Raw genomic sequence first — 55558 nt, forward strand, 5'->3', positions numbered from 1 at the left:
GACCAGATGACGCAGCAGAACGCGGCGCTGGTGGAGGAGTCCAGTGCGGCGGCGCTGTCCATGCAGGAGCAGGCGCGCCGCCTGGCGGAAGTGGTCTCAGTCTTCAAGCTGGGACGCAATGCAGAGGCTTTCACGACCGTGTCCGCAGTGCTCCCCAAGCCGCTAGCGACGATCAAGGCGCTCAACCCGGCCGCTCAGCCTGCCGTTGTAGCTCCCAGGCCGGTAGCGTCCAGGTCCAAGGAGCAGTCCCTTGCAAGCACTGCGGAGGACGATAGCTGGGAGCAGTTCTAAGTGTCGGGCACAGCGTGAAGTGGGCAGCCGCCACGTTTGCTGTGGCGGCGGTCCTGGCTGGGGCGAGGATCAGAAGCCCATGTTGCCGGCACCGCCCTCGAAGTCCTGCGCGGCTTCCACGAGAAACTGCACCTTGCGTTCGCCGCGCCATTCGTTGATGTCCAGGCGATAGGCCAGGGTGGTGCGCGCGGGCAGTGGGTCGGTGTGGTTGAACCAGATGCCGTCGATCTTGGAGCCATGGTGCAGCAGCTCCAGCTTCAGGTGCTTTTCGCCGACCAGGCGCTGCGAGGTGATTTCCAGCTCTTCGCTGAAAGTCGGCGCGGCAAAGCCCTGGCCCCAGACGGCCAGCTGCATTTGTTCGATCAGGCCGGTGTCCAGCCATTGGGGCGACAGCGGGCCATCGGTCTCCAGCCTGCGCGTCAGCGTTGCGGCATCCAGCCATTCCCTGGCGACCTGGGCAAAAGCCTTTTCGAACTCGTCAAAGTGCGCTTCTGCGATGGTGCAGCCTGCCGCCATGGCGTGGCCACCAAAACGCAGTATCAGACCGGGGTGGCGCTTGCTGACCAGATCCAGCGCATCGCGCAGGTGAAAGCCTGGAATGGAGCGGCCCGAGCCCTTGAGCTCGTGTTCCTTGCCCGGGGCGCCGCTGGCTGCAAACACAAACGTGGGCCGGTGCAGCTTGTCCTTGATGCGCGAGGCCACCACACCGACCACGCCCTCGTGAAAGTCGGGGTCGAACACGCTGATGGCAGGCGGCGGCGTCATGCCGTCCTCGCAAAGGCCTTCGGCCATGAGCAGGGCATGCTCGCGCATGCTGACTTCGATCTCGCGGCGCTCGCGGTTGATGCTGTCCAGCATGCGTGCCAGATTGTCGGCGCGGCTGACATCTTCCGTGCTCAGGCACTCGATGCCTATGGTCATGTCTGCCAGACGACCGGCGGCATTGATGCGCGGGCCCAGGGCAAAGCCGAAGTCGATGGTGGTGGCCATGTCGAAGCGGCGGCCCGATGCCTCGAACAGCGCGCGTATGCCGGGCTGCATGACGCCTTTGCGAATCTGCTTGAGACCCAGTGCCACCAGGCGGCGGTTGTTGGCATCGAGCTTGACCACGTCGGCCACCGTGCCCAGTGCTACCAGGGGCAGCAATTGCTCGAGACGGGGCTGGTTGTGGCGGTCAAAGCGGCCGCGATTGCGCAGCTCGGTGCGCAGGGCCAGCAGCACATAGAACATGACTCCCACGCCGGCCATGGATTTGCTAGCGAACTCGCAGCCGGGCTGGTTGGGGTTGACGATGGCATCGGCCAGCGGCAGGTGGTCGCCGGGCAGATGGTGGTCGGTCACCACGACCGACATGCCCAGCTCCTTGGCCACGGCCACGCCTTCGACGCTGGCAATGCCGTTGTCCACGGTGATCAGCATGTCGGCACCGGTCTCCTTGACTCGGCGCGAGATGGGGGCCGTCAGGCCATAGCCGTCGACCACGCGGTCGGGCACCAGATAGTCGGCATGGGCCGCGCCCAGCATGCGCAGGCCGCGCAGGCCCACGGCGCAGGCCGTGGCGCCATCGCAGTCATAGTCGGCGACGATGCACAGGCGCTTTTGCGCGGTGATGGCATCGGCCAGCAGTTGCACGGCAGCATCGATGCCGCGCAGGCCCGAGGGCGGCAGCAGCCGGGCCGGGGCATCGTCCAGTTCGTCGGCCGAGCAGACGCCTCGCGCTGCATAGAGCTGGGCCAGCAAGGGGTGAATCTTGGCCTGCAGCAGTGCAGAGACACTGTCGTTGGGGATGGACCTGGGAATTATCTTCATAGCATTTCCCGTAGATCAGGCAGGCGTTTCGTGCCAAAAACACTTCTGATCTTGTCCATCAGGCCGCGTGGCTGGCTTTGCCATTGAACGGCATTGCGCTCGCCGCAGAGCGTGAGCTTGACCGGTTCTCCGCGGGCAGCCCGCTGCTGCAGCTCGGCGATCAGGCCGCTGTCCAGCGCCTGCCAGGCCTTTTGCCAGCCTTGCACATTGCCTTGCAGCGCGCTGTGGCGCAGATCATTCACGCACACGGTCCGGGAGTTCGCCGCGGGCAGGCTGGATAGGTCTCCAGTGCCATGCACCCAGAAAGAGTTGATGGGGGGCAGGCCACGTTCGGCACGCCGGTCGTTGAAGACATGGGTGTAGAGCAGCATCTGCAACTCGGTCTGCAGACGCTGAATGATGGCGCCCTGGATAGGCTCGGGCATCCACGGACGCACGTCGCGGCCCAGCGCGCGGTCCATCGATGCGGTGGCCAGGCCCTTGAAGGCCTCACCGCGCGCCAGCCAGAGGTCGGCGCGCAGATATTCCAGCGTGATACCGTCGTCGCTGAACCAGGGCGCGATCAGCGCCAGCAGCTGGCGGGATTCGTCTTCGTCCAGTGGCGCGCTGGCCGGGTCGGTCTGGTGGACCTGGTCCGGCGTGATATGCCAGTGGCAGGGCGTGATGAAGGCACAGGCCTGGCTGCTGTCTCCGGCCGCCAGCGCAGCCCAGGGAATCAGCCCGGGTGTATCGGGCAGCTGCATGCCACGAGCCAGGACGCGCTCATGCGGGGGAGAGAAATCCATCTCGTCGCCCTGTACCAGCGGGGTCGGCGTCAGCGTGGCCAGCAAGGCCTGCAGGTGAGGGAGTTGCAAACCGTCCCATGCCTGGGGAATGTCGGCAGGGCCGCTGGCATAGGCAACAATGATTTCAGAGGCGCCTGTGCCCAGGGCTTGGGCGGCAGGCAGCAAAGGCGCGGTCAAAGACATGGGCGCTATTGTCGGGCATGGCCGCCGCCCGGGCATGGCGCGGGGTGCTTTGTCACCTCGCCGGCATATTTTTCAGGGTGTAGACCAGGCTGTAGCTCGCGTCCTCGGCAATGGCGGGCATGCCGGCATTCCAGTCGTCCCAGCGCTGGCGCATGGCCTGCAGGCGCTCGGGGTGCTGGCCGGCCAGATTGGCACGCTCGCGTTCGTCCTGCGCCAGATTGAACAGGTATTCGTTGTCTTCCACGCGCAGGTATTTCCATTCGCCTTCGCGCAGCGCACGCTGGTTGCGGTAGAGCATGCGCCAGTACAGCGGCCGGGCAAACTCCGCACCGTCGGTGCGCAGCACGGGCAGGATGGAGACGCCGTCCAGCGGGTAGTCCGGATCGGCGCTCACACCAGCTGCATCCAGCACCGTGGCCGACCAGTCCATGCTCATGCATTGTTGGGCGCTGCTGCGACGGGCCGCAATCACGGCAGGCCAGTGGGCGATCCAGGGCACGCGGATGCCGCCTTCGGTCAGGTCCATTTTGCCGCCCACGAGAGGCCAGCTGTCCGAGAAGCGCTCGCCGCCGTTATCGCTGGTGAAGACGATCAGCGTGTTGTCCAGTTGGCCGTTCTTGCGCAGTGCTTCGACGATCCAGCCTATGCCTTCATCCATGTGATGAATCATGCGGCGGTACTGGTGAATATTGCCGCCCGCCAGATGCGTGATACCGGCGCCCAACTGCTCGGCAGTCTCACGGTCATCACGGGTTTCCCAGGGCCAGTGCGGCGCCGTGTAGTGCAGGCTCAGGAAGAAGGGGGCGTTGCCCTCGCTCATGCGGTTGACGAAGTCCACGCTGCGCTGGGACAGCAGGTCGGTCAGATAGCCTTCGTCGTGATGCTCCTCTTCGCCTACCCACAGATCGTGCTGGCCCGAGCTGCTCAGATGGGTGAAGTAATCCACGCCGCCCGACATGGGACCGAAGTACTCCTCGTAGCCAGAGCGCAGCGGACCGAAGTGGGGAGGGTAGCCCAGATGCCATTTGCCTATCAGTGCCGTGCGATAGCCCGCGCCCTTGAGCAGCGAGGCAACGGTGGGGATTTCGGGCGGCAGGCCCAGCTTGGCGCCCAGCGGCGTGCCGCGCGTCTTGCTGTTGATGGGCTCCTCGGCCGCGCCGCGCAAGCGGTATTGATAGCGGGCCGTGGCCAGGGCAAAACGCGTAGGCGAGCACACGGGTGAATTGGCATAGCCCTGGGTGAGCCTGAGGCCGTTGGCCGCCAGGCGGTCGAGCACCGGGGATACCGGGCCGAACTCGGCATCGCGGCCGCCGTAGCAGCCCAGATCGGCATAGCCGAGATCGTCGGCGACGATAAAGATGATGTTGGGGCGAGTCATGAAATGCGGGTCGTTGTCATGGGGGGGCTGATGGCTGGCGCAAGCGCTCATTCCATCTTCATGCCGGTGGCCTGGGCCAGAACCCGGTAACGCTCGGCCAGGGCCTGAATGCGCTTGACGGCCGCATCGCCTGTCAGCCCTTCGTAGACCATGTCGTTGACACGCATGCGTTCACGCAAAGTGCCGTCCTTCATGGCCTTCTCGAACTGGGCCTGGATTTTCTGCACCAGCGGCTCAGGTGTGCTGCTGGGTACCCAGGCAGCGAAAAGCACTTCCTGCTGCAGCTCTTTATGTCCGAGCTCGCCCACGGATGGAATTTCCGGCAGCAAGGGGTTGCGCTGGGCCGTGGTCACGGCCAGCGCCGTGATCTTTCCAGTGGTCACATGGGGCAGCATGGCGGTGGAGCTGATGACGCCGCCGTCGACCTCGCCAGAGAGCATGGCCAGCGTGGCAGGTGCATTGCCTTTGTAGGGCACATGGTTGACCTTGGCTCCGGTGGCGTAAGTCAGGATGCTGGAGGCCAGATGGCCGGGGGTTCCATAGCCGGCGGACCCCTGGGTCAGGCCCTTGTCCTTGCCGCGGGCGATGAACTGCTCCAGTGTCTTGATATTTGTCTTGGGACTGACGGCCATCAGCATGCCTTGCGAGGCGAACACCATGACAGGACGCAGGTCGCCATTTTTGAACGGCATGCTTTTGTAGATCAGCGGGTTGACCGTGAAGCTCGTGTCCAGGCCGATCAGCATGGTGTATCCGTCGGCGGCAGCCTTGGCGACGTAATCGGCTCCTATATTGCCGCCAGCGCCGGTGCGGTTTTCAACAACGAATGGCTGCTTGGTCTCACGTTGAAGCACTTCTCCGACGCCGCGCGCCAGTATGTCCACAGCCCCACCGGGAGCGAAGGCTGCTATCAGCCGAACTGGCTTGTGAGGCCAGGCGGCGGCGGCTGCGTCATCGGCAGGCTGGGCCTGGGAGGCGAAGGCGGAGCAGCCCAGCAGCAGAGCCAGGCTGGTTTGAAGAAGGCGGCGGGGTGCAGTCAGGCGAGCCATGGAATCACTCTCTTGTCTGAAGGAAGAGCCGGCATTTGCGAAAATCCCCGGCACTTCCCTTGTCTCTGTATTGGGAATGCACACTGTAGAAGTGACATCCACAATTGATCTAATCAACTCATCCCCGTGAATACCCGACAACCCACCTCCATTCAGCAGATGCTGCTGTTTCGCATCAGCCGCTTCTTTGGCGTGGCGGGCGGCATGGCCATGCGCATGTGCGAGGCCCGCTTCGGTCTGACGCGCCGCGAATGGGGTGTGATGGCGACGCTGGCGACGGAGGAGGGTTTGCTGTCCTCCAAGCTGGCGCAGAAGGTGCAGCTGGACAGGGCGCGCACTTCGCGGGCGCTCAGCGGCCTGGAGGAAAAAGGCTGGGTGCTGCGCAAGCCTCTGGATGGAGACCGTCGGCGCGTGGCCATTTACCTGACCGAGGAGGGGCGGCGCATGTACGGCCTGATCCTGCCCGAGATGGTCAAGATTCATGCCGACATCGTGTCCGTCCTCAGCGATGAAGAGCTGGCCTTGTTTGACGGCCTGCTGGCCAAGCTTCAGGCCCATGCGGTGACGCTGGAGCAGCAGGAGCAATACGCGGATCTGCCGCGCATAGGGCGCAGCAGGCCGCCCCGGTAGAGGGGCGGCGGGCAGTCAGATCGCATAAGGCTGGCGCCGCCGGCAGGGCATTGCCGGCAATGCCACAATGCTGGCAACATGCAATTTCCCTACGAACTGGCCGTGGGCTGGCGCTATACCCGTGCAGGGCGCGCCACACGCCGCAATGGCTTCATCTCCTTTATCTCGGGTGTCTCCATGCTTGGCATTGCGCTGGGCGTGGCGGCGCTGATCATTGTGCTGAGCGTGATGAACGGCTTCCAGAAGGAAGTGCGGGATCGCATGCTCAGCGTCGTCTCCCATGTGGAAATCTACGCCCCGCAGGGCGCGCCTCTGCCTGATGTGGAGCGCACCATGCGCGAGGCCAGAGCCAACCCCGATGTGGTGGGGGCTGCGCCTTTTGTGGCGGCTCAGGCCTTGCTGGCGCGCGGCGAGGATATGAAAGGCGCCTTGGTGCGCGGTATCGATCCGGCGCGTGAGGGCGAGGTGACCGATCTGGCGGCCACCAGCGGCGAGGTGCTCAAGCGTCTGGTGCCCGGCGAGTTCAAGGTGGTGCTTGGCATCGAGCTGGCGCGCAATCTCGGTGTGAGCGAAGGCGATGTGATCACGCTGATCGCTCCCAGCGGACAGGTCACTCCGGCCGGCGTGCTGCCGCGCATGAAGCAGATGACGGTGGCCGGCACCTTCGATTCCGGTCACTACGAATATGACTCGGCACTGGTGATGATGCATTACGAGGATGCGCAGCGCATCTTCCGTCTGGAAGGGCCGACCGGCATTCGCCTCAAGCTCAAGGATTTGCACGAGGCCCCGCGCGTGGCGCATGAACTCGCTGACACCTTGACGGACCGCTTGTTCATCCGTGACTGGACGCAGCAGAACAAGACCTGGTTTGCCGCCGTGCAGCTGGAAAAACGCATGATGTTCATCATCCTGACCCTGATCGTGGCCGTGGCGGCTTTCAATCTGGTGTCCACCCTGGTGATGAGCGTGCAGGACAAGCGTGCCGATATTGCCATCCTGCGTACCCTGGGGGCCTCGCCCTCGTCCATCATGGGCATCTTCATGGTGCAGGGAGCCATGGTCGGCGTCATCGGTACCTTGGCCGGTCTGGCGCTGGGGCTGGCGATTGCCTTCAATATCGACGTCATCGTGCCGGCCATAGAGCAGGCGCTGCATGCCAACTTCCTGCCCAAGGACATCTACCTGATCAGCAAGATGCCCAGCGAGCCGCAGTCCACGGACATCGTGCCGATCGCCGTGATTTCCCTGATTCTTTCTTTTGTGGCCACGATTTACCCCAGCTGGCGTGCCAGCCGCGTGAACCCTGCGGAGGCACTGCGTTATGAATGATGTTGTGATGGGCCAGAGCGTGCTGGAAGCACGCGGCCTGACCAAGCGCTTTGCCGAAGGCAAGCTGGATGTGACCGTGCTGCAGGGGGTGGATCTGCAGGTTCAGGCGGGCGAGACACTGGCGATTGTCGGCGCCTCGGGTTCGGGCAAATCCACCTTGCTGCACTTGCTGGGCGGGCTGGATGCACCCTCCACCGGCAGCGTCAGCCTCATGGGCCAGCCCTTGCACCAGCTCAGCCCGCAAAAGCAGGGTGCGCTGCGCAACCGGCATCTGGGCTTTATCTACCAGTTCCACCATCTGCTGGCCGAGTTCTCGGCCCAGGAGAATGTGGCCATGCCGCTGCGCATTCGCCGCGATGCCAAGGAGGACTGCATGGATCGCGCGGCCGAGATGCTGCGCGCCGTGGGCCTGGGCCAGCGCATGGCGCATCGCCCGGCCGAGCTGTCGGGCGGCGAGCGTCAGCGCGTGGCCATTGCACGTGCCCTGGTCACGCGTCCGGCGTGCGTGCTGGCCGACGAGCCCACGGGCAATCTGGATCGTGGCACGGCCGATACGGTGTTTGCGCTGATGCTGGAGCTGGCGCGCAGCCATGGCACGGCGTTTGTGATGGTCACTCATGACGAAGGACTGGCCGCGCGTTGCGATCGCATGGTCAGGCTGGGGCAGGGACAGCTGGCCTGACCTCCTGCCTGCCGACGGGCAAAGGCCCGGTCGCTGTCTTTGCAGCGCCGGGCCTTTTTCATGAAGTGCCTGGGGCGCTTTTCCTTTTTCAATAAGCGCCGACCGCCGCGTTCCGGATAGCGATCGTGGCCTGCTCGCGGGCCGAGGCCTGCAGCGGCACGGCAGGGCGCGGCTTGACCGAGCCTGGATGGGCTGAAACATCCTGCGCCGTCAGATCGTCGGTGACCTCGCGCAGCCTGGCGGACTGGGCCAGCGAGGTCTGCACCACCTCGCCCATGATCTGCGTGACCTGGCGCGAGGAGTTCACGATCTCGGCCATGGTGGTGCCGGCCTCGCGCACCTGGTTCACCCCCTGGGTGACCTGGGTGACGGAGGTCTGGATCAGCTGCTTGATCTCCTTGGCGGCTTCGGCGCTGTGCTGGGCCAGCTGGCGCACCTCATTGGCCACCACGGCAAAGCCGCGCCCCTGGTCGCCGGCGCGGGCCGCTTCCACGGCGGCGTTGAGCGCCAGCAGATTGGTCTGGAAGGCGATGGAGTCCATCATGCCGATGATGTCGCTGATCTTGCGCGAGCTGGCGCTGATGGATTCCATGGTGGTCACCACATCCTGCACGGTGCGGCCGCCGGCCTCGGCCACGCTGCAGGCGTCCTGGGCCAGTTCGTTGGCCTGGCGCGCATGGTTGGCGCTTTCGGTCAGACCTTCCACCGTGGCACGCAGGGTTTGGGCTGCGGTCACGCGGCGTGTGATGTTGGTGGCGAACTTGACGACCTTGAAGGGGCGCCCTTCGGCGTCGAGTATGGGGTTGTAGCTGGCTTCGATCCAGACCTGGCGGCCGGCCTTGCCTATGCGCAGGTACTGGCCGGCATCATGATGGCCCAGTGCCAGCTTGTGCCAGAAATGCTGATAGGCCGGGGACTGGCGCTCGTGCGGCTGGACGAACATGCTGTGGTGCCTGCCCACGACTTCGGCGAGAGAGTAGCCCATGGTCTGCAGGAACAGATCGTTGGCCGTGAGGATGTTGCCGTTCAGATCGAACTCGATGATGGCCTGCACCTTGGCAATGGCCTGGAGTTGGCCGCGGGCATCGTCTTCGTGCTGCTGCTGCTCGGTGATGTCGGTGGCGTACTTGATGACTTTGCGCGGCTGGCCCTGACTGTCGAAGATCGGGTTGTAGCTGGCCTGCAGCCACACATCCTCGCCCTGGCTGTTGATGCGGCGGTAGCGTCCGCTGTCGTGCAGACCCGCTGCCAGGCGCTGCCAGAACTGGGCGTACTCGACAGAGCCGCGGGTTTCCTCATCGACGAATATGCGGTGATGCTGGCCGATGATCTGTTCGGCGCTATAGCCCATGGTGCGCAGAAAGTTGTCATTGGCCGTCAGCACATGACCTTGCAGATCGAATTCGATCACGGCCTGCACCTGATCCAGCGCGGCCAGCTTGCCCTGCATGTCGGCGCGTTGATGACTTTGGCTCAGGCGTTGCCAGAGCGTGCTTTGCAGAAGTCCCGTCATAACTTGCTCCTTTGGCCGGTCGCGCAGGGCAGGTGGGTAAAGTTGCTTAATGTTTTATTTGTTTCAATGTGTGAATCGTAGGACAAGACTGGAAACTGTCTGTAGTCACTTGACGTGTCATCGGCCGAGGTTGCCCTGCGCAAGCAGCCCAGCCGATGCATGATGTGTGGATGCCAACCTGGATAGATACCCATTGCCATCTGGATGCGCCCGAGTTCGCACCTGACAGAGATGCCGTGCGCGCCGCTGCGCAGGCCGCAGGCGTCACGCATCTGGTCATTCCTGCCGTGCAGCGCAGCCACTGGCAGGACGTGATTGCGCTTGCCCATCGCCATGGCGACAGCTATGCGCTGGGCATTCATCCGCTCTACACGCCCGGCGCGCAGGAGTCCGATATCGCGGCGCTGCGCGAGTTGCTGAATCAGCAGCGCGGCGACCCGCAACTGGTGGCGGTGGGTGAAATCGGTCTCGACTTTTTTGTCCCCGGGCTGGACGAGCAGTGCCAGATCTGGTTCTACGAGCAGCAGATCCGGCTGGCACGCGAGTTCGAGTTGCCCGTGATCCTGCATGTGCGCAAGAGCAGCGATCGTCTGCTCAAGACCTTGCGTCAGCACAGGGTTGTGGGTGGCATTGCCCATGCGTTCAACGGCAGCGCCCAGCAGGCGCAGGCCTTCATTGATATGGGCTTCAAGCTGGGCTTTGGCGGTGCCATCACCTATGAGCGCGCGCTCAAGCTGCGTGAGCTGGCGGCCAGCCTGCCGCTGGAGGCGCTGGTTCTGGAAACCGATGCTCCCGATATTCCGCCGCACTGGCTCTACACCACGGCCGAACAGCGTGCGGCCGGTCAGCCCCAGGGGCGCAACAGCTCCGCCGAGCTGCCGCGCATTGCGGCGGAGATCGCGCGGCTGCGCGGCATGGGCATTGAGCAGCTGGCGCAGGCCTGCACGGCCAATGCACGTAAGGCGCTCAAAGGGCTGCCGGCACTCCCCTAGATGGGGCAGTAGCTATCCTTTGCAGGCAAAGAGGCTCATGCTCATCTTTTTGAATGTCAGCCCAAGATCCAGGATGATGATGGCTGGGCGACAATAGGGCATGACCGAGGATTCTTCTGCCACCGTGACAGAGACAGGCCCGCGCTGGCAGGGGCTGGCCGCGGTGGCCGATGGCCGCACGCGGGCCCTGGTGCTGGGCAGCTTTCCGGGCCTGAAGTCGCTGCAGCTGGCGCAGTACTACGCCCATCCGCAAAACCAGTTCTGGCCGCTGCTGCAGGCCTTGTGGCCCCAGCATCTGCAGCCGCCACGTAGTGATTACGCGGGCCGCTGCGAATGGCTGCTGGCACGCGGGCTGGGTCTGTGGGATGTGTATGCGAGCTGCGAGCGCGAGGGTAGTCTGGATAGCGCCATTCGCGCGGCCCAGGTCAACGACTTTGCCGGACTGCGTCAGCGCTGTCCTGATCTGCAACTGGCGTTGCACAACGGCGGCGAGAGCTACAAGCATGCCCGTCAGACCGAGGCACTGGGGCTGATCGCCCTCAAGCTGCCATCCACCAGCCCGGCCAATGCCGGCTGGTCGTTCGATAGAAAACTGCAGGCCTGGCGCCATGCGCTGGCGGCCCATGGCCTACTTTGAAGATTGGTGTGAAACGTGATCCGTAAAACCCGTGGCGGTGCCAAATCCGCGCAAGACAAGAATGTGGCCAGCGTCCAGGAGCTGCCCGAAGTCAGCGTCTCCGACGACGGCGATATCCGCTATCTGCATCTGGGCACGCCCTGGGTCCAGGGCTCCATGCGTATTCGTGATCCTTTTGATATCGACCTGGAGTATGTGCAACGCATGATGGGCTGGCTGCTGTTTGCCGAGCCTGCTGAAGTGCCCCGGATGCACGCCATGCAACTGGGTCTGGGAGCGGCCGCCATCACCAAGTTCTGTCACAAGAAACTGCGCATGAAGACCACGGCGGTCGAGCTGAACCCTCAGGTCCTGGCCGTGTGCCGCAGCTGGTTCAAGCTGCCGCCCGATAGCAGCACGCTGCAGGTGGTGCTGGCCGATGCGGCCCAGGAAATCAAAAAGCCCGAATGGCAGGGCACTGTCGATGCGCTGGCCGTCGATCTGTACGATCACGAAGCAGCGGCTCCCGTGCTCGACAGCGCCGAGTTCTATGCCGATTGTCGCAATCTGCTGACCGAGGACGGCATCATGACCGTCAACCTCTTTGGCCGCTCCTCAAGCTTTGACAAAAGCCTGGATCAGATGGCCCAGGCTTTTGGCGAGGATGCGCTCTGGGCCTTCCGCCCCACACGCGAAGGCAATACCGTGGTGCTGGCACAGCGCACACCGCGTGTTCTGCAGGGCGCCGAGCTGGATCTGGCCTGCGATCAGGTACAGGCCCGTTGGGACCTGAACACCACCCGCTGGGCCAAGGTGTTTGTGCCTGCACGCGATGCAGAGGCAGGCAGCAAGACGGCCAAAGCCAAAGTCAGCCGCATCGGCCGGGGCGCTACCGTGTAATTGCAAAGCCTGAGTAAAGTGATTGTGTCGGCCTTGATGGTGGCGGTTTTCTGCCGATGATATGGACATGACGATCAGTGCCATCTCCTCCAGTTCTGCCGGTTCAGCCACTTCGGGGGGCGGCATTGCATCGCGTATCCAGCAGCTGCAAAAGCAGATCAAGGATGCCACCAACGAACTCAAGGAAGTTGCCAACAGCGACGCTGATGCCAAAACCAAGGAGCAGCAGGCGCAGCTGCTGCAGGCCAAGATCCAGATGTTGCAGGCCCAGATAGAGGCCTTGCAGAACCAGCAGGCACAGCAAGCCCAGCAGGCTGGCCAGCGTGGGACCGAGGCAGTCCAGCAAAAGCGGGATGAGCAGGTGCAGAGCAGAAGTCGCGGCAATCCGGGCCAGGGTGGCCTGGGCGGACTGCTGGACGAATACGCCTGAGCTGCATCAGAGATGAATGCCATCGTCCACCTGCTTTGTATCGTCCTAGTCAGGAGCGTGGGCCGATGGCGGTACAGTCAAGGCAGTTTTGTTGCCACTGCCGCCCATGTCATTGACTGAATCCCTTCTGTCCCAGTCCATCAAGCCTGCTCAATACCAGGGACCGCTGGACTGGCGCAAGCTGGTGCAATGGTTGCAGGAAGACGCTGTGATCACGGCGCAGGAGGCCGAGCGCACGGTTGCACGCTGCTCGGCTGCGGAGAGCGCGCAGCTGCCGCTGGTGCGGCTTGCCAATGTCGGTGTTGTCAGCGCCCAGACGCGTCAGCCGCTGGATCTGGAGACCCTGACCCAGTATCTGGCACAGCGCAGCGGTCTGGCCTATCTGCGCATCGATCCGCTGCGCGTGGATGTGGGCCGCGTGGGTGAGGTCATGAGCGCCAGCTACGCCGAGCGCCACAAGGTGCTGCCCGTGCAGGTGACGGCCAAGGAGGTGGTGATTGCCACGGCCGAGCCCTTCATCAGCGACTGGGTGAGCGAGGTGGAGCGGCAGGCACGCCGCAGCGTGCGCTGCGTGGTGGCCAATCCGCAGGATATCAAGCGCTATACGGCAGAGTTCTTCGCCCTGGCCAAGTCTGTGCGTGCGGCGGAGAAAGCCGGTGGCGCGACCGGCGGCGCCAGTTTTGAACAACTGGTGGAGCTGGGCAAAAGCAACAAGCAGCTCGATGCCAACGACCAGGGCGTGGTACGCGTGGTGGACTGGCTGTGGCAGTATGCCTTTGACCAGCGGGCCAGCGACATTCATCTGGAGCCCAGGCGCGAGCAGGGCGTGATCCGCTTTCGCATCGACGGCGTGCTGCATCCGGTCTATCAGATGCCCATGGGCGTGCTGAATGCCATGGTGGCGCGCGTCAAGCTGCTGGGGCGCATGGATGTGGTGGAAAAGCGCCGCCCGCTGGATGGCCGCATCAAGACGCGCAACCCGCGCGGCGAGGAAGTGGAAATGCGCTTGTCCACCTTGCCCACGGCCTTTGGCGAGAAGATGGTGATGCGCATCTTCGACCCGGAGAACACGGTCAAGAACCTGGATGCGCTGGGCTTCAGTGCCCATGACGCGCAGCGCTGGGAAGATCTGGTCAAGCGCCCGCACGGCATCATTCTGGTCACCGGCCCCACGGGATCGGGCAAGACCACCACGCTGTACTCCACGCTCAAGCGTGTGGCGACCGAGGAGGTCAATGTCAGCACGGTGGAAGACCCCATCGAAATGATCGAGCCCAGCTTCAATCAGACCCAGGTTCAGCCCCAGCTCGACTTCGGCTTCACCGAAGGCCTGCGTGCGCTGATGCGTCAGGACCCGGACATCATCATGGTGGGCGAGATTCGCGATCTGGCCACTGCCGAGATGGCGGTGCAGGCCGCACTGACCGGCCACCTGGTCTTCTCCACGCTGCACACCAACGATGCACCCAGCGCCGTCAGCCGCCTGATGGAGCTGGGCGTGCCCTCCTATCTGATCAACGCCACCTTGCTGGGCGTGCTGGCCCAGCGTCTGGTGCGCACGCTGTGCTCCAGCTGCAAGGTGCGCGATGAAGACGCAAAGCCCGAGGATCTGGCCGAATCGGTCAAGCCCTGGAAACTGACCGGCAGCTACCAGCCCTACAAGCCCGTGGGCTGTGAGGACTGCCGCATGACAGGCTACCGCGGCCGCATGGGTCTGTACGAGTTGCTGATGGTGACCGAGGCCCTCAAGAAGCAGATTCACGATGCCCCGTCGATGGACGTTCTGCGCCGTCAGGCCGTGCAGGACGGCATGCGCCCTCTGCGCCTGGCCGGGGCTTTGCGCGTTGCCGAGGGCGTGACCACCTTGCCCGAGGTGCTGGCCTGCACGCCGCTGATGAGCGAAATCTGAAAGGCTGTGTGTTGGTGCTTGCTTCTGGTTTGGTGCAGTAAGAGAAGGTCGGCATTGGCCTGGGTTGAATGCGGTAAATGTGTACAAAGCGTCGGCATTAGGGTATGCCCTCTGTAGGTGGAATCCACATCAATTTGGCATTTCTATGAAACGAGAATCGCCAAGTCGTGATTTCCGTAAGGAGACGTTTTGTGAAAATCAAGAGCCAAAAAGACTTTTTCTCCGGTCTGATGTTCTTGGTCGTCGGTCTCGCATTTGCGATCGGCGCATCCAACTACACCATTGGCACCGGTGCCCGCATGGGTCCAGGTTACTTCCCTCTGATTCTGGGTGTGCTCATGGCCATCCTGGGTGCAGCCATCTGCATCGGCGGCCTGACCAAGGGCCCCGAAGGTGGTGACAAGATCGGCAAGTGGGCCTGGAAGCCAGTGTTCTTCATCCTGGCAGCCAACTTTGCCTTCGGCATCTTGTTGGTGGGCGTGCCTGCTGTGGGTATCCCTCAGTTCGGTCTGATCATCGCCATTTACGCGCTGGTCTTCATCGCCAGCCTGGCAGGTCAGACTTTCAACCTCAAGGAAACAGCAGTCCTGGCCACCATCCTGGCCGTGGGCAGCTATTTCGCTTTCGTGTGGGCGCTGAATCTGCAGTTCCCCGTGTGGCCTAGCTTCATCGCTGGCTAATCAGGAGCATCGTCCATGGATCTGATTCAGAACTTGTCGACGGGTTTTGGCGTGGCTTTCACGTTCCAGAACCTGATCTACTGCTTTGTGGGCTGTCTGCTCGGTACGCTGATCGGTGTGCTGCCAGGCATTGGCCCAGTGGCGACCATCGCCATGCTGCTGCCCGCCACTTACGCCCTGCCCCCTGTGGCGGCGCTGATCATGCTGGCTGGTATTTACTACGGTGCCCAGTACGGTGGCTCCACCACCGCCATTTTGGTGAACCTGCCAGGTGAATCCTCGTCGGTGGTGACCGTGATCGACGGCTACCAGATGGCGCGAAAAGGTCGAGCAGGCCCTGCGTTGGCAGCGGCCGGTATCGGCTCCTTCTTCGCAGGCTGCGTGGGCACCGTCATCCTGGCTGCCTTTGCTCCTCCACTGACCGAAGTCGCTTTCAAGTTCGGCCCTGCCGAGTACTTCTCGCTGATGACCCTGGGTCTGATTGGTGCCGTGGTGCTGGCCTCCGGCTCGCTGCTCAAGGCGATCGCGATGATTGTGCTGGGTCTGCTGCTGGGCATGGTCGGTACCGACGTGAACTCCGGCGTGGCTCGTTACAGCTTCGACATTCCTGAACTGACCGACGGCATTGACTTCGTCGTGATCGCCATGGGTGTGTTCGGTTACGGCGAAATCATTGCCAACCTGTCCAAGCCCGACGACGAGCGCGAAGTGTTCGCCGCCAAGGTGACCGGTCTGATGCCCACAGGCGAAGACTTCAAGCGCATGATTCCTGCCATGCTGCGCGGCACGGCCCTGGGTTCGGCCCTGGGTATCCTGCCCGGTGGCGGTGCAATGCTGTCGGCCTTTGCTGCCTACACCATCGAAAAGAAGACCAAGCTGAAGCCCGGCGAAGTTCCTTTCGGTCAAGGCAATATCCGTGGCGTGTGCGCTCCCGAGTCGGCCAACAACGCCGGTTCGCAGACATCGTTCATTCCTCTGCTGACCCTGGGTATCCCTCCCAACGCCGTGATGGCGCTGATGGTAGGTGCCATGACGATTCACAACATCCAGCCCGGTCCTCAGGTGATGACCAGCAACCCAGAACTGTTCTGGGGTCTGATCGCCTCCATGTGGATTGGCAACCTGATGCTGATCATCTTGAACCTGCCGCTGATCGGTGTCTGGATCAAGCTGCTGACCGTGCCTTACCGCTGGCTGTTCCCGTCCATCGTGTTGTTCTGTGCTATCGGCGTGTACGGTACCAACAACAACGCATGGGACGTGTGGATGGTGGGTATCTTCGGCTTCATCGGCTATGTGTTCCACAAGCTGGGTACCGAACCTGCTCCTCTGCTGCTGGGCTTCATCCTGGGCCCGATGATGGAAGAAAACCTGCGCCGTGCCCTGCTGCTGTCGCGTGGTGACTGGTCCGTGTTCGTGACGCGTCCCATCTCCGCCTGCCTGCTGGCTGCCGCCGTGGTGCTGCTGGTGATCGTGCTGATGCCCGCAGTGAAGAACAAGCGTGAGGAAGCTTTCGTGGAAGACTGATCGTCAACCTGATCGCTGATCATCGTTAAAGCGGCCCTTCCGGGGCCGCTTTTTTTATATGAGGACCTTTGTTTCTGGGACTATGGATTAGGGCGGCAAAATAGCTGCAGTTATTCGAAAGATTGCATGGCCTTGTCTTTATTGCCCGCGCAGCACCCTCAGCGGGTCTTGCTGCACAACGAAATTCATGCCCGTCCTGCGGAAATCATGCAGGCCCCTCTGGCCATCACGCATATCGTGATGCTCACCGATGCGGCGCAGCGTGAAGCCAGTCGCGAACATGTGGCGGCCCTGCTGCGCAACCACCATCGCCCTCTGCCCGATGCGGCAACCACCCACGTGCTGATCGACCTGGGGGCGTTTCGCCTGCGTTGGGAGCAGCACACCGAGTTCGTGGCCTGGACCTTCACCACGCCCATGGCCCAAGCCGGCGTGGCCGATGTGCGCGAGCCCGAGACAGCCATCGACGCCGTTCCGCGCGACTGGCTGGCAACCCTGCCAGGGCAGTGCCTGAGCAGTCTGCATCTGTGGGCGCTGAACGAGCAGGATGTGGACCCGCAATATCTGATGCGTCATATGTTGCAGGCCGATACCCTGGTCGGCTCGCGCGTCTCCGGCGGTGCGGGGGCCATCTTTACCGACTTTGCGATTCACCCTGACGGCTTCTCGCGCATGCTGCTGCTCGCCGGTGTCGATCTGTCCCCGCGCCGCCTGGGCCGTCTGGTGCAGCGCGTGCTGGAGATCGAGACCTATCGCATGGCGGCGCTGCTGGGCCTGCCCGCCGCACGCAAGGCTGCAGCCGTGCTGGCCACGGCCGAGCGTGAACTGGCCGAGCTGGCCAATGCCATTCGCGCTGCCGACCGCGACACCGAACCGGCGCTGCTGGACCGACTGACCCGCTTGGCCGGCCAGGTGGAGAGCGAATATGCGGCCACGCATTCGCGCTTTTCGGCCAGTTCCGCCTATTTCGAGCTGGTAGACAGGCGTATTCAGGAAATTCAGGAGACGCGGGTGGATGGCATCCAGACCATCCGTGAATTCATGGACCGGCGACTTACACCTGCGCGCGCCACCTGCGAATGGGCGACACGCCGTCAGAATGCGCTGTCCGAGAGAGTCTCCCGTGTCAGCAGTCTGTTGCGCACGCGCGTCGAGATCGAGCAGCAGCAAAGCAGCCAGCAGCTGCTGGGCACGATGAACGACCGCCAGGGCACCCAGCTCAAGCTGCAGTCCACGGTGGAAGGCCTGTCGGTCGCGGCAATCACCTACTACATCACCGGCCTGATCAGCTATCTGGCCAAGGGCGGGCAGAAGCTGGGCTGGCCCTGGTCGCCCGAGTCGACGGCGGCCGTGGCCATTCCGGTTGTGGCACTGGGCGTCTGGTGGTCGCTGCGCAGGCTGCACCACAAGCTGTTTCATGGTCGCAGTCATTGAGCATGAAATTGGATGCCAGCGCTTTCTGATAAAGCTCTAGCAGTTATTGATTTTGATAGCGTCGGGCAGTTTGTCCGGCTTGGAAACTGTGTGAAAGGACACTGACATGGACTTTGGTATCGCCGGGCGCTGGGCTCTGGTCTGCGGCGCCAGCAAGGGTTTGGGTTTTGGCTGTGCCAAGGCTCTGGCCGAAGAGGGAGTGAATCTGGTCATCAACGCCAGAAACGCAGAGGCATTGCAGCTGGCCGTGCAGAAGCTGCAAGCCATTGCTCCTCAGATCAAGGTCATCGGTGTCGCCGCAGACATCACCACGCCAGAAGGCCGCACCGCAGTGTTCGAGGCCGCCGGCGGCCCGGGCAAGGACTACGACATCGTCGTGACCAACGCCGGTGGCCCGCCTCCTGGCGACTTCCGCACCTGGGATCGTGAGGCCTGGATCAAGGCGGTGGACGCCAATATGCTGACCCCCATCGAGCTGATCAAGGCTACGGTGGATGGCATGGCTGCGCGTGGCTTCGGTCGCATCGTCAACATCACCTCGAGCGCGGTCAAGGCGCCCATCGACATCCTGGGCCTGTCCAACGGTGCACGCAGCGGACTGACGGGCTTTGTGGCCGGCCTGGCGCGTTCGGGCATCGCCGCCAAGGGCGTCACCATCAACAGCATACTGCCCGGCAAGTTCGACACCGACCGTCTGGTGGCAACCCATCAGGCCGCGGCCAACAAGAGCGGCCAGGACCTGGATGCCGTGCGCCAGGCCCAGGCTGCCCAGATCCCTGCCAAGCGCTTTGGCACGGCCGAAGAGTTCGGCGCCATCTGTGCCTTCCTGTGCAGCCGCCAGGCCGGCTATATGACGGGCCAGAACATCCTGCCCGACGGCGGTCTGTATCCCGGCACTTACTGATCCGTGATCGAGTGCTGAAACGACAAAGCCCCGCAATGCGGGGCTTTTGTCTGGGTGGGAAGCCGCTTATTTGCGGGATGATACGACGATGCCGGTCACGATCAGCGCAAACGCAAGCGCGTGGTAGAGGTGCGGGGTTTCGCCGAGCACGGGAATCGACAGCAGGGCCGTGAACAGCGGGATCAGATTGCCGAAGAAGCCCGCAATGGCGGGCGTGGCGCGCTGCACGCCCATGCCCCAGAAGCGATAGGCCAGAATGGCCGGGCCCACGGCGATGAACAGCAGGCTGCCCAGCAGCGGCCAGCCCGGCACCAGGCGGAACTCGCCCAGCAAGGCTTCGCCGCCCGTGAAAAGGCCGGACCAGAGCAGGCCGAAAACGATCTGTGCGAGCAGAAAGCTGGCCCAGTGCGATTTCACTTCCTGGGGGCCGGTGCTGCGCGACAGCAGCCAGGTGTAGAAGGCCCAGGCAATCGTCGCCAGCACCATGAACAGGTCGCCGGGCACAAAGCGCATAGCAAGCAGCGTCTGCCAGTCGCCGCGCGACATCACCACCGCCACGCCCAGCACCGACAGCAAAGCCCCGCCCATCTGCCGGCGGCTGATGCGAATGCCCCAGCACAGCCGGCCTATGGCCAGCATCCAGACCGGCATGCTCGAGCTCACCAGCGTCACGTTCAGCGGGGTCGAGGTCTTGAGCGCCAAGTACAGCAAGGCGTTGTAGCAGCCTATGCCAAGCAGTCCCAGCAGCATGTACTGCCGCCACAGCGGCCAGATCGGACTGTCTTTGCGCAGCACCCGCCATGCCAGCGGCAACAGCAGCACAAAGGCGATGCACCAGCGCAGGAAGTTGAGTGCAAAGGGCGAGATCAGATCGTGAGCGAGGCGGCCCACGATGGCATTGCCGGCCCAAAGTGCCGGAGCCAGGCTGAGCATGGCGACCGTGGCGGGTTTCAGGGGGGAATTCATGGGTTGTCACTGTAACGCGCGGCAGCTGGCCTCCGGACCTGCAGCGCCCTGCGCCAGCGGCTGTTGCCGCCAAACTGGCGAGCATCAATAGTGATGCAAGCCTTCCCGTTTTGCGAAGCTGAGCACAATGCAGTGCATGGGAGATTTTTCATGAAGCAGCAAACCACGTCGCTCCAGCAGCAATGGCTGCAGTCACAGCAGGCCATGGCCGGCAGGCAGCCTCTGCGCCCGCGCCAGCCGCTGTGCATTGATGATCAGCAGATCGGCAGTATCGAGGAAGACTTTGCGCCCAAGCTGGGGGCCGATCTGCTGGCTGCGCACGGAATAGCGCTGAGGCTGCTGGCCGGGCAATGGCGGCTGGAAGGTCAGGGCGGGGCGACGGACAAGCTGAACCGGCTGGCACAGGCCATGCGCAGCGCCGGTCTTGCCGGTGCCTGGCGCAACGAACAACTGGCGGTCTGCAATGCCGAGGGCCGGCAACTGGCCACCGTCGAGCGTGGTGCCGTGCGGCCGCTGGGCATTGCCACCAGAGCCGTGCATCTGGTGGGCGTTTGCGCGGATGGCTTGATCTGGGTGCAGCAGCGCTCGGAGGACAAGGCCAACAACCCCGGCATGTGGGATACCTTGATGGGCGGCATGGTCTCGGCGGCAGATGGCCTGGCCGAGGCGCTGGCGCGTGAAACCTGGGAGGAGGCCGGTCTGCATGTGGCAGAACTCGGCGAGCTTCGGCACGGCGGAAATGTGATGTTCGCAAGACCCAGCGACGAAGCAGAGGGACAGGGCTATATGGTCGAGCGCATAGACTGGTTCTCGGCCCTGGTGCCCGACGCGCTGCAGCCTGTGAATCAGGATGGCGAGGTACAGCGTTTCGAGCGGCTGGAGCTGACCGAGGTCCAGGGCTGGATGCTGCAGGGGCGTTTCACCCCCGAGGCCTCCCTGGTGCTTGCCGCCTACATGGGGTGGTAGGGCGGCAGAGCAGCTAGCGCTGGTTCTCCAGTGCGGTGGACTTGAGCCGGCTGGGCGCCAGGGCTCCGGCCTGCTCGAGAATCGGGTAGGCCACCGAGCACAGCAGCGAGTTGATGCGCTTGAGGTCGCTGATCATGTCGATATGCAGGGAGCTGGTCTCTATGCTCGAAACCGTGTGCTGCGACAGGCGCTCCAGATGGGTGGCCGAGTAGGCCAGTTCCAGATCGCGAAAGCGCGCTTTTTCCTCGAGCAGCTTTTGCGCCTCGCGCACATTGCCGTTGAGGAAGACGCTCATGGCCAGGCGCAGATTGTCCAGCAGATGCTGGGTCAGCTCGTGAATTTCCTGTTTTCCGGCGGCCGAGAACTGGCGGCCCTTCTTGATCTTCTTGTCTTCCAGATCCAGCAGCACGCGCTCGATGATGTCGCCGATCTGCTCCATATTGATGGTGAAGCTGATGATTTCCGTCCAGCGCTGACCTTCGCGCTCGTCGAGTTCGGCGCGCGAGATCTTGGTCATGTAGTACTTGATGGCCGAGTACAGATCGTCCACTGTGCCTTCCAGGTGGCGCACTTCCTCGGAGAGCTTGGCATCGTCGGTTTCAGCCACTTTTTGCAGGCCGATCAGCATGGACTCCACCACGTCGGCCTGATGCAGTGACTCGCGCACGGCGCAGGTGATGGCCAGCGAAGGGGTGGACAGGGCCGAGGGGTCCAGGTGGCGTGGGCGCAGCAGCTTGGCCGCACTTTCTTCCTCGGGCTTGGGCAGCATGGCGGTCACCCAGCGGGCCACGAGTTGGGTCAGGCCGATGAAGCACAGGCTGTTGAAGACATTGAACGCCAGATGGAACATCACCACGTTCTGGCCGGCGTTGGGCAGATAGGGCTGGGCGTACTGCGACCACAGCCCGATAAAGGGCGCGACGATGGCCACGCCCATGATCTTGAACAGCAGATTGCCTATGGTGACCTGGCGCTCCTCCACCGCCGATTTGGCGGTGGTGAGCGCCGCGACCAGGCCGCTGCCCAGATTGGCGCCCAGGGTCAGGCCCAGAGCCACATCCAGAGGAATGGCGCCGGAGCTGGCCATGGCCGCAATCAGCAGCACCACGGCCAGGCTGGAGTAGGCCAGCACGGCCAGTACCGCGCCCAGCAGCAATTCCATGAACAGATCGCTGCTGACCGAGGCCAGCAGGGTGCGCACGGCAGGGGCCTGCAGCAGGGGCTCGGTGGCCTCCACCACCAGGCGCAGGGCCAGCAGCATCAGGCCCAGGCCGATGAGCACGCGGCCGATACGACCGGGCTTGGAGTCCTTGCGCGAGATATAGAGCACCACGCCGACAAAGATGAACAGCGGCGACAGCCAGGAAAGATCGGTAGAGAACAGCACGGCCATCAAAGCCGTGCCGACATCGGCACCGCGCATCACGGCCAGGGCCGAGGGCAGGGTGATCAGACCCTGGCCTACAAAGGACGAGGTCATCAGCGAGGTGGCCGTACTTGATTGCACCAGGGCCGTGACGCCCATGCCGGAAAGCGCTGCCGAGAAACGGTTGCTCATGCTGCGGGCGAGAATGTTGCGCAGGTTTGCGCCGAAGACCTGCAGAACGCCGGTGCGAACCATCTGAGAGCCCCAGATCAAGAGGGCAATGGCTGCTAAAAGATTCAATAAATGCTTCATGTTCTGCCCGCGAAGGAGCGACCTAATATACCCCTGAGTGAGGCCGGTCTGCCCCGATGGCTCACTCTTCACGCACAAATAAGTGCGGAATAAGGAACACAATAGAACAAAAACGAATTATTCGAAACATCGTTTCTACGGATGAGATTTCAGAGGCGACCGAGTTTTCCGTATATCGGTATTGCGTTCGATGCTATTAAAAAGGCGGGATCATGATTCCTGCCATGCCCGGTGCTGCTGCGGTGGGCTTTCTTTTGATGTTGCTGGCAGCCGTGGCGGCTGTGGCATTTGCGGCGCGGCAAGCCCAGGCGGCCGCTGCGCATCTGGCAATGGGTGGTGGCGGTATTGCTGTCCATCTCCACGCTGCTCGGGCCGGCGCAGATTGCATGGATCGATCAGCGGCAGGCACAGCAGATGGCCGAGCAAGAACAGTTGACGCACATCACGCTGGTTCAGTCCGCGGTCCGGGGCGGCATCATCTTGTCTGCGGGCAGCCATATTCGGCGCGATATGCCTGAAGGTGCTGCCGAGCCCGTCTACGAGTCGGCCGAATCCGGCTGGAGCGGGGCGGAATAAGCAAGGCCCGCTGTCTGCTAGAGAGGCAGCGGGCCTTGCCGATGGAAAGCGACTGGCGCTTACACGCTCTGGTTCTTGGCGCGTTTTGCGCGCAAAACCTCATCCAGGATCAGCAGTATGGCGCCCAGCGTGATGCCCATGTCGGCCACGTTGAAGGCCGGAAAGTGGCTGCTGCCCCAGTAGAAGTCCAGGAAGTCCACCACATAGCCGTGTTGCAGGCGGTCCACCACATTGCCGATAGCCCCGCCCAGAATGCTGGACAGCGACAGGCAGAACATCTTCTCGCCAGGGTGCTTGCGCAGCTGCCAGACGATGAGCACGGTGGCAATCACGCCTATGGCCACGAACAGCCAGCGCTGCCAGCCGCTGCCGCCCGCAAGGAAGGAGAAGGCGGCGCCCGTGTTGTGCGCGCGCACGATGTTGAAGAAGCTGGTGATGGGAGTCCAGTCCCCATACTGGTAGTGGCTCAGAATCATCTGCTTGGTGACCTGATCCACGCCGATGATGACAAGCGCCCACAGCAGCCAGGGCCAGATACGGCCAAGGCCTGCGGAGGAGGTCTGGGTGTTGCTCATGGCAGCTCTTTGCTAAGGTTTTTTGATAGCGGTTAGCGCTTGATTCAAAAGGATTTCAGCAAAAATAAATGCTGAAAATGGCTGCCAGCATACGCTGGCAGCTCACTTTTTTAAGACTCAAGCCTTGGTGCGGACTTCGCCCGTGCCGTGCAGATTGCTGTCGCAGCGGCCGCAGATCGAGGGGTGCTCGGGGTTCACGCCCACGTCTTCACGGTAATGCCAGCAGCGCTCGCACTTGGCGTGCTCGCTGGCCTTCACGGTGGTGGTCAGGGCATCGCCGGCCACGGCAGTCGCTGCCGAGGTGATGAAGACGAACTTCAGATCGTCCTTGAGGCTTTGCAGCAGGGCCAGGTCCTCGGGCTCGGCCGTGAGCGTGACTTCGGCCTGCAAAGATGAACCCACGGCGCCGGTGGTGCGCACCACTTCGATGTCCTTGTTGACCTGGTTGCGGATCTCGCACAGGCGCGTCCACTTGGCCAGCAGGCCTTCGTCGCCGGCGGGCAGCTCGGTGAACTTCTCCAGGAAGATGGATTCGCTGTGGCCCACGATCTTCCAGGCTTCCTCGGCCGTGAACGACAGGAAGGGCGACATCCAGCGCAGCAGCGCCTGGGTGATCTGGTAGAGCGCGGTCTGGGCCGAGCGGCGTGCCAGGCTCTTGGGGGCGCTGGTGTAGAGGCGGTCCTTGAGCACGTCCAGGTAGAAGCCGCCCAGGTCTTCGGAGCAGAACAGCTGCAGCTTGGCGACCACGGGGTGGAATTCGTAGACCTTGTAGTGGGCCAGGATCTCCTGCTGCAGCTGGGCCGAGCGCGCCAGCGCGAACTGGTCGATCTCCAGCATCTCGCCATAGGCCACGGCATCCTTGCTCGCGTCGAAGTCGCTGGTGTTGGCCAGCAGGAAGCGCAGCGTGTTGCGGATGCGGCGATAGGCGTCCACCACGCGGGCTAGGATCTTGTCGTCGATGCCCAGGTCGCCCGAGTAGTCGGTCGAGGCCACCCACAGGCGGATGATTTCCGCACCCATCTTGCTCGACACGTCCTGCGGGGCCACGGTGTTGCCCAGCGACTTGGACATCTTCTTGCCCTGGCCGTCCACGGTGAAGCCGTGGGTCAGCAGGCCGCGATAGGGCGCGCGGCCGAAGATGGCCGAAGCCAGCAGCAGCGAGCTGTGGAACCAGCCGCGGTGCTGGTCGTGGCCTTCCAGGTACAGATCGGCCTCGGGGCCGTGGTCGTGGTGGTGCTCGGGGTGGGTGCCGCGCAGCACATGCCAGAAGGTGGAGCCCGAGTCGAACCACACCTCCAGAATGTCGGTGCTCTTGGTATAGCTCTTGGCCTCTTCGGCGCCCAGGATATCTTCGGTGCTGACGCGGCTCCAGGCCTCGATGCCGCCCTGCTCGATCATGGCGGCCGCCTGGTCGATGATCTCCATGGTGCGGGGGTGCAGAGCGCCCGTGTCCACATGCAGGAAGAAGGGGATGGGCACGCCCCACGAGCGCTGGCGCGAGATGCACCAGTCGGGACGGCCGGCGATCATCGCGCGCAGGCGGTCCTGGCCGTTTTGCGGGTAGAAGTTGGTCTGCTCGATGGCGTCCAGCGCGATCTGGCGCAGGGTCTTCTCGGGCTTTTGCGCGGGATCGGTGAACACGCCTTCGCCTTCGTCCATGCGGATGAACCACTGGGCGGCAGCGCGATAGATGACGGGCGTCTTGTGGCGCCAGCAGTGCGGATAGCTGTGGCTGATGGTGGTGGTGTCCATCAGGCGGCCCGCGACCTTCAGGGCGTCGAGGATGACGGGCACGGCCTTCCAGATATGCTGGCCGCCGAACATGGGCAGGTCGGCCGCGTATACGCCGTTGCCCTGCACGGGGTTCAGGATCTGCTTGTAGTCCATGCCGTTGGACATGCAGCTGTTGAAGTCGTCCACGCCATAGGCAGGGGCCGAGTGCACGATACCAGTACCGTCGTCGGCGGTGGCGTATTCGGCCAGGTACACGGGCGAGATGCGGTCAAAGCCCTTGTCCACATGGGCCAGAGGGTGCTTGAAGGGCATGTGGTCGAGCTTCTCGCCCTTGGCGGTGGCGAGCACGCGGCCCTCCAGCTTCCAGCGGGCCAGGCATTTCTCGACCAGGGCGGAGGCCACGATCAGCAGACCGCGCTCGGTCTCCACCAGGCTGTATTCCAGATCGGGGTTGACGTTCAGCGCCTGGTTGGCGGGAATCGTCCAGGCCGTTGTCGTCCAGATGACGATGAAGGCTTCCTTGTCGAGCTTGTCCAGGCCGAATGCTGCGGCCAGTTTGGCAGGCTCGGCAGCGGGGAACATCACGTCCAGGGTCTGGCTTTGCTTGTCGGCGTATTCGATCTCGAACTCGGCCAGCGAGGAGGCGCAGTCAAAGCACCAGTAAACGGGCTTGAGGCCGCGGTAGACAAAGCCACGCTCCATCACCTTCTTCAAGGCACGCAGCTCGGCGGCCTCGTTGGCGTAGTTCATGGTCTTGTAGGGGTGATCCCAGTCGCCGAGCACGCCCAGGCGCTTGAAGTCCACCATCTGCTGCTCGATCTGCTCGGCGGCAAAGGCGCGGCTCTTGGCCTGCATTTCGTCGCGCGGCAGGTTGCGGCCATGCAGCTTTTCGATGGCGTTCTCGATGGGCAGGCCGTGGCAGTCCCAGCCTGGTGCGTAGAGCGCGTCGAAGCCTTCGAGCTGGCGGCTCTTGACGATCATGTCCTTGAGGATCTTGTTCACCGCATGGCCGATGTGCAGCTTGCCATTGGCGTACGGAGGGCCGTCGTGCAGGATGAACTTGGGCGCGCCGCTGCGGGCGTCACGCAGCTTCTTGTAGATGCCTTGGTCATCCCATTCCTTGGCCCAGGCGGGTTCGCGCTTGGGCAGGTCGCCGCGCATGGGGAAAGGGGTGTCGGGCATGTTCAGCGTGGCGCGGTAAGCGGACGCTTCGGGCTTGTTGGACTTCGAATCAGACATGGGAAACCTTGAAAGCAATGCGGTGCCCGGGCAGTTCTGCCTGGGCGTGAATGGTGAGGTGAGCGCCAGTGCGCTGCTGCGCCTGGGACGTGCGAGCAGCGAGCTTCAAATTCGGTCGCGCGTGGTCTGGCGACGGGTCTCTGTGTGCGACGAGGTGTGAGACGGTATGTGGGCCGAGGCGAAAAACGCGCGCGCGTCATCGCAGTCCTTGGCGATGCCGACCGTCAGGGCATCGAGACTGTCATACTTCAGCTCGTCGTGCAGTTTGTGCAGAAGTTCCACGCGGATGATTTTACCGTAGGCACCTTCTCCACCCAGTTGGGCGGGCCAATCGAAACAGTGGGTCTCCAGCAGCACCCGGCCGCCGTTGATGTCGTTGGGGTCCAGCGAAGGGCGCACGCCCAGGTTGGCCACGCCCTGCAGCGGCTTGTCCGTCAGACCATGCACCAGCACGGCAAAAATGCCGCTGGCGGCAGGTTTCCAGTGGTCGAAACGCAGATTCAGCGTGCGAAAGCCGTCCTCGGCTCCGCTCATTGATTCGGCCAGTTTGCGGCCCAGCTTGCGGCCATGCACCACATGGCCCGAGATGCGGTAGGGGTGGCCCAGCAGCTTGGCGGCCTGCTGCATGTCGCCGGCGGCCAGGGCCTCGCGCACGGCCGTGCTGGAGACGCGCAGCCCATGGACTTCATAGCTGTTCATGCGGGCCACATCAAAGCCCAGGGCCTGGCCGGCGTTGTCCAGCATGGCGTAATCGCCGGCGCGTTTGGAGCCAAAGCGGAAGTCGTCGCCCACCAGCACGTACTTGGCGCCCAGGCCCGAGATCAGCACGTCCTGAATGAAGTCCTCGGGACTCTGGCTGGCCAGGGCCTGGTTGAAGGGCAGGATCACGACCTGATCGACGCCGCAGACCTCGAGCTGGCTGAGCTTGTCGCGCAGCGTGCCCACGCGGGCAGGCGCCAGTTCCGGCTTGCCCAGCTTCTGGGCAAAGTAGTCGCGCGGGTGCGGCTCGAAGGTCATGGCGCAGCTGGGGATGCCGCGCTGGGCGGCCTCGGCCTTGAGCAGGCCGAGCATGGCTTGATGTCCCCGGTGTACACCATCAAAATTGCCAATGGTCACAGCGCAGGCCGGGGCCAGGCCGGGATGATTGATGCCGCGGAAAATCTTCATGGACTGCTTTGTTATTTATAGCAACTGGCGCCGATGCATGCGACACAAGCCGTCAATTTGACATAGTTTCAGAGTATATTGCTTCAAATCAGGCAGCTGTGGAGGCTGCACGATTGTGCTCAAAAGCGCCAAGACGCTTGTCCGTTTTCCGTGGTCCAAGTTTGACTGTATGGAGGCTGGTTGTGAAAGTCTTGAAGCTGACAGCCCAGGGGCTGCCGCAGTCCTGGGTAACGCTGGAGCAGGCGGCGCTGCATTACGCAGCAGAAGATGTGCGCTGGGAAGCCGGTGTCGAAATCGCCTGCTTTCGCGGTGGCCACAATGCGGTGACCGGCAAGCAGTCAGTCATTCACATCAACTCCATCATCGGCACCAAGGGCATGCCGAACATCAACCCGCATGAGCTGCTGCCGGGTCTGACCAATGGCAAGCTCTTTGCTCGTGACCGCTGCGTCTGCGCCTATTGCGGGCGGCGCTTCCATGAGAGCGATCTCACGCGCGAGCACATTGTCCCCGTGAGCACCGGCGGGCAGCACAGCTGGATGAACCTGGTCACGGCCTGCCGCGCCTGCAACCACCGCAAGGGGGCCAGAACGCCGGAGCAGGCCCGCATGCCCTTGCTCTACACCCCCTACACGCCCACGCTGTGGGAGGACTTCATCCTGAGAAACCGCCGCATTCTGGCCGACCAGATGGAGTTTCTCGTGGCCCATGTGCCGCGTGGATCGCGCTGGCGCAGCTAGGGCGTAAAAAAAAGCCCCGGGCTGGCGCCGCGGGGCAGGAGCAAGAGGACAGAAACGCGTTCAGACTGTGGTGGAGACGGCTTTTTGCCAGGCTTCGTAGAGGTCTTCGCCCTCGTCGCGCACGCGCTGGCCGATCAGAGCCATCTCGCGCTGCTCCTCGGGCTTGGCCAGTTCCACATAGCCGCGCGCGGCCGACAGATCGTAGGGCTCGCCGTCTTCGTTGGAGTAGGCGAAATACACCTGCTTCACGCCGGCCAGCAACATGGCCGTGTAGCACATGGAGCAAGGGTAGCCGCTGGCATACATGACGGCCCCCGACAGATCGGTGCTGCCCTGGGCCTTGGCTCCTATGCGCAGGGCCTGCATCTCGGCGTGGGCCGAGGGGTCGCAGAGCTCATCGACCTGGTTGACGGCGCGGGCCAGCACCTGGCCGTCCCTGACCAGCACGGCGCCGAAGGGCCAGGTGGGCTGCTGGCGGCCTTTGACATTGCCCATGGCCAAGCGTATGGATTCAAGCAGGTATTTGCCGCTGTCGTTTTCGTTGTTCATCGAGTCGTTCTCCTTGGTAAAAAATCAGCTGCCGCGGTAGGTGTTGAAGAACCACGGCGAGCACAGCATGGGCACGTGGTAGTGCTGGGCCGCGTCGAAGATGGAAAAGCGCACCAGCACCTCTTCCGACAGCGCCGTGGGCTCCTTGAAATGCTCGCCTGTGTAAAAGCGCAGCTCGAAGTCCCCGGTGCGGGCCGCGGCGGCGGGCAGCATGGGGGCGTCGGTGCGACCGTCGGCATTGGTACGGGTGCTGTTCAGGCGCTGCGCCGGGGTCTGCGCCACGTCGTAGAGTTCCACCCGCATGCCGGCTATGGGGCGACCGGTGGTGAGGTTGAGTACATGGGTGCTGATGCCTGCCATAGTGGTCTTTCGATGGGTTGCGATAGAGCGCGGATATGCCGGCTCAGCTGCCGCGCGAATAGGTATAGCTCCAGGGGCCGAACTGGATGGGCAGATGGATGCGCTCTGCCGTGTTCACGATCTGGAAGCGCACCGGCACCTTGGACAGAAAGGCCGGGCGCGGCAGCTTGGCGCCCTTGGCTGCAAAGTACTCGTCCACGTGCAGCAGCATTTCGTAGCGGCCGCTGCGGTAGCTGTCGTCGATCAGCAGCGGTTCGTCGGCCCGGCCGTTGGCGTTCACGACAAAGCTGCGTATCGGCACATAGGTTTCGCCGTCGAAGCGCGAAAAGTCGATGCGCAAGCCCGTGGCTGCAGAGCCATGGAAGGTGTCCACGGCATGCATGGTCAGGCGCGGGCTGACACCATGCAGCACGATGGGGCCGGTGGTCTGGGCCGGCACTGCCGGGGGGGTGTCGGCGGCCAGCGCGCCGTGTGTGCCTGTCAGGGCCGAGGCGCCGAGCACGAGGCCCGAGAGTGCGAACTGTCGGCGCGACGGGGTCGGTGTGGGTGTGGGATGCATGCGGGATGACTCCTTCAGACGTTCTTGCGGCGCTGGATGCGGGCGACGAAGGCGATGGCGAGAACGGCTGCCAGCGCTTCCACGATGGCCACCAGGTACAGGCCCGGAGCGACCTTGCCGGTGGAGGCCTTGATCACGCCCATCAGATAAGGGGCACCGAAGCCGGCCAGATTGGCCACCGAGTTGATCAGCGCCACGCCCACTGCAGCAGCGCCGCCGCTGAGCAGCATATTGGGCATCTGCCAGAACACGGGGATCGCGCTCATGGTGCCCACCAGTGCCAGGACCATGGCCGTCAGCGCCACGATCACGGGGATGCTGTCCATGCCCATGGTGAAGGCCAGGGCCAGCATGCCCACGGCGCCCAGCAGGGCCGAGCCCGCGAAGTGCCAGCGTACCTCGCCACGGTGGTCGGAATGGCGACCGTTGATGATCATGCCGGCCGCGCCGAGCAGATAGGCGGCACCGGCGATCCAGCCCACCTGCATGGGCGAGGTGAAGCCCGCTTCGCGAATCACGGTGGGAATCCAGAAGGTCAGCGTGGAGTTGGCGCAGAGCAGGCAGAAGAACACGGCGATCAGCAGCCACACCATGGGGTTGCCGAACAGGGTGCGCCAGTCGCTGTGGCGCTCGCCCTGGGCCTTCTGGTCGATTTCGAGTTGCTGGCGCACGACGGCGCGGTCCGTGTCGGTGAGCCATTTGGCTTCCTCGGGGCGGTCGGTCATGTAGAAGTAGGCAAAGATGCCGGCCAGCACCGAGGGGATGCCTTCGATGATGAACAGCCACTGCCAGCCGTGCATGCCGTGCGCGCCTGCAGCCCAGGTCATGATGCCGCCAGCCAGCGGGCCGCCGATGACGCCGGCGATGGCCGAGGCCGACATGAAGGTGCCGAAGGCCTTGGCGCGGCGCTTGGACGGATACCAGTAGGTCAGGTAGAGGATGATGCCGGGGTAGAAGCCGGCCTCGAATACGCCCATCAGAAAGCGCAGGATGTAGAACTGGGTCGGTGTCGTCACCCAGGCCTGCAAGATGCAGATCAGGCCCCAGCCTATGGTGATGCGCATCACCGTCTTCTTGGCGCCTATCTTCTGCAGCAACATGTTGGAGGGCACTTCGAACAGGAAGTAGCCGATGAAGAAGATGCCGGCGCCCAGGCCGTAGACGGCTTCGCTGAATTTCAGATCGTCGAGCATCTGCAGCTTGGCGAAGCCGATGTTGACGCGGTCCAGCCAGGCCAGCACCCACAGCACGCCCAGAAAGGGCAGCAGGCGCCAGGAAATCTTGGAGTAGGTGGCGTCGACCTGATCGACGGAAGCAGCAGTGCCGCTGATCGGCACATGATGAGCACTCATGGCAAGTCCTTGTCTCGGAAATTTGTTGTTGGGTTTGCGGACACTTGCATGGTCGCGACTTGTGGCGATATGCGAAACTAAGCGCCTGCTATGAGCCGCATAGCAAAATGCATATCTCTAGGGAAAACACGTGTCTCGCAGCGAAGAACCGTTCGATACCTATTTGCTGCGCGTGCTGTGCACCCTGATCAGCGAAAAAAGCGTGTCGCGCGCGGCAATACGCCTCAATCAGTCACAACCGGCCATCAGCGCGGCGCTGCGGCGATTGCGGGCCATCTTCAACGACCCTTTGCTGGTGCGGGACAAGAACCGCATGGTGCCGACGGCGCGCGCGCTTCAGGCCGTGGAGCAGGCACGTGCGGCGCTGGGCCTGATCGACGGGCTGCTGAGCGTCGGCAAGGAATTTGTGGCCGAGACCACGCAACTGCGCTTCACCATCGCCATGCCCGACTATCTGGCACCGCCCTTCATGGCGCGCGTGGTCCAGCTCATGCGAGCGCAGGCACCGGGCGCGAGGCTGGTCCTGCTGCCGCTGGGCCAGAACTTCGACTACGAGCAGGCCCTGCAAAGCGGCGAGGTGGATATCGTCATCGGCAACTGGCCGAGCCCGCCCGAGCATTTGCACATGTCCACGCTGCTCGAGGACGAGGTGGTCTGCCTGCTCGATGAAACGCATCCTCTGGCCGGGCCGGGCCGGCTGACGGCCGAGCACTATCTGCAGGCCGCGCATGTGGTGTTCACGCCTTATTCGCCCGATCAGCGCGGCGTGGTGGAGAGCAGTCTGGGCACCATGCGCGTGAGCCGTGACGGCCGCGTGCAATGCTCGCACTTCTCGATGGCGCCGGATCTGCTGGTGGGCACCGACCTGCTGCTGACCACCAGCCGCCATTTCGCGGCCTATCACGCCAGACGGTTGCCGCTGACCATGGTGCCTCTGCCCATGGGCAACCGCGTCATGCGCTTCTACCAGCTCTGGCATTCGTCCCGGCACCGGGATGCCTCCCATATCTGGCTGCGCGCCCTGCTCAATCAGGCCTCGCAGGTGCTGACGGCATCGACGTAGCCGGCTGCTATACGGGCTATAACAAGCCAGCACTGTGAGGCGGGAAACGCGCTTCCTACACTGGCCTCATGACTAGCACCACTACCTCCTCCATCCCCACGCTCGACGAGCTCAACGTCATGACGCACGCAGACTTTGCGGCCGCGCTCGGCGAGGTTTTTGAATACGCCCCCTGGGTGGCCGAGGCTGCAGCGCAGCAGCGCCCCTTTGCCAGCCTGGACGCACTGCACCAGGCCATGCTGGCCGCCGTGCATGGCAGCCCGCGTGAGCAGACCCTGCGCTTTCTCTGTGGCCACCCCGAGCTGTCGGCCAGCGCCGTGCGCTCCGGCACGCTGACCGTTGACTCCCAGCAGGAGCAGCAAAGCGCGGGGCTGGGGGATCTGGCGCAGGAGCAGGGCGAGCGCCTGGCCGAGCTGAACCAGTCCTATCGCACGCGCCATGGCTTTCCCTTCATCGCCTGCGTGCGCCACTACACGCGCGCCGGCCTGTTTGCCGAGCTGGCCTCGCGCACCGAGCGCGGCACCGAGCAGGAGTTTGCCGAAGCCCTGCGCCAGATCGGCTTCATCAGCCGCCTGCGCCTGTCGCAACGCGTGAGTAGTGCCAGCAGCCTGCAGGCAGCCTGAGCCCCTATCGCCGCCCAAGCCCCGCAATGCGGGGCTTTTCTTATGCTGGCTGGCGGGTTGGCACCCTATGTCGGGGTTGGCTGCCCAGGTGCAGCAGATGCCGCATGGACCGTGCTGGCGCGGCCCAGGCTGCCTACTGACGCAGTGGGAGTTCTCGGCACTGGCTGAAATCCCCGCATGCTTGTGATTGAATTCGGGTTTAGACCTTATTTCTCGTTTTCATGATCGTCAGAGATCGCCCGTCGGGCTTCAAGCTGCTGTGGATTGTCCGGGGCTCGGTGCTGCAACGCATCAAAGGCGTGCTTGCCGTCAACATCGTGCTGGCCATCATCGTCACCGTGGCGCATGGCACGCTGTTCCACACCAAGATTCCCATCACGCCGATCCCGTTCACCCTGATCGGCCTGCCGCTGGCGATTTTTCTGGGCTTTCGCAACAACACCGCGTATGCGCGCTACTGGGAAGGACGCAAGCTCTGGGGCGAGATCGTGATCTATGCACGCACGCTGGCCCGCCAGTGCCTGAGCCTGATCGAGCTCGATCACCCCATAGACCCGCGCCAGCGGGCCAGCGATGTGCGCGTGCGCATGGTGCACCGGGCCGTGGCTTTTTCTCATGTGCTGCGGGCCCAGCTGCGCGGCCTCAAGGACGATGTGGCGGCCCAGCAGTGGCTGACCCATGCCGAGTGGCAGCGCCTGCAACTGCTGCCGCTGAATCAGCGCACCGATGCGCTGATGCTGGCCATGGGCAAGGATCTGGGCCAGTGCGTGCGCGAGCAGCGCATAGACCCCTGCCTGGCCGTGGAGCTGGACCGTACCCTCAACGGCTTCACGACGGCCGCTGCCTCCTGCGAGCGCATCCGCAATACGCCGATTCCGTTTTCCTACACCTTGCTGCTGCACCGCACGGCCCATCTGTACTGCTTTTTGCTGCCTTTCGGTCTGGTGGACATCACGGGCTTCATGACGCCGTTTGTCGTAGCCATCGTGGCCTATACCTTCTACGGTCTCGATGTGCTGGGTGACGAGCTGGAAGAGCCATTCGGCATGGAAAGCAACGACCTGGCACTGGACAGCATCTGCCGCAGCATCGAGATCAGCCTCAGCCAGTCGCTGGGTGACCCCCAGGTTCCGGCGCCGCTCAAGCCGGTGGACTATCTGCTGACCTGAGGTCCTCCAGAATGCAAAAGCCCTGAACTCGTCATTCAGGGCTTTGTTCATGATGGCGGCTGGAGCCAGTGCAGGCTAGACCGTGGCGCGATCTTCGTCCACGGCCTTTTGCCAGGCCTGGTACAGGTCCTCGCCGGCATCGCGCACGCGGTGGCTGATGACGGGCAGTTCGCGCCGGCCTTCAGGGCGAGCCAGTTCCTCATAGCCGCGCGCGGCCGACAGGTCATAGGGCTCGCCGTCTTCGTTGGAGTAGGCGAAGTACACCTGTTTCACGCCGGCCAGCAGCATGGCGGTGTGGCACATGGAGCAGGGATAGCCGCTGGCATACATGACGGCCCCGGACAGATCGGTGCTGCCCAGGGCCTTGGCGGCAATGCGCAGGGCCTGCATCTCGGCGTGGGCCGTGGGATCGCACAGATCATCGACCTGGTTGACGGCGCGCGCCAGGACCTTGCCGTCACGCACCAGCACGGCACCGAAAGGCCAGGTCGCGGATTCGCGGCCCTTGACATTGCCCATGGCTAGGCGGATGGACTCCAGCAGATACTTTTCGCTGTCTCGGGTGCTCATGCATGTCTCCTTGATCTTTGTGAATGGCGCAAAGATCATAGGAAGAGCGGCAGGGTCCATAGTGCATGCAGCAAGCAAAACAGCACGCCGAAGCGTGCTGTTGACTTTTAGTTTTGGGTTGAATGCAGTTGCCGTGATTTTGATGAATATTGATGCAGGCCTGTTAGGCAAAGACGCCGGCGCTGTCCTGCATATGGGCCGATACCGTGCCCAGGTGGTGCAAGGTGTCGCCGCCCGTCATCTCCATCTGGGTCAGGCGCTTGAAATAGTGGCTGCCCACATATTCGTCCGTCACGCCGATGCCACCATGCAATTGCACGGCCTGCTGGCCCACATAACGCATGGACTGGCCCAGCTGCACCTTGGCGCGGGCGATGGCGACATGGCGCTCCTCGGCAGGCGCGACCAGCTTGAGCGTGCCGTAGTAGCTCATGGAGCGGGCCAGCTCCAGCTGCATCTTCATATCGGCCACGCGGTGGCGCAGGGCCTGGAAGCTGGAGATCACCACGCCGAACTGCTTGCGCTGGTTCATGTACTCGGTGGTGAGCTTGAGCGTCTGCTCCATCACGCCGACGCCTTCGGCGCAAAGAGCGGCATTGCCCACATCCTGTGCCAGGGTGAGGGCAGCCACGCCATTGGTGGTGATCAGGGTGGCCGCTGCTGACCGGCAGACCAGATCGGCCGCGCGACCCTCATCCTGCGTGGCATAGGGCTTGGTGGCGACGCCTTCGCTGCCGTTCTCGACGAGGAAGAGCGCGATCTTGCCGTCGAGCTGGGCCGGCACGATGAAGGCGTCGGCCTGGTCGCCCGCAGGAACAATGTTTTTCGTAGCATCTACCGTATATCCATCGCCGGATTTAGAGGCTTTTGCGGCGCAAACATCAATCTGGTAGCGCGCCTTGCGCTCCTGCGATGCGAGCACAACCAGCTTTTCACCGCTGGCGATACGGGGCAGCCAGGCTTGCTTGACGGCTTCGTCGCCGAACTGACCGAGCAAGGCGGAGGCCACGAAAGCCTGGGTCAGAGGCTCCATCACTAGACCGCGGCCCAGCTCCTCCATGACCACCATCACATCGACCGCGCCCTGGCCCAGGCCGCCATATTGCTCGGGCACGGTGAGGGCCGTCAGGCCCAGCTCGGCCAGCTCGTTCCAGACCTCGCGCGAGAAGCCGCCTTGTTTGGCAATGCTCTGGCGGCGCTCGAAGGTATAGCCCTTGTCCACCCAGCGGGCCACGGCATCGCGCAGTTGTTGCTGGTCGTCGGAAAAATCGAAATCCATATTTGTCTCCTGCCACCGGGCCGCAATTGGCGTGAAGCGCCAAACCAGCCCAGCGAAGCTCAATCTAGAACCCCCTCCCGGAGGGGGCGCGGGGGAGCAGAACGAATTCGCGCAAGCGAAACATCGTCGCCTTCACTGCTTCTGAATCAGCCCAGCACGGTTTGGGCGACGATGTTTCGCTGCACCTCGTTGGAGCCGCCATAGATGGTGGTCTTGCGCATATTGAAGTAGGTCGCGGCCAGCGGCGCATTGCCCAGCACGTTGCCGGGAAAGTCGCCCTGGTAGCCGGCTTCCATGGCTTCCTGGATATAGGGCAGGGCATAAGGGCCTGCGGCCAGCATCATCAGCTCGGAGTAGCGCTGCTGAATCTCGCTGCCCTTGATCTTGAGCAGGCCGGCAATGTCCAGCGGGTTCTTGCCCGACTTCATGGCCGAGAGCACGCGCAGCACCAGCATTTCCAGCGCGATCACATCGATCTCCAGCAGGGCGATCTGATCACGGAAGCGCTGGTCTTCCCAGACGCCTTCGGTTTTGGCGATGCGCTTGAGGCGCTCCAGCTCGCGCTTGGCACGGTTCACATCGGCGATATTCGTGCGCTCGTGGCTGAGCAGGTGCTTGGCATAGGTCCAGCCCTTGTTTTCCTCGCCGATCAGCTGGTCGGCAGGCACTTGCACATTGTCGAAAAAGACCTCGTTGACCTCGTGAGAACCGTCCAGCAGCTTGATGGGGCGCACGGTCACGCCCGGCGACTTCATGTCGACCAGCAGGAAGCTGATGCCGGTCTGGGGCTTGCCCTCGTTGCTGGTGCGCACCAGGCAGAAGATCCACTCGCCGTATTGGCCCAGCGTGGTCCAGGTCTTCTGGCCGTTGACGATGTATTTGTCGCCCACGCGTTCGGCGCGGGTCTTGACGCTGGCCAGGTCCGAGCCCGAACCCGGTTCGGAATAGCCCTGGCTCCACCAGACTTCGCCGCTGGCGATGCCGGGCAGAAAGCGCCGATGCTGCTCCGGTGTGCCATAGGCCATGATGACCGGCGCCACCATCACGGGGCCGAAGGGCACGATGCGCGGCGTGCCGGCGAGTGCGCATTCTTCCTCGAACAAATGCTTTTGTACGGCGCTCCAGCCGGGGCCGCCGAATTCCTTGGGCCAGCCGTAGCCGAGCCAGCCTTTTTTGCCCAGAATCTTGGCCCAGCGCTGCATGTCCTCGCGCGTCAGGTGCAGATCGTTGCGCACCTTGTGCGCAATATCCTCGGGCAGATTTGCCCGCACCCAGCTGCGGATCTCTTCGCGAAAAGCCTGTTCTTCAGGGGTGAATGCCAAGTCCATGCGTTGTCTCCTGCAAATGCTGGAGATTTGTAGCACGCACGTTCTTTTTCTGGCTGTCCGGGTTGCGACAAATGGCGGGAAACCCCAGGGATGAGCGCCTCCTGAGCGGCTGCGCCTGCCTGTCTTTGCGTGGCATGCGCCAGTTTTTGGCGCCGGCCTGTCGTTTGTAACGAAGCAGGCCGCCAGCGCTTATTGGACGAACGCTGGCAGCTAGCAGTTTCTGTCTGGATTTATTCAGCCGGGGCAGCAGGCGGTTCCACGCCCAGCGATTCGCACAGCATCTGCACGGTGGCGCGCAGTTGGGCAACTTCGGTTTCGAGCGCATCCACACGCTGCTGCAGGGCCGATGCATTGCCGCCTGTGCTGGCGCTGCCGGTACTTGCTGCCAGGGCGTTGACATCCACCGGGCCGCAAAGCAGATGGGCCCAGCGCTGTTCGCGGGCGCCAGGGGCGCGCGGCAGCTGCACGACCAGCGGGCCGCCTTTTTCCTCGCTGCGTTCGCGCAGTTCGTCGAGAAAGGCTTCGACCGAGGAGATGTCGGCAAAGCGGTGCCAGCGCTCGGAGTTGATGCGCAACTCGCCAGCGGTCTGGGGGCCGCGCAGCATCAGCAGGGCCAGCAGCACGGCTGATTGGTCGGGCACGCCAATGCCGCGCGGGAAGTTGTGCTCCCAGCGCGTGGAGCGCACGCTGCTGATCTGCACCGACAGGGTCTTGAGGCGCAGGCTGTCCAGTGCCTCCTGGGCTTCGCCCTCGCTGACCTCCATCACCGGGTCGCGGCTGGACTTCTGGTTGCAGCCCGTGACCAGGCTGTTGAGCGTGAGCGGATAGCTGTCGGGCACGGTGCGGGCCTTTTCCATCAGCGTGGCCAGAACGCGGGATTCGATGGCGCTCAAAGGGGTGTTGCGTGGGTCAAACGGCATGGGATCTCCTCGAAAGTCTTAGGGCAGCGCACAGGAACTGGTGCAAACCCGATAGGGTTTGTCCGTCAATGCGACAATCGCCGCCCATGAAAAACATCGTGATCCTCATCTCGGGCGGCGGCTCGAACATGGCTGCCATTGTGCGTGCATCCCAGCAGCAGAACTGGGCAAAGCAGTACAACGCCCGCGTGAGCGCCGTGGTGAGCAACAAGGCCGAGGCCAAGGGCCTGGTGTTCGCGCGGGACAACGGCATCGCCACCGAGGTGCTGGATCACAAGCAGTTCGACAGCCGCGAGGCCTTTGATGCCGAGCTGACGCAGGTCATCGATCGCCATGCGCCCGATCTGGTGGTGCTGGCCGGTTTCATGCGCATTCTCACGCCAGGCTTTGTTGCGCACTATGAGGGCCGGCTGATCAACATCCATCCCTCGCTGCTGCCGGCCTTCACCGGTCTGCACACCCACCAGCGTGCGATTGATGCGGGCTGCAAGTTTGCGGGCTGCACAGTGCACCGCGTGACGGCCGAGCTCGACGTGGGCCCCATCCTGGAGCAGGCCGTGGTGCCCGTGCTGCAGGGTGACACGGTCGAGCTGCTGGCTGCGCGCGTGCTGGTGCAGGAGCACATCATCTATCCGCAAGCCGTGCTCAATCTGATCAAGGCTTGATCAGATTTGATAGCTTCTATCTCTTTATAGGTAAGCGATAGAGCCTATCTTTATGCTGATTTCTGCTCCTCGGCGGGCAGGCGGCGAAAGCGTGGCCGCTCCACGCCATCAATCACCACGGTCTCGTTGAACATGGCGGCAGGGCGCACCCATAGGCCATGCTCGCCATAGAGCGCGCGGTAAAGCGTCATGGGTTCCAGGGTTTCGCTGTGGCGCACCGTGGCTATGACTTCATAGCGCATGCCTTTGTAGTGTTCGTAGAGACCGGGCTCGGTGGTGATGAGTGCAGGCAGATCGTGGTCGGACATGATGCTTTAAAAAGATGAGCTGTCAACGCTTGAAGGAAAAGGGCTGAAGCCTGTTTTTACTATGAATCGTTTGGAGCAGGCCGGCGTCATAGATTTCTGGCGCCAGCCAGGGCCAGGGCGAGAGTGGGACAATTGCGCCCATGCATCCCAAAGCCCTTCTCGACGCTTGCTCTGAACTCGTCAAGCGCGCCCTGACATTTGAACACCCGGCCGATGCCGTGGTGTCCCGCTTTTTCCGCGAAAACCGCTATCTGGGCCCGCGCGAGCGCGCCACCCTGGCCGAAACCGTCTACACCGTGCTGCGCAAGAAGCTGCTGTTCGAAGCGCTGGCGCATTCGGGCAGCGGCGCACGCGAGCGCCGGCTGGCCATCCTGGGCTTTGCCGCCGTGCTGCGCGAGCAGGCCAAGAAGGAAGGCAAGGTCAAGAACAAGGACGGCCAGGACAGCGAGACCTTTATCAAGGCCGCGCTGACGCCCCAGGAACTCAAGTGGCTGGCTGCCTGCGACGGCGTCAAGCCCGAAGAGCTGATGGAGGCGCACCGCCACAATCTGCCCGAATGGCTGGTCGAGCCGCTCAAGGCCCAGCTGGGTGATGGATTCTGGGCACTGGCCGCCAGCATGGAGCAGGCCGCTCCTCTGGATCTGCGTGTCAACACGCTCAACGACAAGCGCTCCGATCTGCGCAAGGAACTGGAAAAAGCCGGCATCAAGGCCGAGCCCACGCCGTTCTCGCCCATCGGTCTGCGTGTGGACGGCAAGCCCGCGCTGGCCAAGGTTGATGCCTTCAACCGCGGCGCCATCGAAGTGCAGGACGAAGGCTCGCAACTGCTGGCACTGATGCTGGATGCCAAGCGTGGCGAAATGGTGGTGGACTTTTGCGCTGGCGCCGGCGGCAAGACCCTGGCCATTGGCGCGGCCATGCGCAACACCGGCCGCCTGTATGCCTTCGACGTCTCGGGTCATCGCCTCGATGCGCTCAAGCCTCGTCTGGCGCGTTCGGGTCTTTCCAATGTCCACCCTGCCGCAATTGCCCACGAGCGCGACGAGCGCGTCAAGCGCCTGGCCGGCAAGATCGACCGCGTGCTGGTCGATGCTCCTTGCTCGGGCCTGGGTACGCTGCGCCGCAATCCCGACCTCAAGTGGCGCCAGAGCGTCAAGGCCGTGCAGGAGCTGACGCAGAAACAGGCTGCCATCCTGGAAAGCAGCGCGCGCCTGGTCAAGGCCGGTGGCCGTCTGATCTATGCCACCTGCTCCATCCTGCCAGAGGAAAACGAAGCCATTGCCGAAGCCTTCAGTGCCGCTCACCCCGAGTTCGTTCCGCTGGACGCGGGCGAGGTGCTCGAGCAGCTCAAGATTGCCGACGGCGACAAGCTTTGCAGCGGCGGTGACGAGGGCCGACGTTATCTGCGTCTGTGGCCACACCAGCACGAGACAGACGGGTTTTTCGCCGCTGTTTGGGTGAAAAAGGCGTAACTTCGGTGCAAATCCGGTATCTGCTGTCGGGGAATCGGCAGCAGCCCGGCCGGCGGATCACCTAAAATGGCACGACCGTGCTTATCGGGTGGGCGCGGTTTTTTGCCAAAGGCTTTGTTATTTATGTCGCTGGATATAGCCTCGATCTGGAATGCCGTCGTGGATTGGATGGCCAATGGCCTGTGGGATCTGTCGTGGTGGCAGCTGCTGCTCTACACCTTGATCACCACCCACTTCACGATTGCGGGTGTCACCATCTATCTGCACCGCAGCCAGGCGCATAGGGCGCTGGATCTGGGGCCTATTCCCTCGCATTTCTTCCGTTTCTGGCTCTGGCTGGGCACGGGCATGGTGACCAAGGAATGGGTGGCCATCCACCGCAAGCACCATGCCAAGTGCGAGACCGCAGATGACCCGCACAGCCCGCAGACGCGCGGCCTGGGCAAGGTGATGCGCGAAGGTGCCGAGCTGTACCGTGCCGAGGCCAAGAACGAGGAAACGCTCAGAAAATACGGTCACGGCACGCCCGACGACTGGATGGAGCGCAACATCTACCGCCATTCGGTGATGGGCCCCTCGCTGATGCTCATCCTGAATGTGGCGCTGTTCGGCGTGATCGGCCTGTCGATCTGGGCCGTGCAGATGATCTGGATTCCATTCTGGGCTGCGGGCGTGGTCAACGGCGTGGGGCATTTCTGGGGCTATCGCAACTACGAGGCGACGGATGCCTCCACCAATCTGGTGCCCTGGGGCCTCATCATCGGCGGCGAAGAGCTGCACAACAACCACCATACCTTTCCCACTTCGGCCAAGTTCTCCGTCAAGCCCTACGAGTTCGATATCGGCTGGGTCTATATCAGCCTCATGCAGAAGCTGGGCTGGGCCAAGGTCAAGAAAACCCCACCGCGTCTGCGCATGGGCGTCGTCAAGCCCGTGGCCGACGAGCTGACGCTGGAAGCCATCATTGCCAATCGCTACGAGGTCATGGCCCGTTATGCGCGCGGCGTGCGCACGGCGGTTCAGCACGAGCTGGACCTGCTCAAGCAGAAGCAGGCACAGAAGTCGGATGTCTCCCTGCTCAAGGGTGTGCAACGCTGGCTGCACCGTGATGCCGACAAGGTGCCCGTGCGTGCCCAGAGCCAACTGGCGCAGGCCCGCGCTGCGCACCCGGTGATTGACCAGATGCTGGTCATGCGCGAAGAGCTGCGTCAGCTGTGGCTCAACACCAGCCTGAGTCGCGAGCAACTGACCGGTCAGCTGCAGGCCTGGTGCCAGCGCGCCGAGGCCAGCGGCATTGCGGCACTCAAGGATTTCTCCGTCAAGCTGCGCGCTGCCCACGTCTGAGGCCGAGCTTGCCAAGCTGCTGCCAGATTCTGGCAAGCGCGAAGCTCAGGCCTTTTCCCTCTTCAAGCCGCTGTGCTGCCCTGTTCGGGTGGGGGCGGCTTTGCTGTATCCGTGCCGCCGGATATTGAATCCAGGCTGCACCTGCCGGCGTGCTCAGCTGCACCCAGGTGCGACTGGGGCAACGCCAGCTTTGCCCGGTTTGCAGCACCATGACCTGACCGAAGTGATTGTCGGTAAAGCTCAGCGGCCCGATGGCCAGACGCAGCGGCCCTTGCTGGCAGAACAGTTCGCTGCCTGGTTCAAACAGCAGCGACGCGGCTTGGCCGTTGTTGAGACTATGTGTTTTCGGGGTGGGGTCCGGCTGTGACATGGTGGCTAGGGGTCTGTGATTCAGGCCTCAAGCGTAAGGAAGCACGGCTTGGCAGAACAGGCACAGCAAGCGTTCCGTGCGGGCGTAGCAGCATGGATTGCTGTGCATCTGTTCCGGTATGTTTGCTGACAATCTGTATCTGTTGCAGAACAGGGCTTGCTGGCATGATGCCTGCCCGGTCCTGCGTTTTGTCATCATGCTGACTTCCTCCCCCTCCGAATCACAGCCTGTCGATCATGCGGCAAGCGATGTGCTGCTGCCGCTGTATCAACGGCTGGCCGCGCACTACAGCAAGGCCATGGAGCTGGGGAGCCTGAAACCCGGGGAGCGCATGCCGTCGGTGCGCGAGCTGATGGCGCGGCATGACATCAGCCTCTCGACGGCCTTGCAGGTGCTGCGTTTTCTGGAAGCGCAGGGCTGTCTGGAGGCCAGGCCCCGCGTGGGCTACTTTGTGTGCGCGACGAGGACGGGCGATATTCCTCTGGCCAGCGAACCGGACCTGAGCCAGCCGCTGTCTCCCGGCGCGCATGCGCATTTCGTGGGCATCAACGAGCATATTTCTCTGCTGCTCGAGCGCGGCCGTCAGGCCGAGGTCTATATGGACATCGGTGGCTGCACGCCGCCTGCCTCCTTGTTCGATCATCACTATCTGAACAAGACCGTCACCCGGCTGCTGCGCGAGCATCCGACCCTGCTCTCGCAGGGGCGCTCTCTGCTGGCCAATCAGGGCAATCATCCGCTGTTTCAGCAGGCCATGGCCAGACGGGCGCTGGCCTCCGGTATCCGTGTGGCGCCTGCCGATGTGCTGGCAACCACCGGCAATTCCGAAGCGGTGAGTCTGGCGCTGGCTGCCGTGGCATCACCCGGGGACATGGTGGCCGTCGAATCGCCAACCTATTACGGCCTGCTGCAGGTGGTGGAGTCCCTGCAGCTGAAAACGCTGGAGATTCCCTGCAGCCCGCGCACCGGCATGTCCATCGAGGCGCTGGAGCTGGCCTTTCAGACCCAGCCGCGCCTGAAGGCCGTGGTGGTGGTGCCGGATCTGCAGATGCCGCTGGGCGCGCGCATGCCGGATGAGAAAAAGGCCAGACTCGTGACCCTGTGCGCAGCCCATGGGGCGGCGCTGATCGAGGACGACTCCTACGGTCTGTTTGTCGAAGGGCTGCCGGTGAAGCCGCTCAAGGCCTGGGACAGTGTCTCCGGGCATGTGATCTATTGCCAGGCCTTCAACAAAAGTCTGGCGCCGGGCCTACGCCAGGGCTGGATGAATGGCGGCCAATGGCATGGCCGCATCCAGATGCTGAAATTTGCACAAAGCCGCAATACCCAGACGCTGGGGCAGCTGGTCGTGGCCGAGGTGCTGGGCTCACCCACCCATCAGCGCAGTCTGGAAAAGCTCAGGCAGCAGCTCAAGCGGCAGCGCGAGGCCATGGCCAGACTGGTGGCACGTCATTTCCCGCTGGGCACGCGCATGAGCCTGCCAGGCGGCGGCCTGTGCCTGTGGCTGGAGTTCCCCGCGCAGATGTCAACCTCGGACCTGTTCACGGCAGCCCTGGCGCGCGGCATACGTATTGCGCCGGGCAGCATGTTTTCCAACTCCGGCAGGTACGAGCACTGCATGCGCCTGGCCTGCACCCATCCGGTCGACGAACTCATGGAGAGGGCGATGCAGGATCTGGGCGCGATGGCGTGCCGGCAACTGGGGCAGAGTCTGCGCAGCTAGCGCTGGCCGGGGTCCTTTACTTCGTCGGTTGACCGGCCATGCACTTGCTCAGGAATTCACGGGCCTTGCCGCCTTCCTTGTAGAAGGTGCTGATGACCTCCTTGCCTTCCACAGAGACCTTGAAGCGGGCTTCTTCCTCTTCCCCAAGCTCCTTGACCAGTGCTTCGGGGCCGCCCAGCGCGTAGACGATGGCTCCCCATTTGCCATTGGACATGGTGTAGTTGATGGCGCCGACCTCCTGGGGCCGGTCCTGGTTCTGGGTCAGAGTGGTTCTGATCTTGCGCGGGCTGGCGGGCTGGGGAATGTCCATGCCCAGAAAGGTCAGCAGGGCACCGTTGTGCTTGGCCGTAGGGCCGGAAAGCTGAACGGCACCGGAGATGCTGCCAAAGATCGCCGCACATTCAAGACCGGAACGCGGGTTTTTCTCGTCATGCGAAAACATCCAGTAGCCCTTGCGCAGCTTCTGATACTGCGGGTCTTGTGCAATTCTCTGTCCTTCCTTGATCAGCTCCTGCCCCTCGCGCAGCAGTTCCAGCTGGCTGCGCGCCAGACCGCCCAGGGCATCGGCGGGCGACGGTTCGGGGCGCTGGGCGGCGGCTGGCGCGGAGCTGAACTGCTCGCAGACGGGTACCGAGGCCAGACCCGGTGAGCCGCCTGTCATGCCGACCTGGCGCTGGCCGGGGCCGGGACCCGTGGGGCAGATGAAGGTCTGGCCGAAGACGGCTGGCGACACGGCAAGCGAGAAAAGCAATGTGCTCAGCGTCCTGTGATTCATCTGATCCATCCCTGTTCGTTGCAAAGTGCCAAGTATAGGGAGGGTCGCTGCGTCAGCTCTCGCGCCGCGACAGGAGTCGCAAAGGCATGAAAAAACCGCCTGCACTTGCGTGAGGCGGCTTTTCAAGAAACAGGCCGAATTACTTCAGCTTGGTTTCCTTGTACTCGACGTGCTTGCGAGCCTTGGGGTCGAACTTGATGATCGACATCTTTTCAGGCATCGTCTTCTTGTTCTTGGTCGTTGTGTAGAAGTGACCGGTACCAGCAGTGGAAGCCAGCTTGATCTTTTCGCGTCCGCCTTTAGCAGCCATGGTGTTTCTCCTTCAGGAAATTAAGCTTGGCCACGAGCGCGCATGTCTGCGAGCACGGAGTCGATACCGTTCTTGTCGATCAGGCGCAGAGCAGCGCTGGAAACGCGCAGGCGCACCCAACGGTTTTCGCTCTCCACCCAGAAGCGGCGGTATTGCAGGTTGGGGAGGAAACGACGCTTGGTCTTGTTGTTGGCGTGGGAAACATTGTTGCCCACCATGGGCTTCTTGCCCGTAACTTCACATACGCGTGCCATTGGGACACTCCGATAGTTGAATCGGCCGCCGGCTCTGGAATCCTGCAGGAGCAGGAGGTGCCGACAACCTCACCTCGCCAGTTTGTAATGGGTGGCGGTAGCCCGATTGCGGAAGTCCCGAAGCACGGTAAAGCGCGAACCTGGAATTCAGCAAAGTCTGCGATTATAGCGTTTTCGCAAAAAAGCCCCTGGTGCCGGCCAAAACTGGCCAAACCCAAGGGCTTTTGCGCCGAACATGCGCTAACAGCCGCTCAGACGCCGAGGCGTCCTGGCGTCATCAGGATTCCTGTTCCAGGAAACGCTGGGCATCCAGGGCTGCCATGCAGCCGGTGCCGGCGCTGGTGATGGCCTGGCGGTAGACATGATCCTGGCAGTCGCCGGCGGCGAATACGCCGGGCACGCTGGTCTGGGTGGCAAAGCCCTTGAGACCTCCCTGGGTGATGATGTAGCCGTTTTCCAGCTCCAGCTGACCCTGGAAGATGTCGGTGTTGGGGTGGTGGCCGATGGCGATGAAAGCGCCTTGCAGCTTGACCTCTTCGGTGTGGCCGTCCTGCGTGCTCTTGATGCGGATGCCGGTCACGCCACTCTGGTCACCCAGCACTTCATCCAGTGTGAAATGGGTCTTGAGCTCGATCTTGCCTTCCTCGACCTTTTCCATCAGCTTGTCCACGAGGATGGGCTCGGCCTTGAACTTGTCGCGGCGGTGCACGAGGGTGACCTTGCTGGCGATGTTGGAAAGGTAGAGGGCTTCTTCTACGGCCGTGTTGCCGCCACCGATCACGCAGACGGGCTGCTCGCGATAGAAAAAGCCGTCACAGGTGGCGCAAGCGGACACGCCGCGACCCATGAAGGCTTCCTCAGAGGGCAGGCCCAGGTACTTGGCCGATGCGCCGGTGGCGATGATCAGCGAGTCGCAGGTATAGACGCCGCTGTCGCCGGTCAGGGTGAAGGGGCGCTTGGAGAGGTCAACCTGGTTGATGTGGTCGAAAACGATTTCGGTCTTAAAGCGCTCGGCATGTTCCTGAAAACGCTGCATCAGCTCGGGGCCCTGCACGCCCATGACGTCGGCAGGCCAGTTGTCCACTTCGGTGGTGGTCATCAACTGGCCACCCTGGGCCATGCCGGTAATCAGCAGGGGCTTGAGGTTGGCACGGGCCGCGTATACGGCTGCGGTATAGCCGGCAGGGCCGGAGCCGAGGATGAGAACTTGTGCGTGTTTGGTAGAGGACATGGAGCGGAACTCTGAAAAAAGCAGGCCGACAGCCGGCGCGCGGTCATGAAAACATTGGGAAGATGTGGGAGTATCGCTCCGGATCAAGGTCTGCGCGTGCAGCTGTTTTTAATCACCGGAATTGTTAAAAATGATAGTGACGAAGCGAATCCGGCTACCGTATGGCAGTTTTGTTGCATGTGCTTGCATTACGCTGAGCGATCGTCTTGGCCGAATGCACCGCTTGGATAAGGGCCTAAGGTAAGCTTGCGCCTGCGTATGACATATACATTGAACGCTTCGAACGCGTCTTCTTCCAGCAAATCAAAATCCCGCGCTGCGACTCCGCGCTATGGAGTGATTCGCTTCAGCCAGGAGGTTTTGCTGTTGATCGGCCTGCTGGCGCTGGTGTTCTGGCTCATGGCCATGTTCACCTACTCGCCGCAAGACGCAGCCTGGTCCACTTCGGGCGCCGGGCAAAAGCCGTTTGTGCACAACTGGATGGGCCGTGTGGGTGCCTGGCTGGCCGATGCCTGCTACTTCGGCTTCGGCATGTCCATCTGGTGGCTGGTGCTGGCCGCCGTGCAGACCTGGGTGACATCGCTGGTGCGCTGGATGCGTGGCGGGGTGAACAAGGACGGCAGTCCTCTGGCTCTGATGCCGCTGTGGCGTCGCCGCTTTCTGTTCTGGGGCGGTCTGGCCATTCTGATGATTGCCAGCTGTGCGCTGGAATGGACGCGCTTGTACCGCTTCGAGAACCTGCTGCCGGGCCCTGCCGGTGGCGTGTTTGGTTACATGATGGGCTTCAACGCCCTCAAATGGCTGGGTTTTGCGGGCTCGGGCCTGATCGGCATCTGCCTGTTCGTGCTGGGCGCTGCCATGGTGTTCGGCTTTTCCTGGGGCAAGCTGGCCGAAGGCCTGGGCGCACGCCTGGACGGCATGGTGCAGTTTGGCCGCGAGCGTCGTGAAATTGCCAAAGATGTCTCTGTCGGCAAGAGAGCGGCCCGCGAACGCGAGGAAGTGGTGTTTGACCGCACAGAAGGTGCGATTGCTGCACCGGTGCATCAGCCTGTGCAGATCATCGAGCCCGTGCTGCAGGAGGCCAGCCAACCCAGCGCCCGGGTGGTGAAGGAACGCCAGAAGCCGCTGTTCACCGATCATCCGGACAGCAAGCTGCCGCAGGTGGATCTGCTGGACCAGGCCCAGCAGCGCCAGGAGCTGGTGTCTGCCGAGACACTGGAGATGACCAGCCGGTTGATTGAAAAGCGCCTCAAGGACTTTGGCGTGGAGGTGCGGGTGGTTGCGGCCATGCCCGGTCCTGTGATCACTCGCTATGAGATTGAGCCTGCCACGGGTGTCAAGGGCTCGCAGATCGTCAATCTGGCCAAGGACCTGGCACGTTCGCTGTCCCTGGTCTCGATTCGCGTGATAGAGACCATTCCCGGCAAGAACTTCATGGCGCTGGAGCTGCCCAATGCCAAGCGCCAGTCGATCCGTTTGTCCGAAGTGCTGGGCTCGCAGGTCTACCACGACGCCAAGAGTCTGCTGACCATGGGGCTGGGTAAGGACATTGTGGGCAACCCCGTGGTGGCCGACCTGGCCAAGATGCCCCACGTGCTGGTTGCCGGAACGACCGGCTCGGGCAAGTCCGTGGGTATCAACGCCATGATTCTGTCTCTGCTCTACAAGGCAGAGGCGCGCGATGTGCGTCTGCTCATGATCGATCCCAAGATGCTGGAAATGTCGGTCTATGAAGGCATTCCCCATCTGCTGTGCCCTGTGGTCACCGACATGAAGCAGGCGGCCAACGGTCTGAACTGGTGCGTGGCCGAGATGGAGCGCCGCTACAAGCTCATGAGCAAGCTCGGGGTGCGCAATCTGGCCGGCTACAACAGCAAGATCGATGAGGCCAAGGCACGCGAGGAGTCGATTCCCAACCCCTTCAGCCTGACGCCCGAGGAGCCCGAGCCGCTGCAGCGCCTGCCGCACATCGTCATCGTGATCGACGAGCTGGCCGATCTGATGATGGTGGTGGGCAAGAAGATCGAAGAGCTCATCGCCCGCCTTGCGCAAAAGGCGCGTGCGGCCGGCATTCATCTGATCCTCGCGACCCAGCGCCCCAGCGTGGACGTGATCACCGGCCTGATCAAGGCCAATATTCCGACGCGTATTGCCTTCCAGGTCTCCAGCAAGATCGACAGCCGCACCGTGCTGGATCAGATGGGGGCCGAGACCCTGCTGGGCATGGGCGACATGCTGTACATGGCCAGCGGTACCGGCCTGCCGATCCGCGTGCATGGCGCTTTTGTCTCCGACGACGAGGTGCACCGCGTGGTCAGCTATCTCAAGGAGCAGGGCGAACCCGACTACATCGAAGGCATTCTGGAAGGCGGCTCTGTCGATGGCGAAGGTGGTGATGACGATGGCGAAGGCGGCGGCGAAAAGGACGAGCTCTACGATCAGGCGGTAGAAATCGTGCTGAAAGACCGCAAGGCCAGCATTTCCTACGTTCAGCGCAAACTGCGTATCGGCTACAACCGATCGGCCAATCTGCTCGAGCAGATGGAAAAGGCCGGCCTGGTCAGCTCGCTCACATCCAGTGGGCAGCGCGATGTTCTAGTTCCGGCCCGCAGCGAGTGAGCCACGCACAAGAGAGAGAGTCATGAAACGTCTTTTGACTGCAATTTTGATAGCTGGCAGTGCAAGTGCAGCAATGGCTGATGGTCTGAAAAGCCTTGAGTCCTTCATGAAGAATGCCCAGGCGGGCAAGGCCGACTTCACCCAGTCCGTGACCTCGCCACCCAAGTCCGGGCAGGAGGCGCGTACCAAGGTGTCCAGCGGCAGCTTCGAATTCCAGCGCCCCGGCAAGTTCCGTTTCAACTACACCAAGCCTTTTGAGCAGCTCATAGTAGCCGACGGCAAGACGCTGTGGCTGTACGACGCCGACCTGAATCAGGTGACGGAGCGTGCCCAGGCCCAGGTGCTGGGCAGCACGCCAGCGGCCATCCTGACATCGGCCACCGACCTCAAGGCCTTGAAGGCCGATTTCGAGCTGGGCAACCAGCCTGACGCCGATGGCCTGGAATGGGTGCTGGCCAGCCCCAGGCAGAAAGGCGGTCAGCTCAAGAGCGTGCGCATAGGCTTCACACCCGAAGGCAAGCTGGCTGCGCTGGATATCGAGGACAGCTTTGGCCAGCGCTCTCTGATGCAGTTCAAGGGCCTGCAAACCCAGGCTTCGCTGCCGGCATCGACCTTCCACTTCACGGTGCCCAAGGGGGCCGATGTGCTCAAGCAGTAAAGATCGCGGCGCGCATCAGCAAAAAGGCCTGCGGATTGTGTCCGCAGGCCTTTTTTATGCAGGAATCGGGTTTGAGCCCTTGTGAGTGGAACGCAGCCAACTGCGCTTTGGTGGGGGCTGTTGTGATCAGGCGCGCGTGGCGTTTGCGGCACTTTGCTTGTTGCCGATGGCGAAGTCCAGCAGGCCTGCAATCACCAGCACACCGAGCACAGGGGCGACCCAGCCCATGCCCAGGGCGGCGCCGGGCAGCTTGTCCAGCCAGGCGGGCACCAGTGCATCAAGATTGGCAGCCTTGGCGGCGTCAAACAGGCCGAAGACCAGGGCGGTGCCCATCACGGGGATGTAGACGCGCGGTGGCTGATTCCAGCGATGCAGCAGGCTCAGGGCGATCAGGGCGATGGCCACGGGATACAGCCCCACAAGCACGGGCACGGCCACGGCGATCAGCTGGGCCAGGCCCTGGTTGGCTACGGCTGCACTGAAGACCGACAGGCCGATGACCATGGTGCGGTAGGAGATGCCGGTCAGCTCGCTGAAGAAGCTGCTGCAGGCCGTGATCAGGCCCACGCCGGTGGTCAGGCAGGCCAGCATGATGACGATGGCGAGCAGCCACAGGCCTGCGGGGCCGAAGGTCTGCTGTACAAAGGCTGTGAGAATCTGCACACCGGTGGTGGCGTTGGCGGCCAGTTGGCTGTTGGTGGCGCCCAGATACATCAGCGAGACATAGACCAGGCCCAGGCAGGTCGCGGCAATGATGCCGGCGTAGATGCAGTAGCGCGTGTGCAGCTTGCTGTCGCTCACGCCGGCAGCCTTGATCGCGTTGACGATGACGATGCCGAAGATCAGCGAGGCCAGGGCGTCCATGGTCTGGTAGCCCTGCAGAAAGCCTTCGGAAAAGGCGGCTGCCTGCGTGGCATAGGCCTCGGTGCTGAGACTGTAGCCATCCACAGGGGCCAGCACGGCGGAGCCGCCGAGAACGGTCAGCGCCAGAATCAGCACGGGGGTGATGATCTTGCCCACGTTGTCCATGAGCTTGCCGGGGAACAGCGACAGCAGCGCCACCGCCACAAAGTAAGCGATGGTGAAGGCCAGCAGCATGGCGGGTGTGTTGCCGACAAAGGGAGCCAGACCCATCTCGAAGGATACGGTGGCCGTGCGCGGCGTCGCAAACAGAGGGCCGATGGTCAGATAGATGGCCACGGCCAGCACCAGGCCGGCAATGCGGCCTATGGGGCTGGTCAAGGTGTCCAGGCCGCCACCCACACGTGCGAGAGCGACTACGCCGAGAAGGGGCAGACCGACACCCGTCAGCAGAAAGCCGGTCGAGGCGCCGAGCAGGTTTTCACCGGCTGCCAGGCCCACCATGGGTGGAAAGATGATGTTGCCGGCCCCGAGGAACAGGGCAAAGGTCATGAAACCGAGGGCAAAAATGTCCCAGGTCTTGAGTTTTTTCATACGCGTAGACTCAGACGTGCAGCGCTGGCACGCCCTGTAGCAGTGTGGAGCCAAGGAAAGTTGCGGATGCTTTCGATTGATTTCTGGCTGATGGCGGTAGCCCTATCAGGCACAGGCATTGCGCGGCGCAGATGAGGCGGCCCGCAATGAATCTAAGCGCGCTGCCAGGCCTGGCTGGCCTGGTTTTTGGCAGGCCGGATCGGGGCAGTGCCTCCATGGGGCGAGGGGTGGCCTCGTTAATGGAGAGATTGAATCCGTTGAAACGCTATTTTCTCTTATGAAAAATTCTGATAAGGATGCAAGGGTTAAGGTGGATAAGCATTGACTGCCTTCGGTGTGCAAGCAGCCCCAACCCATTTGGATGCACAACTGGCTAGAGAGTCGGATACTTGAGGGGTCATGGTTACGCACAACAACTCCTCATCTTCAGCCATTCCTCATCAGCCCCTGGCCGAGCGCCTGCGGCCGCACACTCTGGCCGAAGTCATCGGCCAGCAACATGTGTTGGGAGAGGGCATGCCGTTGCGCCTGGCCTTCGAGTCGGGTCGCCCGCATAGCTGCATACTCTGGGGCCCGCCGGGGGTGGGCAAGACCACGATTGCGCGCCTGATGGCCGATGCCTTTGATGCGCAGTTCATCTCCATCAGCGCAGTGCTGGGCGGCGTCAAGGACATCCGCGAGGCCGTGGAGCAGGCGCAGGCCGCCCAGAGCGGACTGCTGCAGCAGCGCACCATCGTGTTTGTGGATGAGGTGCACCGCTTCAACAAAAGCCAGCAGGACGCTTTCTTGCCCCATGTGGAAAGCGGGCTGTTCACCTTCATCGGAGCGACCACGGAAAACCCCTCGTTCGAGGTCAACTCGGCCCTGCTTTCGCGGGCGGCGGTCTATGTGTTGCAAAGCCTGACTCCGGACGACTTGAAGCAGATTGTGGCCAAGGCCCAGGCCATCCAGGCGATTCCGGCGATCGAGGACGAAGCGCTGGATCGCCTGATTGCCTATGCCGACGGCGATGCACGGCGCTTGCTGAACACGCTGGAGACCTTGTCCATCACGGCCGAGCAGGCCGGGGTGCAGAGCATCACCGATGCCTGGCTGCTCAAGGTGCTGGGCGAGCGCATGCGCCGCTATGACAAGGGCGGCGAGCAGTTCTACGACACCATCAGCGCCCTGCACAAATCCGTGCGCGGCTCGGACCCCGATGCGGCGCTTTACTGGTTTTGCCGCATGCTGGATGGCGGTGCCGACCCGCGCTATCTGGCGCGCCGCATCGTGCGCATGGCATGGGAAGACATAGGACTTGCCGACCCGCGTGCCATGCAGATGTGCAACGATGCCGCTGCGACCTATGAACGCCTGGGTAGCCCCGAGGGCGAACTGGCCCTGGCCCAGGCCGTGATCTACCTGGCTGTGGCGCCCAAGAGCAATGCCGGCTACATGGCCTACAACAAGGCCAAGGCCTTTGTGAAGGGAGACACCACCAGGCCTGTGCCGCTGCATCTGCGCAATGCACCTACCAAACTGATGAAGCAGCTGGACTACGGCCGGGATTACCGCTATGCCCACAGCGAGGAGGGCGGCTTTGCGGCGGGCGAGCGCTATCTGCCTGAAGGAATGGAAGATCCGGGCTTCTACCAACCCGTGGCGCGGGGGCTGGAAATCAAGATAGGCCAGAAGCTGGCGGAGCTCAAGGCGCTCAACGACGCCGCTCGTGCGGCAGATGACGAGCCGGCAGGCTTGTAAAGAGCGAGTTGCCCAGGTGTTGCAAGACTGGCACTAGTTGAATGCTGCATTTTTTGCGGTGTTTTCAGGGTTTTTCGCTAGATTGAGTAGCAGCACATGACTAAGTGCCTGTATTTATTGGACTTGCATTGCCGATGAAATTGTTGCGCTGCAGCATTTTGGGGTTGCGCACGGGAAACCCCGGCCCTGAGTCCTGAAAACAGCTCCCTAGAATCGATTCACTCTTTTGCGACAAGCGGCCCACAAAGCGGCGGACTGCAGAAGGGGAACCATGGCATCGCTGGCTCCGTCGTTCGGGATGAGAGGCTCGCAGTGTCTCCGTCTTGGATCGAGGGAAGGGGAGCGCGCTTATGGATATCTTGCTGCAGCAGATCATCAATGGTCTGGTGTTAGGCAGCATGTACGCCTTGATAGCCCTGGGCTACACCATGGTGTACGGCATCATTCAGCTGATCAACTTCGCACATGGCGAGGTGCTGATGGTGGGGGCTTTGACCAGTTGGAGCTGCATCGGCCTGATGCAGGAGGCCATGCCCTATCTGCCGGGCTGGCTCATGCTTTTGATAGCCGCCATCATCGCCTGCGTGGTGGCTGCATCGCTGAACTTCGTGATCGAGAAGGTGGCCTACCGGCCGCTGCGCAACAGTCCGCGTCTGGCGCCGCTGATCACGGCCATCGGTGTCTCCATCCTGCTGCAGACCCTGGCCATGATCATCTGGAAGCCCAATTACAAGGCTTATCCCACACTGCTGTCGTCCACCCCCTATGAAATCGGCACGGCGGTGATCACGCCCACGCAGATTCTAGTGCTGGTGGTCACGGCGATTGCACTTGCCACGCTGATGTATCTGGTCAACTACACCAGGCTGGGGCGCGCCATGCGGGCCACTGCAGAGAATCCGCGTGTGGCGGCGCTGATGGGCGTCAAGCCCGACATGGTGATTTCCGCCACCTTCATCATCGGTGCCGTGCTGGCCGCGATTGCCGGCATCATGTACGCCTCCAACTATGGCACGGCCCATCACACCATGGGCTTTCTGCCGGGTCTCAAGGCCTTCACGGCCGCCGTTTTCGGCGGCATCGGCAATCTGGCCGGTGCCGTGGTGGGAGGCCTGCTGCTGGGGCTGATCGAGTCCATCGGGTCCGGCTATATCGGTGACCTGACGGGGGGCGTGCTGGGCAGCCAGTACACCGACATCTTTGCCTTCATCGTGCTCATCATCATCCTGACGCTGCGCCCTTCGGGCCTGCTGGGTGAGCGTGTGGCGGACCGTGCCTGAGGAGTGCCCATGAAGAACAACAAGACACTCCACTGGATTCTGGGCGGCATAGGCCTGCTGGTGCTGCCGCTGATCCTGCAGTATTTCGGCAACGCCTGGGTGCGCATCGCCGATCTGGCCCTGCTCTACGTGATGCTGGCGCTGGGCCTGAACATCGTGGTCGGCTACGCAGGCCTGCTGGATCTGGGCTACGTGGCCTTCTATGCCGTGGGCGCCTATATGTTTGCGCTCATGGCATCGCCGCATCTGGCCGAGACCTTCGAAGGCTTTGTCGTCATGTTTCCCAACGGACTGCACACCTCGATCTGGTTGGTGATTCCGCTGGGGATGCTGCTGGCCGCCTGTACGGGTGTGCTGCTGGGCCTGCCGGTGCTGCGGCTGCGCGGTGATTACCTGGCCATCGTGACACTGGGCTTCGGCGAGATCATCCGCATCTTCCTGAACAACCTGGACCAGCCAGTCAACATCACCAACGGCCCCAAGGGCATTGGGCAGATCGACTCGGTCAAGATCTTCGGCTTCGACCTGGCCAAGCGTCATGAGATCTTCGGCTACGACATCGCCTCCGTCACGCTGTACTACTACCTGTTTCTGGTGCTGGTGCTGGCCACCATCGTGATCTGCTACCGCTTGCAGGATTCGCGCATAGGCCGCGCCTGGATGGCGATTCGCGAGGATGAAATCGCCGCCAAGGCCATGGGCATCAATGTGCGCAATATGAAGCTGCTGGCCTTCGGCATGGGCGCTTCGTTCGGCGGTGTGGCGGGTTCCATGTTCGGTGCCTTCCAGGGCTTTGTATCGCCCGAGTCCTTCAGCCTCATGGAGTCCGTGATGATTGTGGCCATGGTCGTACTCGGCGGCCTGGGCCATATTCCCGGCGTGATTCTGGGGGCCGTG

At 62.8% G+C, this 55558-nt stretch carries 52 protein-coding genes and 1 pseudogene (1 of these 53 cut by a window edge); 28 read left to right on the forward strand and 25 right to left on the reverse strand.

What is annotated here, in order from left to right; all coding sequences use genetic code 11:
* A pseudogene (locus JAO85_RS03620) lies at nucleotides 1-291 on the forward strand (methyl-accepting chemotaxis protein); the annotation flags it as partial.
* A 69-nt stretch (nucleotides 292-360) separates the two neighbouring features.
* Here JAO85_RS03620 and recJ read toward each other — a convergent pair.
* The 4 genes from recJ to JAO85_RS03640 are packed head-to-tail and all read right to left on the reverse strand — an operon-like array spanning nucleotide 361 to nucleotide 5495.
* On the reverse strand, nucleotides 361-2100 hold the full coding sequence (gene recJ / locus JAO85_RS03625) for a single-stranded-DNA-specific exonuclease RecJ (protein WP_202787530.1): 1740 nt from the start codon (nucleotides 2098-2100) through the stop codon (nucleotides 361-363).
* Nucleotides 2097-3068 (reverse strand): phosphoglycerate mutase, encoded by a 972-nt coding sequence (locus tag JAO85_RS03630; protein WP_202787531.1) that lies wholly within the window; start codon nucleotides 3066-3068, stop codon nucleotides 2097-2099. The genes recJ and JAO85_RS03630 overlap by 4 nt, the downstream gene beginning before the upstream one ends.
* 52 nt (nucleotides 3069-3120) lie before the next feature.
* Complete coding sequence (locus tag JAO85_RS03635) at nucleotides 3121-4497, reverse strand: sulfatase (protein WP_237734713.1); 1377 nt, start codon at nucleotides 4495-4497, stop codon at nucleotides 3121-3123.
* Nucleotides 4494-5495, reverse strand: a complete 1002-nt coding sequence (locus JAO85_RS03640) for a tripartite tricarboxylate transporter substrate binding protein (protein ID WP_202787532.1) — start codon at nucleotides 5493-5495, stop codon at nucleotides 4494-4496. Before JAO85_RS03640 ends, JAO85_RS03635 begins: the two co-directional genes overlap by 4 nt.
* 159 nt (nucleotides 5496-5654) lie before the next feature.
* On the opposite strand from JAO85_RS03640, the gene JAO85_RS03645 reads away from it, so the two are divergent.
* The 3 genes from JAO85_RS03645 to lolD all read left to right on the forward strand — a co-directional run bounded on the left by JAO85_RS03645 (nucleotide 5655) and on the right by lolD (nucleotide 8139).
* Nucleotides 5655-6125, forward strand: coding sequence for a MarR family winged helix-turn-helix transcriptional regulator (locus JAO85_RS03645; protein ID WP_039049836.1), 471 nt, complete (start codon nucleotides 5655-5657; stop codon nucleotides 6123-6125).
* 78 nt (nucleotides 6126-6203) lie between these two features.
* Complete coding sequence (locus JAO85_RS03650) at nucleotides 6204-7457, forward strand: lipoprotein-releasing ABC transporter permease subunit (protein ID WP_003066109.1); 1254 nt, start codon at nucleotides 6204-6206, stop codon at nucleotides 7455-7457.
* The gene (gene lolD / locus JAO85_RS03655; protein WP_046462569.1) at nucleotides 7450-8139 is read left to right on the forward strand and encodes a lipoprotein-releasing ABC transporter ATP-binding protein LolD; all 690 of its coding nucleotides are present in this window, start codon (nucleotides 7450-7452) and stop codon (nucleotides 8137-8139) included. The genes JAO85_RS03650 and lolD overlap by 8 nt, the downstream gene beginning before the upstream one ends.
* An 88-nt stretch (nucleotides 8140-8227) precedes the next feature.
* Here lolD and JAO85_RS03660 read toward each other — a convergent pair whose 3' ends face one another.
* Entirely contained in the window at nucleotides 8228-9652 is a 1425-nt protein-coding gene (locus JAO85_RS03660) for a methyl-accepting chemotaxis protein (RefSeq protein ID WP_202787533.1), read from the reverse strand.
* 170 nt (nucleotides 9653-9822) lie between these two features.
* Between JAO85_RS03660 and JAO85_RS03665 the strand changes: the two genes are divergently transcribed.
* The 9 genes from JAO85_RS03665 to JAO85_RS03705 all read left to right on the forward strand — a co-directional run bounded on the left by JAO85_RS03665 (nucleotide 9823) and on the right by JAO85_RS03705 (nucleotide 19044).
* Nucleotides 9823-10644 (forward strand): TatD family hydrolase, encoded by an 822-nt coding sequence (locus JAO85_RS03665; RefSeq protein ID WP_034362191.1) that lies wholly within the window; start codon nucleotides 9823-9825, stop codon nucleotides 10642-10644.
* A gap of 100 nt (nucleotides 10645-10744) precedes the next feature.
* A complete protein-coding gene (locus JAO85_RS03670) occupies nucleotides 10745-11281 on the forward strand; it encodes a DNA-deoxyinosine glycosylase (RefSeq protein ID WP_012837165.1) in 537 nt (178 codons plus the stop codon).
* 15 nt (nucleotides 11282-11296) lie between these two features.
* A complete protein-coding gene (locus JAO85_RS03675; protein WP_012837166.1) occupies nucleotides 11297-12160 on the forward strand; it encodes a hypothetical protein in 864 nt (287 codons plus the stop codon).
* A gap of 67 nt (nucleotides 12161-12227) precedes the next feature.
* Nucleotides 12228-12590 carry a FlxA-like family protein gene (locus JAO85_RS03680; protein ID WP_039049866.1) on the forward strand — a complete coding sequence of 121 codons (363 nt, stop codon included), beginning with the start codon at nucleotides 12228-12230 and terminating at the stop codon, nucleotides 12588-12590.
* 106 nt (nucleotides 12591-12696) lie between these two features.
* Complete coding sequence (locus JAO85_RS03685) at nucleotides 12697-14499, forward strand: GspE/PulE family protein (protein WP_039049838.1); 1803 nt, start codon at nucleotides 12697-12699, stop codon at nucleotides 14497-14499.
* 191 nt (nucleotides 14500-14690) lie between these two features.
* Nucleotides 14691-15179 (forward strand): tripartite tricarboxylate transporter TctB family protein, encoded by a 489-nt coding sequence (locus tag JAO85_RS03690; protein WP_012837169.1) that lies wholly within the window; start codon nucleotides 14691-14693, stop codon nucleotides 15177-15179.
* 15 nt (nucleotides 15180-15194) lie between these two features.
* A complete protein-coding gene (locus tag JAO85_RS03695; RefSeq protein ID WP_012837170.1) occupies nucleotides 15195-16706 on the forward strand; it encodes a tripartite tricarboxylate transporter permease in 1512 nt (503 codons plus the stop codon).
* A 126-nt stretch (nucleotides 16707-16832) separates the two neighbouring features.
* Nucleotides 16833-18140, forward strand: coding sequence for a DUF3422 family protein (locus tag JAO85_RS03700; RefSeq protein ID WP_202787534.1), 1308 nt, complete (start codon nucleotides 16833-16835; stop codon nucleotides 18138-18140).
* A gap of 106 nt (nucleotides 18141-18246) precedes the next feature.
* Complete coding sequence (locus JAO85_RS03705; RefSeq protein WP_039049839.1) at nucleotides 18247-19044, forward strand: SDR family oxidoreductase; 798 nt, start codon at nucleotides 18247-18249, stop codon at nucleotides 19042-19044.
* A gap of 66 nt (nucleotides 19045-19110) precedes the next feature.
* On the opposite strand, the gene JAO85_RS03710 is transcribed toward JAO85_RS03705, so the two are convergent.
* On the reverse strand, nucleotides 19111-20010 hold the full coding sequence (locus JAO85_RS03710) for a DMT family transporter (protein ID WP_087865177.1): 900 nt from the start codon (nucleotides 20008-20010) through the stop codon (nucleotides 19111-19113).
* Between the two features lie 150 nt (nucleotides 20011-20160).
* Between JAO85_RS03710 and JAO85_RS03715 the strand changes: the two genes are divergently transcribed.
* Nucleotides 20161-20976, forward strand: a complete 816-nt coding sequence (locus JAO85_RS03715) for a DUF4743 domain-containing protein (protein ID WP_202787535.1) — start codon at nucleotides 20161-20163, stop codon at nucleotides 20974-20976.
* A 13-nt stretch (nucleotides 20977-20989) separates the two neighbouring features.
* Here the strand turns inward: JAO85_RS03715 and JAO85_RS03720 are convergent, their stop codons facing one another.
* Nucleotides 20990-22654, reverse strand: coding sequence for a Na/Pi cotransporter family protein (locus JAO85_RS03720; protein ID WP_012837175.1), 1665 nt, complete (start codon nucleotides 22652-22654; stop codon nucleotides 20990-20992).
* Nucleotides 22655-22942: 288 nt separating this feature from the next.
* Here JAO85_RS03720 and JAO85_RS03725 point away from each other — a divergent pair, with 288 nt between their 5' ends.
* A complete protein-coding gene (locus JAO85_RS03725; RefSeq protein WP_052263582.1) occupies nucleotides 22943-23230 on the forward strand; it encodes a hypothetical protein in 288 nt (95 codons plus the stop codon).
* 59 nt (nucleotides 23231-23289) lie between these two features.
* Here JAO85_RS03725 and lspA read toward each other — a convergent pair whose 3' ends face one another.
* From lspA to JAO85_RS03740, 3 genes are all read right to left on the reverse strand, one after another.
* Nucleotides 23290-23805 carry a signal peptidase II gene (lspA, locus tag JAO85_RS03730; protein WP_012837177.1) on the reverse strand — a complete coding sequence of 172 codons (516 nt, stop codon included), beginning with the start codon at nucleotides 23803-23805 and terminating at the stop codon, nucleotides 23290-23292.
* A gap of 117 nt (nucleotides 23806-23922) precedes the next feature.
* Nucleotides 23923-26778, reverse strand: a complete 2856-nt coding sequence (gene ileS / locus JAO85_RS03735; protein WP_039049840.1) for an isoleucine--tRNA ligase — start codon at nucleotides 26776-26778, stop codon at nucleotides 23923-23925.
* 105 nt (nucleotides 26779-26883) lie between these two features.
* Nucleotides 26884-27945: a bifunctional riboflavin kinase/FAD synthetase gene (locus tag JAO85_RS03740; RefSeq protein ID WP_012837179.1), complete on the reverse strand. Its 1062-nt coding sequence runs from the start codon at nucleotides 27943-27945 to the stop codon at nucleotides 26884-26886.
* A gap of 182 nt (nucleotides 27946-28127) precedes the next feature.
* On the opposite strand from JAO85_RS03740, the gene JAO85_RS03745 reads away from it, so the two are divergent.
* The gene (locus tag JAO85_RS03745) at nucleotides 28128-28685 is read left to right on the forward strand and encodes an HNH endonuclease (protein WP_003066139.1); all 558 of its coding nucleotides are present in this window, start codon (nucleotides 28128-28130) and stop codon (nucleotides 28683-28685) included.
* Nucleotides 28686-28745: 60 nt separating this feature from the next.
* Here the strand turns inward: JAO85_RS03745 and JAO85_RS03750 are convergent, their stop codons facing one another.
* Genes JAO85_RS03750 through JAO85_RS03765 form a run of 4 tightly spaced genes read right to left on the reverse strand, consistent with a single transcriptional unit; the run spans nucleotide 28746 to nucleotide 31505 of the window.
* A complete protein-coding gene (locus tag JAO85_RS03750; protein ID WP_003066140.1) occupies nucleotides 28746-29234 on the reverse strand; it encodes a nucleoside deaminase in 489 nt (162 codons plus the stop codon).
* Nucleotides 29235-29258: 24 nt separating this feature from the next.
* Nucleotides 29259-29594, reverse strand: a complete 336-nt coding sequence (gene uraH / locus JAO85_RS03755; RefSeq protein ID WP_012837181.1) for a hydroxyisourate hydrolase — start codon at nucleotides 29592-29594, stop codon at nucleotides 29259-29261.
* A gap of 43 nt (nucleotides 29595-29637) precedes the next feature.
* Entirely contained in the window at nucleotides 29638-30153 is a 516-nt protein-coding gene (locus JAO85_RS03760) for a hydroxyisourate hydrolase (protein ID WP_012837182.1), read from the reverse strand.
* Between the two features lie 14 nt (nucleotides 30154-30167).
* On the reverse strand, nucleotides 30168-31505 hold the full coding sequence (locus JAO85_RS03765; protein WP_003066146.1) for an MFS transporter: 1338 nt from the start codon (nucleotides 31503-31505) through the stop codon (nucleotides 30168-30170).
* A 130-nt stretch (nucleotides 31506-31635) separates the two neighbouring features.
* On the opposite strand from JAO85_RS03765, the gene JAO85_RS03770 reads away from it, so the two are divergent.
* The 3 genes from JAO85_RS03770 (at nucleotide 31636) to JAO85_RS03780 (ending at nucleotide 34360) form a co-directional block, all read left to right on the forward strand.
* The gene (locus tag JAO85_RS03770) at nucleotides 31636-32568 is read left to right on the forward strand and encodes a LysR family transcriptional regulator (protein ID WP_054073531.1); all 933 of its coding nucleotides are present in this window, start codon (nucleotides 31636-31638) and stop codon (nucleotides 32566-32568) included.
* 68 nt (nucleotides 32569-32636) lie between these two features.
* Nucleotides 32637-33191: a 2-oxo-4-hydroxy-4-carboxy-5-ureidoimidazoline decarboxylase gene (gene uraD / locus JAO85_RS03775; protein WP_202787536.1), complete on the forward strand. Its 555-nt coding sequence runs from the start codon at nucleotides 32637-32639 to the stop codon at nucleotides 33189-33191.
* A gap of 221 nt (nucleotides 33192-33412) precedes the next feature.
* Nucleotides 33413-34360, forward strand: coding sequence for a bestrophin family protein (locus tag JAO85_RS03780; RefSeq protein WP_039049845.1), 948 nt, complete (start codon nucleotides 33413-33415; stop codon nucleotides 34358-34360).
* Between the two features lie 75 nt (nucleotides 34361-34435).
* Here the strand turns inward: JAO85_RS03780 and JAO85_RS03785 are convergent, their stop codons facing one another.
* The 4 genes from JAO85_RS03785 to JAO85_RS03800 form a co-directional block, all read right to left on the reverse strand.
* Nucleotides 34436-34930 (reverse strand): nucleoside deaminase, encoded by a 495-nt coding sequence (locus JAO85_RS03785; protein WP_054073627.1) that lies wholly within the window; start codon nucleotides 34928-34930, stop codon nucleotides 34436-34438.
* A gap of 163 nt (nucleotides 34931-35093) precedes the next feature.
* Nucleotides 35094-36209, reverse strand: coding sequence for an acyl-CoA dehydrogenase family protein (locus tag JAO85_RS03790; RefSeq protein ID WP_202787537.1), 1116 nt, complete (start codon nucleotides 36207-36209; stop codon nucleotides 35094-35096).
* Between the two features lie 146 nt (nucleotides 36210-36355).
* Nucleotides 36356-37537, reverse strand: a complete 1182-nt coding sequence (locus tag JAO85_RS03795) for an acyl-CoA dehydrogenase family protein (protein ID WP_039049848.1) — start codon at nucleotides 37535-37537, stop codon at nucleotides 36356-36358.
* A 230-nt stretch (nucleotides 37538-37767) separates the two neighbouring features.
* Nucleotides 37768-38457, reverse strand: coding sequence for a YceH family protein (locus tag JAO85_RS03800; protein ID WP_202787538.1), 690 nt, complete (start codon nucleotides 38455-38457; stop codon nucleotides 37768-37770).
* An 86-nt stretch (nucleotides 38458-38543) separates the two neighbouring features.
* Here JAO85_RS03800 and purN point away from each other — a divergent pair, with 86 nt between their 5' ends.
* A complete protein-coding gene (gene purN, locus JAO85_RS03805; protein ID WP_202787539.1) occupies nucleotides 38544-39122 on the forward strand; it encodes a phosphoribosylglycinamide formyltransferase in 579 nt (192 codons plus the stop codon).
* A gap of 50 nt (nucleotides 39123-39172) precedes the next feature.
* Here purN and JAO85_RS03810 read toward each other — a convergent pair whose 3' ends face one another.
* On the reverse strand, nucleotides 39173-39430 hold the full coding sequence (locus tag JAO85_RS03810; protein ID WP_087084906.1) for a DUF1653 domain-containing protein: 258 nt from the start codon (nucleotides 39428-39430) through the stop codon (nucleotides 39173-39175).
* Nucleotides 39431-39570: 140 nt separating this feature from the next.
* On the opposite strand from JAO85_RS03810, the gene JAO85_RS03815 reads away from it, so the two are divergent.
* Nucleotides 39571-40902, forward strand: coding sequence for an RsmB/NOP family class I SAM-dependent RNA methyltransferase (locus JAO85_RS03815; protein ID WP_039049851.1), 1332 nt, complete (start codon nucleotides 39571-39573; stop codon nucleotides 40900-40902).
* A 123-nt stretch (nucleotides 40903-41025) separates the two neighbouring features.
* Nucleotides 41026-42246, forward strand: coding sequence for a fatty acid desaturase (locus JAO85_RS03820; RefSeq protein ID WP_202787540.1), 1221 nt, complete (start codon nucleotides 41026-41028; stop codon nucleotides 42244-42246).
* On the opposite strand, the gene JAO85_RS03825 is transcribed toward JAO85_RS03820, so the two are convergent.
* Nucleotides 42221-42616 carry a hypothetical protein gene (locus JAO85_RS03825; RefSeq protein WP_012837195.1) on the reverse strand — a complete coding sequence of 132 codons (396 nt, stop codon included), beginning with the start codon at nucleotides 42614-42616 and terminating at the stop codon, nucleotides 42221-42223. The two genes, JAO85_RS03820 and JAO85_RS03825, sit on opposite strands and share 26 nt — an antisense overlap.
* Nucleotides 42617-42734: 118 nt before the next feature.
* On the opposite strand from JAO85_RS03825, the gene JAO85_RS03830 reads away from it, so the two are divergent.
* A complete protein-coding gene (locus JAO85_RS03830) occupies nucleotides 42735-44339 on the forward strand; it encodes a PLP-dependent aminotransferase family protein (protein ID WP_202787541.1) in 1605 nt (534 codons plus the stop codon).
* A gap of 16 nt (nucleotides 44340-44355) precedes the next feature.
* Here JAO85_RS03830 and JAO85_RS03835 read toward each other — a convergent pair whose 3' ends face one another.
* The 4 genes from JAO85_RS03835 to trxB form a co-directional block, all read right to left on the reverse strand.
* Nucleotides 44356-45114, reverse strand: a complete 759-nt coding sequence (locus tag JAO85_RS03835) for a hypothetical protein (RefSeq protein WP_237734714.1) — start codon at nucleotides 45112-45114, stop codon at nucleotides 44356-44358.
* Between the two features lie 139 nt (nucleotides 45115-45253).
* Entirely contained in the window at nucleotides 45254-45424 is a 171-nt protein-coding gene (gene rpmG / locus JAO85_RS03840) for a 50S ribosomal protein L33 (protein WP_003058233.1), read from the reverse strand.
* 20 nt (nucleotides 45425-45444) lie between these two features.
* Nucleotides 45445-45678 (reverse strand): 50S ribosomal protein L28, encoded by a 234-nt coding sequence (gene rpmB / locus JAO85_RS03845; RefSeq protein WP_003058229.1) that lies wholly within the window; start codon nucleotides 45676-45678, stop codon nucleotides 45445-45447.
* 277 nt (nucleotides 45679-45955) lie between these two features.
* Nucleotides 45956-46909 carry a thioredoxin-disulfide reductase gene (gene trxB, locus JAO85_RS03850; protein WP_003067867.1) on the reverse strand — a complete coding sequence of 318 codons (954 nt, stop codon included), beginning with the start codon at nucleotides 46907-46909 and terminating at the stop codon, nucleotides 45956-45958.
* Nucleotides 46910-47167: 258 nt separating this feature from the next.
* Here trxB and JAO85_RS03855 point away from each other — a divergent pair, with 258 nt between their 5' ends.
* On the forward strand, nucleotides 47168-49528 hold the full coding sequence (locus JAO85_RS03855) for a DNA translocase FtsK (RefSeq protein ID WP_041743917.1): 2361 nt from the start codon (nucleotides 47168-47170) through the stop codon (nucleotides 49526-49528).
* 22 nt (nucleotides 49529-49550) lie between these two features.
* The gene (gene lolA, locus JAO85_RS03860; RefSeq protein WP_012837199.1) at nucleotides 49551-50186 is read left to right on the forward strand and encodes an outer membrane lipoprotein chaperone LolA; all 636 of its coding nucleotides are present in this window, start codon (nucleotides 49551-49553) and stop codon (nucleotides 50184-50186) included.
* Nucleotides 50187-50312: 126 nt separating this feature from the next.
* Here lolA and brnQ read toward each other — a convergent pair whose 3' ends face one another.
* On the reverse strand, nucleotides 50313-51641 hold the full coding sequence (brnQ, locus tag JAO85_RS03865; RefSeq protein WP_046460308.1) for a branched-chain amino acid transport system II carrier protein: 1329 nt from the start codon (nucleotides 51639-51641) through the stop codon (nucleotides 50313-50315).
* A gap of 399 nt (nucleotides 51642-52040) precedes the next feature.
* Between brnQ and JAO85_RS03870 the strand changes: the two genes are divergently transcribed.
* From JAO85_RS03870 to JAO85_RS03880, 3 genes are all read left to right on the forward strand, one after another.
* Entirely contained in the window at nucleotides 52041-53381 is a 1341-nt protein-coding gene (locus tag JAO85_RS03870; RefSeq protein ID WP_202787543.1) for a replication-associated recombination protein A, read from the forward strand.
* 350 nt (nucleotides 53382-53731) lie between these two features.
* Complete coding sequence (locus JAO85_RS03875; RefSeq protein WP_003067858.1) at nucleotides 53732-54661, forward strand: branched-chain amino acid ABC transporter permease; 930 nt, start codon at nucleotides 53732-53734, stop codon at nucleotides 54659-54661.
* Between the two features lie 9 nt (nucleotides 54662-54670).
* A protein-coding gene (locus JAO85_RS03880) for an ABC transporter ATP-binding protein (RefSeq protein ID WP_202787544.1) crosses the window boundary here: on the forward strand, nucleotides 54671-55558 show its 5' portion. It continues 192 nt past the right edge of the window; only the first 888 of its 1080 coding nucleotides appear in the window; the start codon lies at nucleotides 54671-54673; its stop codon lies off the right edge, out of view.

Source organism: Comamonas sp. NyZ500, from assembly GCF_016772095.1.
GTDB classification, from domain to species: domain Bacteria; phylum Pseudomonadota; class Gammaproteobacteria; order Burkholderiales; family Burkholderiaceae_C; genus Comamonas; species Comamonas thiooxydans.

Excerpts from the sequence above, each read along its gene's own strand:
- recJ (WP_202787530.1), bottom strand. The coding sequence starts at position 2,100 with ATGAAGATAATTCCCAGGTCCATCCCCAACGACAGTGTCTCTGCACTG.
- JAO85_RS03630 (WP_202787531.1), bottom strand. The coding sequence starts at position 3,068 with ATGTCTTTGACCGCGCCTTTGCTGCCTGCCGCCCAAGCCCTGGGCACA.
- JAO85_RS03635 (WP_237734713.1), bottom strand. The coding sequence starts at position 4,497 with ATGAGCGCTTGCGCCAGCCATCAGCCCCCCCATGACAACGACCCGCAT.
- JAO85_RS03640 (WP_202787532.1), bottom strand. The coding sequence starts at position 5,495 with ATGGCTCGCCTGACTGCACCCCGCCGCCTTCTTCAAACCAGCCTGGCT.
- JAO85_RS03645 (WP_039049836.1), top strand. The coding sequence starts at position 5,655 with ATGCTGCTGTTTCGCATCAGCCGCTTCTTTGGCGTGGCGGGCGGCATG.
- JAO85_RS03650 (WP_003066109.1), top strand. The coding sequence starts at position 6,204 with ATGCAATTTCCCTACGAACTGGCCGTGGGCTGGCGCTATACCCGTGCA.
- lolD (WP_046462569.1), top strand. The coding sequence starts at position 7,450 with ATGAATGATGTTGTGATGGGCCAGAGCGTGCTGGAAGCACGCGGCCTG.
- JAO85_RS03660 (WP_202787533.1), bottom strand. The coding sequence starts at position 9,652 with ATGACGGGACTTCTGCAAAGCACGCTCTGGCAACGCCTGAGCCAAAGT.
- JAO85_RS03665 (WP_034362191.1), top strand. The coding sequence starts at position 9,823 with ATGCCAACCTGGATAGATACCCATTGCCATCTGGATGCGCCCGAGTTC.
- JAO85_RS03670 (WP_012837165.1), top strand. The coding sequence starts at position 10,745 with ATGACCGAGGATTCTTCTGCCACCGTGACAGAGACAGGCCCGCGCTGG.
- JAO85_RS03680 (WP_039049866.1), top strand. The coding sequence starts at position 12,228 with ATGACGATCAGTGCCATCTCCTCCAGTTCTGCCGGTTCAGCCACTTCG.
- JAO85_RS03685 (WP_039049838.1), top strand. The coding sequence starts at position 12,697 with ATGTCATTGACTGAATCCCTTCTGTCCCAGTCCATCAAGCCTGCTCAA.
- JAO85_RS03695 (WP_012837170.1), top strand. The coding sequence starts at position 15,195 with ATGGATCTGATTCAGAACTTGTCGACGGGTTTTGGCGTGGCTTTCACG.
- JAO85_RS03700 (WP_202787534.1), top strand. The coding sequence starts at position 16,833 with ATGGCCTTGTCTTTATTGCCCGCGCAGCACCCTCAGCGGGTCTTGCTG.
- JAO85_RS03705 (WP_039049839.1), top strand. The coding sequence starts at position 18,247 with ATGGACTTTGGTATCGCCGGGCGCTGGGCTCTGGTCTGCGGCGCCAGC.
- JAO85_RS03710 (WP_087865177.1), bottom strand. The coding sequence starts at position 20,010 with ATGAATTCCCCCCTGAAACCCGCCACGGTCGCCATGCTCAGCCTGGCT.
- JAO85_RS03715 (WP_202787535.1), top strand. The coding sequence starts at position 20,161 with ATGAAGCAGCAAACCACGTCGCTCCAGCAGCAATGGCTGCAGTCACAG.
- JAO85_RS03720 (WP_012837175.1), bottom strand. The coding sequence starts at position 22,654 with ATGAAGCATTTATTGAATCTTTTAGCAGCCATTGCCCTCTTGATCTGG.
- lspA (WP_012837177.1), bottom strand. The coding sequence starts at position 23,805 with ATGAGCAACACCCAGACCTCCTCCGCAGGCCTTGGCCGTATCTGGCCC.
- ileS (WP_039049840.1), bottom strand. The coding sequence starts at position 26,778 with ATGTCTGATTCGAAGTCCAACAAGCCCGAAGCGTCCGCTTACCGCGCC.
- JAO85_RS03740 (WP_012837179.1), bottom strand. The coding sequence starts at position 27,945 with ATGAAGATTTTCCGCGGCATCAATCATCCCGGCCTGGCCCCGGCCTGC.
- JAO85_RS03750 (WP_003066140.1), bottom strand. The coding sequence starts at position 29,234 with ATGAACAACGAAAACGACAGCGGCAAATACCTGCTTGAATCCATACGC.
- uraH (WP_012837181.1), bottom strand. The coding sequence starts at position 29,594 with ATGGCAGGCATCAGCACCCATGTACTCAACCTCACCACCGGTCGCCCC.
- JAO85_RS03760 (WP_012837182.1), bottom strand. The coding sequence starts at position 30,153 with ATGCATCCCACACCCACACCGACCCCGTCGCGCCGACAGTTCGCACTC.
- JAO85_RS03765 (WP_003066146.1), bottom strand. The coding sequence starts at position 31,505 with ATGAGTGCTCATCATGTGCCGATCAGCGGCACTGCTGCTTCCGTCGAT.
- uraD (WP_202787536.1), top strand. The coding sequence starts at position 32,637 with ATGACTAGCACCACTACCTCCTCCATCCCCACGCTCGACGAGCTCAAC.
- JAO85_RS03780 (WP_039049845.1), top strand. The coding sequence starts at position 33,413 with ATGATCGTCAGAGATCGCCCGTCGGGCTTCAAGCTGCTGTGGATTGTC.
- JAO85_RS03785 (WP_054073627.1), bottom strand. The coding sequence starts at position 34,930 with ATGAGCACCCGAGACAGCGAAAAGTATCTGCTGGAGTCCATCCGCCTA.
- JAO85_RS03790 (WP_202787537.1), bottom strand. The coding sequence starts at position 36,209 with ATGGATTTCGATTTTTCCGACGACCAGCAACAACTGCGCGATGCCGTG.
- JAO85_RS03795 (WP_039049848.1), bottom strand. The coding sequence starts at position 37,537 with ATGGACTTGGCATTCACCCCTGAAGAACAGGCTTTTCGCGAAGAGATC.
- JAO85_RS03800 (WP_202787538.1), bottom strand. The coding sequence starts at position 38,457 with ATGCCGTTTGACCCACGCAACACCCCTTTGAGCGCCATCGAATCCCGC.
- purN (WP_202787539.1), top strand. The coding sequence starts at position 38,544 with ATGAAAAACATCGTGATCCTCATCTCGGGCGGCGGCTCGAACATGGCT.
- JAO85_RS03810 (WP_087084906.1), bottom strand. The coding sequence starts at position 39,430 with ATGTCCGACCACGATCTGCCTGCACTCATCACCACCGAGCCCGGTCTC.
- JAO85_RS03815 (WP_039049851.1), top strand. The coding sequence starts at position 39,571 with ATGCATCCCAAAGCCCTTCTCGACGCTTGCTCTGAACTCGTCAAGCGC.
- JAO85_RS03820 (WP_202787540.1), top strand. The coding sequence starts at position 41,026 with ATGTCGCTGGATATAGCCTCGATCTGGAATGCCGTCGTGGATTGGATG.
- JAO85_RS03825 (WP_012837195.1), bottom strand. The coding sequence starts at position 42,616 with ATGTCACAGCCGGACCCCACCCCGAAAACACATAGTCTCAACAACGGC.
- JAO85_RS03830 (WP_202787541.1), top strand. The coding sequence starts at position 42,735 with ATGTTTGCTGACAATCTGTATCTGTTGCAGAACAGGGCTTGCTGGCAT.
- JAO85_RS03835 (WP_237734714.1), bottom strand. The coding sequence starts at position 45,114 with ATGAATCACAGGACGCTGAGCACATTGCTTTTCTCGCTTGCCGTGTCG.
- rpmG (WP_003058233.1), bottom strand. The coding sequence starts at position 45,424 with ATGGCTGCTAAAGGCGGACGCGAAAAGATCAAGCTGGCTTCCACTGCT.
- rpmB (WP_003058229.1), bottom strand. The coding sequence starts at position 45,678 with ATGGCACGCGTATGTGAAGTTACGGGCAAGAAGCCCATGGTGGGCAAC.
- trxB (WP_003067867.1), bottom strand. The coding sequence starts at position 46,909 with ATGTCCTCTACCAAACACGCACAAGTTCTCATCCTCGGCTCCGGCCCT.
- JAO85_RS03855 (WP_041743917.1), top strand. The coding sequence starts at position 47,168 with ATGACATATACATTGAACGCTTCGAACGCGTCTTCTTCCAGCAAATCA.
- lolA (WP_012837199.1), top strand. The coding sequence starts at position 49,551 with ATGAAACGTCTTTTGACTGCAATTTTGATAGCTGGCAGTGCAAGTGCA.
- brnQ (WP_046460308.1), bottom strand. The coding sequence starts at position 51,641 with ATGAAAAAACTCAAGACCTGGGACATTTTTGCCCTCGGTTTCATGACC.
- JAO85_RS03870 (WP_202787543.1), top strand. The coding sequence starts at position 52,041 with ATGGTTACGCACAACAACTCCTCATCTTCAGCCATTCCTCATCAGCCC.
- JAO85_RS03875 (WP_003067858.1), top strand. The coding sequence starts at position 53,732 with ATGGATATCTTGCTGCAGCAGATCATCAATGGTCTGGTGTTAGGCAGC.